Annotated in this window: 44 protein-coding genes; 17 read left to right on the top strand and 27 right to left on the bottom strand. The window is 61.4% G+C overall.

Annotation, left to right across the window (positions count from 1 at the left end):
• Positions 1–11 precede the first annotated feature (11 nt).
• The 9 genes from M5B43_RS19965 to M5B43_RS19925 all read right to left on the bottom strand — a co-directional run bounded on the left by M5B43_RS19965 (position 12) and on the right by M5B43_RS19925 (position 10,094).
• Positions 12–950 carry a carbohydrate kinase gene (locus M5B43_RS19965; protein WP_248751724.1) on the bottom strand — a complete coding sequence of 313 codons (939 nt, stop codon included), beginning with the start codon at positions 948–950 and terminating at the stop codon, positions 12–14.
• 12 nt (positions 951–962) lie between these two features.
• Positions 963–2,444 carry a xylulokinase gene (xylB, locus tag M5B43_RS19960; RefSeq protein ID WP_248751723.1) on the bottom strand — a complete coding sequence of 494 codons (1,482 nt, stop codon included), beginning with the start codon at positions 2,442–2,444 and terminating at the stop codon, positions 963–965.
• A 139-nt stretch (positions 2,445–2,583) separates the two neighbouring features.
• Entirely contained in the window at positions 2,584–4,065 is a 1,482-nt protein-coding gene (locus M5B43_RS19955; protein ID WP_248751722.1) for a mannitol dehydrogenase family protein, read from the bottom strand.
• Between the two features lie 18 nt (positions 4,066–4,083).
• Complete coding sequence (gene ugpC, locus M5B43_RS19950) at positions 4,084–5,187, bottom strand: sn-glycerol-3-phosphate ABC transporter ATP-binding protein UgpC (RefSeq protein ID WP_248751721.1); 1,104 nt, start codon at positions 5,185–5,187, stop codon at positions 4,084–4,086.
• 22 nt (positions 5,188–5,209) lie between these two features.
• Positions 5,210–6,040, bottom strand: a complete 831-nt coding sequence (locus tag M5B43_RS19945; protein ID WP_010567505.1) for a carbohydrate ABC transporter permease — start codon at positions 6,038–6,040, stop codon at positions 5,210–5,212.
• 10 nt (positions 6,041–6,050) lie between these two features.
• Positions 6,051–6,941, bottom strand: a complete 891-nt coding sequence (locus tag M5B43_RS19940) for a sugar ABC transporter permease (protein WP_248751720.1) — start codon at positions 6,939–6,941, stop codon at positions 6,051–6,053.
• Positions 6,942–7,092: 151 nt separating this feature from the next.
• On the bottom strand, positions 7,093–8,415 hold the full coding sequence (locus M5B43_RS19935) for a sugar ABC transporter substrate-binding protein (protein ID WP_248751719.1): 1,323 nt from the start codon (positions 8,413–8,415) through the stop codon (positions 7,093–7,095).
• 199 nt (positions 8,416–8,614) lie between these two features.
• Entirely contained in the window at positions 8,615–8,863 is a 249-nt protein-coding gene (locus M5B43_RS19930; RefSeq protein ID WP_248751718.1) for a DUF6124 family protein, read from the bottom strand.
• A 325-nt stretch (positions 8,864–9,188) separates the two neighbouring features.
• Complete coding sequence (locus M5B43_RS19925) at positions 9,189–10,094, bottom strand: AraC family transcriptional regulator (RefSeq protein WP_248751717.1); 906 nt, start codon at positions 10,092–10,094, stop codon at positions 9,189–9,191.
• Positions 10,095–10,272: 178 nt separating this feature from the next.
• Here M5B43_RS19925 and M5B43_RS19920 point away from each other — a divergent pair, with 178 nt between their 5' ends.
• Positions 10,273–10,785: a GNAT family N-acetyltransferase gene (locus tag M5B43_RS19920; RefSeq protein ID WP_248751744.1), complete on the top strand. Its 513-nt coding sequence runs from the start codon at positions 10,273–10,275 to the stop codon at positions 10,783–10,785.
• An 86-nt stretch (positions 10,786–10,871) separates the two neighbouring features.
• Here the strand turns inward: M5B43_RS19920 and M5B43_RS19915 are convergent, their stop codons facing one another.
• Positions 10,872–12,161: a glycosyltransferase gene (locus M5B43_RS19915; protein ID WP_248751716.1), complete on the bottom strand. Its 1,290-nt coding sequence runs from the start codon at positions 12,159–12,161 to the stop codon at positions 10,872–10,874.
• 159 nt (positions 12,162–12,320) lie between these two features.
• On the opposite strand from M5B43_RS19915, the gene tpx reads away from it, so the two are divergent.
• The 7 genes from tpx (at position 12,321) to M5B43_RS19880 (ending at position 25,139) form a co-directional block, all read left to right on the top strand.
• Entirely contained in the window at positions 12,321–12,821 is a 501-nt protein-coding gene (tpx, locus tag M5B43_RS19910) for a thiol peroxidase (protein WP_248751715.1), read from the top strand.
• 231 nt (positions 12,822–13,052) lie between these two features.
• Positions 13,053–14,360, top strand: a complete 1,308-nt coding sequence (locus M5B43_RS19905; RefSeq protein WP_248751714.1) for an MdtA/MuxA family multidrug efflux RND transporter periplasmic adaptor subunit — start codon at positions 13,053–13,055, stop codon at positions 14,358–14,360.
• Positions 14,357–17,458 (top strand): MdtB/MuxB family multidrug efflux RND transporter permease subunit, encoded by a 3,102-nt coding sequence (locus M5B43_RS19900; protein WP_248751713.1) that lies wholly within the window; start codon positions 14,357–14,359, stop codon positions 17,456–17,458. Before M5B43_RS19905 ends, M5B43_RS19900 begins: the two co-directional genes overlap by 4 nt.
• Positions 17,455–20,562: an efflux RND transporter permease subunit gene (locus tag M5B43_RS19895; RefSeq protein ID WP_248751712.1), complete on the top strand. Its 3,108-nt coding sequence runs from the start codon at positions 17,455–17,457 to the stop codon at positions 20,560–20,562. Before M5B43_RS19900 ends, M5B43_RS19895 begins: the two co-directional genes overlap by 4 nt.
• The gene (locus M5B43_RS19890; protein WP_248751711.1) at positions 20,559–22,034 is read left to right on the top strand and encodes an efflux transporter outer membrane subunit; all 1,476 of its coding nucleotides are present in this window, start codon (positions 20,559–20,561) and stop codon (positions 22,032–22,034) included. Before M5B43_RS19895 ends, M5B43_RS19890 begins: the two co-directional genes overlap by 4 nt.
• A gap of 207 nt (positions 22,035–22,241) precedes the next feature.
• Entirely contained in the window at positions 22,242–24,338 is a 2,097-nt protein-coding gene (locus M5B43_RS19885) for an EAL domain-containing protein (protein ID WP_248751710.1), read from the top strand.
• Positions 24,339–24,392: 54 nt separating this feature from the next.
• Entirely contained in the window at positions 24,393–25,139 is a 747-nt protein-coding gene (locus M5B43_RS19880) for an SDR family oxidoreductase (protein ID WP_248751709.1), read from the top strand.
• Between the two features lie 12 nt (positions 25,140–25,151).
• Here M5B43_RS19880 and M5B43_RS19875 read toward each other — a convergent pair whose 3' ends face one another.
• From M5B43_RS19875 to M5B43_RS19860, 4 genes are all read right to left on the bottom strand, one after another.
• Complete coding sequence (locus M5B43_RS19875) at positions 25,152–25,616, bottom strand: hypothetical protein (protein ID WP_248751708.1); 465 nt, start codon at positions 25,614–25,616, stop codon at positions 25,152–25,154.
• A gap of 91 nt (positions 25,617–25,707) precedes the next feature.
• On the bottom strand, positions 25,708–27,117 hold the full coding sequence (gene mapR / locus M5B43_RS19870) for a GntR family transcriptional regulator MpaR (protein WP_248751707.1): 1,410 nt from the start codon (positions 27,115–27,117) through the stop codon (positions 25,708–25,710).
• 25 nt (positions 27,118–27,142) lie between these two features.
• On the bottom strand, positions 27,143–28,552 hold the full coding sequence (gene ccoG, locus M5B43_RS19865; RefSeq protein WP_248751706.1) for a cytochrome c oxidase accessory protein CcoG: 1,410 nt from the start codon (positions 28,550–28,552) through the stop codon (positions 27,143–27,145).
• A gap of 267 nt (positions 28,553–28,819) precedes the next feature.
• Positions 28,820–28,984 (bottom strand): hypothetical protein, encoded by a 165-nt coding sequence (locus M5B43_RS19860; protein ID WP_248751705.1) that lies wholly within the window; start codon positions 28,982–28,984, stop codon positions 28,820–28,822.
• 205 nt (positions 28,985–29,189) lie between these two features.
• Between M5B43_RS19860 and M5B43_RS19855 the strand changes: the two genes are divergently transcribed.
• The 4 genes from M5B43_RS19855 (at position 29,190) to M5B43_RS19840 (ending at position 38,216) form a co-directional block, all read left to right on the top strand.
• Positions 29,190–31,178 (top strand): alpha-1,4-glucan--maltose-1-phosphate maltosyltransferase, encoded by a 1,989-nt coding sequence (locus M5B43_RS19855; RefSeq protein ID WP_248751704.1) that lies wholly within the window; start codon positions 29,190–29,192, stop codon positions 31,176–31,178.
• Positions 31,179–31,416: 238 nt separating this feature from the next.
• Positions 31,417–34,764, top strand: coding sequence for a maltose alpha-D-glucosyltransferase (gene treS / locus M5B43_RS19850; protein WP_248751703.1), 3,348 nt, complete (start codon positions 31,417–31,419; stop codon positions 34,762–34,764).
• Complete coding sequence (glgB, locus tag M5B43_RS19845) at positions 34,761–36,998, top strand: 1,4-alpha-glucan branching protein GlgB (RefSeq protein ID WP_248751702.1); 2,238 nt, start codon at positions 34,761–34,763, stop codon at positions 36,996–36,998. Before treS ends, glgB begins: the two co-directional genes overlap by 4 nt.
• A 90-nt stretch (positions 36,999–37,088) precedes the next feature.
• Positions 37,089–38,216 (top strand): GGDEF domain-containing protein, encoded by a 1,128-nt coding sequence (locus tag M5B43_RS19840; protein ID WP_248751701.1) that lies wholly within the window; start codon positions 37,089–37,091, stop codon positions 38,214–38,216.
• A gap of 8 nt (positions 38,217–38,224) precedes the next feature.
• Here M5B43_RS19840 and M5B43_RS19835 read toward each other — a convergent pair whose 3' ends face one another.
• The 5 genes from M5B43_RS19835 to M5B43_RS19815 all read right to left on the bottom strand — a co-directional run bounded on the left by M5B43_RS19835 (position 38,225) and on the right by M5B43_RS19815 (position 44,915).
• Positions 38,225–40,411, bottom strand: a complete 2,187-nt coding sequence (locus tag M5B43_RS19835; RefSeq protein WP_248751700.1) for a GAF domain-containing protein — start codon at positions 40,409–40,411, stop codon at positions 38,225–38,227.
• 171 nt (positions 40,412–40,582) lie between these two features.
• Positions 40,583–41,434 (bottom strand): CAP domain-containing protein, encoded by an 852-nt coding sequence (locus M5B43_RS19830; protein WP_248751699.1) that lies wholly within the window; start codon positions 41,432–41,434, stop codon positions 40,583–40,585.
• Between the two features lie 81 nt (positions 41,435–41,515).
• A complete protein-coding gene (locus M5B43_RS19825; RefSeq protein WP_248751698.1) occupies positions 41,516–42,841 on the bottom strand; it encodes an MFS transporter in 1,326 nt (441 codons plus the stop codon).
• 58 nt (positions 42,842–42,899) lie between these two features.
• Positions 42,900–44,093: an L-2-hydroxyglutarate oxidase gene (gene lhgO, locus M5B43_RS19820; protein ID WP_248751697.1), complete on the bottom strand. Its 1,194-nt coding sequence runs from the start codon at positions 44,091–44,093 to the stop codon at positions 42,900–42,902.
• Between the two features lie 111 nt (positions 44,094–44,204).
• Entirely contained in the window at positions 44,205–44,915 is a 711-nt protein-coding gene (locus M5B43_RS19815; protein ID WP_248751696.1) for a FadR/GntR family transcriptional regulator, read from the bottom strand.
• Between the two features lie 161 nt (positions 44,916–45,076).
• Here M5B43_RS19815 and M5B43_RS19810 point away from each other — a divergent pair, with 161 nt between their 5' ends.
• Entirely contained in the window at positions 45,077–45,757 is a 681-nt protein-coding gene (locus tag M5B43_RS19810) for a GNAT family N-acetyltransferase (RefSeq protein WP_248751695.1), read from the top strand.
• A gap of 14 nt (positions 45,758–45,771) precedes the next feature.
• Here M5B43_RS19810 and M5B43_RS19805 read toward each other — a convergent pair whose 3' ends face one another.
• A complete protein-coding gene (locus M5B43_RS19805) occupies positions 45,772–46,374 on the bottom strand; it encodes a TetR/AcrR family transcriptional regulator (protein WP_248751694.1) in 603 nt (200 codons plus the stop codon).
• Positions 46,375–46,443: 69 nt separating this feature from the next.
• On the opposite strand from M5B43_RS19805, the gene M5B43_RS19800 reads away from it, so the two are divergent.
• Positions 46,444–47,043 (top strand): NAD(P)H-dependent oxidoreductase, encoded by a 600-nt coding sequence (locus tag M5B43_RS19800; protein ID WP_248751693.1) that lies wholly within the window; start codon positions 46,444–46,446, stop codon positions 47,041–47,043.
• On the opposite strand, the gene M5B43_RS19795 is transcribed toward M5B43_RS19800, so the two are convergent.
• The 3 genes from M5B43_RS19795 to M5B43_RS19785 all read right to left on the bottom strand — a co-directional run bounded on the left by M5B43_RS19795 (position 47,044) and on the right by M5B43_RS19785 (position 49,567).
• Entirely contained in the window at positions 47,044–47,433 is a 390-nt protein-coding gene (locus tag M5B43_RS19795; RefSeq protein WP_248751692.1) for a hypothetical protein, read from the bottom strand.
• Positions 47,434–47,465: 32 nt separating this feature from the next.
• Complete coding sequence (locus M5B43_RS19790) at positions 47,466–48,722, bottom strand: 3-phosphoshikimate 1-carboxyvinyltransferase (RefSeq protein ID WP_248751691.1); 1,257 nt, start codon at positions 48,720–48,722, stop codon at positions 47,466–47,468.
• A gap of 290 nt (positions 48,723–49,012) precedes the next feature.
• A complete protein-coding gene (locus M5B43_RS19785) occupies positions 49,013–49,567 on the bottom strand; it encodes a UPF0149 family protein (protein WP_248751690.1) in 555 nt (184 codons plus the stop codon).
• 350 nt (positions 49,568–49,917) lie between these two features.
• Between M5B43_RS19785 and M5B43_RS19780 the strand changes: the two genes are divergently transcribed.
• Entirely contained in the window at positions 49,918–50,730 is an 813-nt protein-coding gene (locus M5B43_RS19780) for a crotonase/enoyl-CoA hydratase family protein (protein WP_248751689.1), read from the top strand.
• A gap of 5 nt (positions 50,731–50,735) precedes the next feature.
• Positions 50,736–51,569: an NAD(+) diphosphatase gene (gene nudC / locus M5B43_RS19775; RefSeq protein ID WP_248751688.1), complete on the top strand. Its 834-nt coding sequence runs from the start codon at positions 50,736–50,738 to the stop codon at positions 51,567–51,569.
• Here the strand turns inward: nudC and M5B43_RS19770 are convergent.
• The 3 genes from M5B43_RS19770 to M5B43_RS19760 form a co-directional block, all read right to left on the bottom strand.
• Entirely contained in the window at positions 51,537–52,316 is a 780-nt protein-coding gene (locus M5B43_RS19770; protein WP_248751687.1) for a TSUP family transporter, read from the bottom strand. The two genes, nudC and M5B43_RS19770, sit on opposite strands and share 33 nt — an antisense overlap.
• A gap of 92 nt (positions 52,317–52,408) precedes the next feature.
• Positions 52,409–53,128, bottom strand: a complete 720-nt coding sequence (gene pcsA, locus M5B43_RS19765) for a phosphatidylcholine synthase (RefSeq protein ID WP_248751686.1) — start codon at positions 53,126–53,128, stop codon at positions 52,409–52,411.
• Positions 53,129–53,277: 149 nt separating this feature from the next.
• Positions 53,278–54,204 carry a class I SAM-dependent methyltransferase gene (locus tag M5B43_RS19760; protein ID WP_248751743.1) on the bottom strand — a complete coding sequence of 309 codons (927 nt, stop codon included), beginning with the start codon at positions 54,202–54,204 and terminating at the stop codon, positions 53,278–53,280.
• Positions 54,205–54,394: 190 nt separating this feature from the next.
• On the opposite strand from M5B43_RS19760, the gene mdeB reads away from it, so the two are divergent.
• Entirely contained in the window at positions 54,395–57,073 is a 2,679-nt protein-coding gene (gene mdeB, locus M5B43_RS19755; protein WP_248751685.1) for an alpha-ketoglutarate dehydrogenase, read from the top strand.
• A 58-nt stretch (positions 57,074–57,131) separates the two neighbouring features.
• On the opposite strand, the gene M5B43_RS19750 is transcribed toward mdeB, so the two are convergent.
• The gene (locus tag M5B43_RS19750; RefSeq protein ID WP_248751684.1) at positions 57,132–57,620 is read right to left on the bottom strand and encodes a DUF1289 domain-containing protein; all 489 of its coding nucleotides are present in this window, start codon (positions 57,618–57,620) and stop codon (positions 57,132–57,134) included.
• Positions 57,621–57,671: the final 51 nt, after the last annotated feature.

The raw sequence follows: 57,671 nt of genomic DNA, 5'->3' as shown, positions 1-57,671 counted from the left end.
GCGTGGCGGGTTCAGTCCAGTTGATGACGGTACGGCAAGTCTGGGCCGGTCTTGCCACAGGTCAATGCTGCGGCGCGGATGGCGAAGCCAAGCATGCTGTCGATTTGCTCGCGGCTGAGCTGCTGCAGGCCGGCCACCGAGTCCAGTTGGTGTTCCGTCAGCCAGGCAATCAGTGCCGCCTGGAAGGTATCACCGGCCCCGACCGTATCGGCCATCACCACCTGGACCGCAGGTTGCGACCAGGTGCCATGCTGGCGACTGAATACCGACGCGCCTTTGCCGCCACGGGTGAGGAACACCAACTGGCAGCGGTGTTGCAGCCAGCCTTGCAGTACGCTTTCCGGTGACTGGTCGGGGTAGAGCAGGTGCAGGTCTTCATCGCTGACCTTGATCAGGTCGGCGTAGCGCACCAGTTGCGCCACGCGGTCGCGCCACTGCTCGATATCCGGCTGCGGGTTGAGGCGCACGTTGGGATCAAGGCTGATCAGGCGCCGGCCGCTTTCGCGTTGGACCAGGTTCAGGAGGGTGTCGCCAATCGGCTGCACCACCAGCGAGAACGAGCCGATGTGCAGCCCGCGGATCTCATCGCCCAGGGACGGCAAATGCGCCACTTGCAATTGGCGGTCGGCGCAGCCTTCGCCTCGGAAGCTGTACTGCGGTGATCCGTTGGCGCCCACGGCGACCATCGCCAGGGTGGTCGGGGCTTGGAACTCCACCAGGAACTGAGGGCTGACGCCCTCGTCCTTGAGCACTTGCAGCAAGCGGCGCCCCAGGTAATCGGTGGACACGCCGGCAAAGAACCCGGACTCAATACCCAGGCGGCGCAGGCCGACCGCGACATTGAACGGCGAGCCACCGGCAATCGCCTTGTAATTGAGCTTGGCGGCGTGCCCGCTGGCATCCTCCTCGCTGAAAAAATCAAACAGTGCTTCACCACACACCAGATACATAGTTGCTCGCTCTTAAAGGGTTGCCACGAGGTGCTGATAGCGCTCGTAGGCATGTTGATAGGCACTGACACGGTCGGCCACCGGCAAGGTGCGACTGTTCGGATCGACGCTCACACATTTGTCGCACAGGCTGGCCAGGCTTTCGCCGGACTGGCACCAGGCCGCCTGGATCGCCGCGCCCAGGGCGGCGGCTTCGCTTTGTTCGGTACAGACCACTTCGGTGTGCATGATATCGGCGACGATCTGCCGCCACACCTGGCTTTTCGAGCCGCCGCCGATCAGGCGGATACTCTGGCCCTGCAGCCCGGTCTGGCGCAGCAGGTCGAGGCCGTAACGCAGGCCGAAAGTGGTGCCTTCGACGGCCGCGCGGCACAGGTTGGCGCGGGTCAGGTTGGTCATGGTCAGGCCATGCAGGCTGCCGGTGGCGTGGGGCAGGGCGGGGACGCGCTCGCCATTGAGGAACGGCAGCATGCTCACGCCGTCGGCCCCTATCGGCGCCTGCTCGACCAGGGTGTTGAACCCGGGCAGGTCCAGTTCGAAGAGTTCGCGAATCACCCCGGTAACGTTGGTCAGGTTCATGGTGCAGATCAGCGGCAGCCAACCGCCACTCGACGAGCAAAAGGTCGCCACTGACGCCTGTGGGCTCACGTTGGGCTGCTCGGCAAACGCATAGACCGTCCCCGATGAACCCAGGCTCATGGTGATCACGCCGGGGGCGATGTTACCGGTGCCGATGGCGCCCATCATGTTGTCGCCACCGCCGCTGGACACGACGGCATGGGGGTTGATACCCAGGCGTTCGGCGATGGCCGGCAGGAGGGTGCCCACGGGCTGGTCGGCCTCGATCAGCTCGGGCACGGCCGCTTCCAGGCGGCCACTGGCGTCGATGTGCCTGAGCAGCGCCCTGTCCCATTGACGGTTGCGCACGTCGAAATAACCGCTGCCCGAAGCGTCGCCGTACTCGGCGCAGGCACGCCCGGTGAGCCAGTAGTTGAGGTAGTCGTGGGGCAGCAGGACGTGGGCGATACGCGCGAAGAGGTCCGGGTGTTGCTCGCGGGTCCAGAGCAATTTGGACACGGTGTAGCCCGGCGCAATCGCTACGCCCAGGCGTTCCAGGGAACCGCTTTCGCCGCCCAGCTCGTGCAGCAGGCGGTCATTCTCAGGGGTGGTCTCGGTGTCGCACCACAGCTTGGCCGGGCGCAGTACCTGGCCGTGTTCATCCAGCAGGACCAGGCCATGTTGTTGGCCGGACACGCCGACGCCAAGGATGTCCTGGCCATCCACCCCGGCCTGTTGCAGGGCGCGGTGGGTGGCTTCGCTGAAGGCGTCCAGCCATTGCTGGGGGTGTTGTTCGCGGCGGCCATTGGCGCCGCTGATCAGCGTGTGCGCAGCGGCACCCAGGCCCAGCACCTTGCCGCTGGACGCGTCGAGGACGATGGCCTTGGTGCCCTGGGTGCCGCAGTCGATACCGAGGTAGAGGTTTTGCTGGGTCATGAGAAGGTGCTCAGCAGTATTATTCTTGGAGTGTGAACCCGGTCCAATGTGGGAGGGGGCTTGCTCCCGATAGCAGTGTGTCAGCTTGCACATCTGTATCTGACCGACCGCTATCGGGAGCAGGCCCCCTCCCACCTGTTTAATCCGGTTTGTTCAGGAGGTTTTGCAGTGTGGCTGTGACGCCTTTGTCGCGCAGGCTTTCATAGCAACGCTCGAACGCTGCCACAAACTCAGGCGACTTGGGAATAGCCGTGCCAAAAATCTCCTCAACCCCCAGCAGCCGCTGGCTGATCAGCGCGTCATCGCTCACCAGGCCCTGGCAGAATGCCGCCCGTGGATCGGGGATCGTGTAGCTCACGCCATTTTCATCCACGCCCTTCAAATACAGGGCCCAGGCGGCCACCACCAGCGCTGCGCGCTCGGTCTCACGGCCATCGGCAATCAGGCGATTGATCGTCGGCACGGTGAACTTGGGAAACTTCGATGACCCATCGGAACACACGCGCTCCAACTGATCGGCAATCGCCTGGTTGGAAAAGCGCTCCACCAGGGTCTGCTTGTACACCGTCAGGTCGATACCCGGCACCGGCGCCAGGTTGGGCGTGACGTCCAGGTCCATATACGCGCGCATATAGGCCACGAACAGCGGATCGTTCAGGGTCTCGTGGACAAACCGATAGCCCTTGAGAAAGCCCAGGTAAGTCAGGGCCAGGTGGCTGCCGTTGAGCAAGCCGATTTTCATTTCTTCATAAGGCGTCACGTCATCGGTGAACTGCACGCCGACCTTTTCCCAGGCCGGGCGGCCATTGACGAAGGTATCTTCCAGCACCCATTGCACAAACGGCTCGCACACCACCGGCCAGGCATCGTCGATCCCATGATCGTCGTGCAATTGCAGGCGGTGGGCGGTGCTGGTCATCGGGGTTATGCGGTCGACCATGGCGTTCGGGAAGCTGACATTGGCCTTGATCCAGTCATGCAGTTCAGCGTTGTGCAGGGCGGCAAACGCCAGTAGCGCCTTGCGCGTGACCGCGCCATTGTGCGGCAGGTTATCGCAGGACATCACCGTGAAGGCCGGAATGCCGGCTGCACGGCGCAGGGTCAGCGCCGCGCAGATAAAACCGAACACGGTTTTGGGTGCTTTCGGGTGCGCCAGGTCGTGCTGGATCTGCGGCAGGTGGGCCATGAACTCGCCGTTGCTGTCGTCGATGCAGTAACCGCCTTCGGTGATGGTCAGCGAGACGATGCGAATCTGCGGGCTGGCCAGTTTGTCGATCAGCGCCTGGGCACCGTCTTCGGCCAGCAGCATGTCGCTGATCGAACCGATCACACGCACTTCGGTGTCGTCTGTATCGCCCAGTTCGTACAGGGTGAACAGGTAGTCCTGGCCGGCCAGGTCGTCGCGGGCCTTGCGGTCCTCGGCCCGCAGGCCGACACCGCAGATGCTCCAGTCCAGGCCCTCGCCGGTGTTCATCAAGGCGTCGGTGTAATACGCCTGGTGCGCACGGTGGAAACCGCCGACGCCAATGTGGGCGATGCCCTGGCGTGTATCGGCCATTGCGTAGGCCGGTATCTTCACTTCCGGTGCCAGTTGCTCGAGGTTGTGTTTATTCAGTTTCATCTAAAGATACTCGCGAAATCAGGCGGCTGCGCGCAGTGGGCGGGCCACGGCTCGGCCTTCGGTGTCGAACAGATGGCAGTGCGCCGGGTCCAGGTGAAGGTGCAACGTTTCGCCGTACTGGCTGGCCATGTCGCCGCGAATCCGCAGGGTCAACGGCTCGCCATTGGTGGTGACGACGTGGCAGAAGGTGTCGCTGCCCAGCCGCTCGCCGACGTCGGCGGTGACGGTCAAGGTGGTTTGCCCAGGCGCGGCGATTTCCAGGTGTTCCGGACGAATGCCCAGGGTCACTTCGCTGCCCACGCTCAAGGTGGCACCGCTCAGCGGCAGGCTGATCAGGGTGCCGGCGTCCAGTTGCACGTCACAGCCTTGGCCGTCGACGCGGGTGACGTTGCCCTTGAGGAAACCCATTTTCGGCGTGCCGAGAAAGCCTGCCACAAACAGGTTGGCCGGCTGATGGTACAGCTCCAGCGGCGAGCCGACCTGCTCGATGCGGCCACTGTTGAGCACCACCACCTTGTCGGCCAAGGTCATGGCCTCGACTTGATCGTGGGTCACGTAGATCATGGTTGCTTGCAGTTCTTTGTGCAGGCGCGCCAGTTCCAGGCGCATCTGCACGCGCAGGGCGGCGTCGAGGTTGGACAGCGGTTCGTCGAACAGGAAGATCTTCGGGTTGCGCACAATGGCACGCCCGATCGCCACACGTTGGCGCTGGCCGCCGGACAGTTGCTTGGGCTTGCGCTCCAGCAACGGGCCCAACTCGAGGATGCGCGCCGCTTCGCTGACTTTGCTTTCCACCCGCTTTTTGTCGACACCGGCCAGGTCCAGGGCAAACGACATGTTCTTGCGTACGCTCATGTGCGGGTACAGGGCGTAGGTCTGGAACACCATCGCCAGGTCACGCTTGGCCGGGGTCACTTCGGTGATGTCGCGGCCATCGAGTTCGATGGTGCCGTCGGTGACTTCTTCAAGGCCCGCGATCAGGCGCAGCAGGGTGGATTTACCGCACCCCGACGGGCCGACGAAGACCACGAATTCTTTGTCGTGCACTTCCAGGTCGATGCCCTTGATGATGGAGAAACCTTCGAAGCCTTTTTGCAGATTCTTGATTTTCAGGTTGGCCATGATGGGCCTCCTTTTCGAATTATTATTTGACGGCGCCAAAGGACAAACCACGCACCAGCTGTTTCTGGCTGATCCAGCCAAAAATCAGGATCGGCGCGCAGGCCAGGGTCGAGACGGCGGACAACTTGGCCCAGAACAAGCCTTCGGGGCTGGAGTACGAAGCGATCAGCGCGGTCAGCGGTGCGGCGTTGGAGGAGGTCAGGTTCAGCGACCAGAACGCCTCGTTCCAGCACAGGATCAGCGACAGCAACACGGTCGAGGCCAGGCCGCCCTTGGCGATCGGCAGCAGCACGCGGACCATTTCCTGCCACAGGGTGGCGCCATCCAGGCGCGCGGCTTCGAGGATGTCCTTGGGGATGTCCTTGAAGTAGGTGTAAACCATCCACACCACAATCGGCAGGTTGATCAGGGTGTAGATGATGATCAGCGCAATGCGCGTGTCCAACAGGCCGAAGCTCTTGGCCAGCAGGTAGATCGGCATCAGCACGCCCACCGGCGGCAGCATCTTGGTGGAGAGCATCCACAACAGCGTGCCCTTGGTGCGCTGGGTTTCGTAGAACGCCATGGAGTAGGCGGCCGGCACCGAGATCAGCAGGCACAAGGCGGTGGCGCTGAACGAGATCACCACCGAGTTCCAGGCATAGCTGAAGTAGTTGCTGCGCTCGTTGATGTGCAGGTAGTTCTCCAGCGTCGGCGTGAAGATGAATTGCGGCGGCGTGGCGAACGCGTCGATTTCGGTCTTGAAGCTGGTCAGCACCATCCAGAAGATCGGGAAGAAAATCAGGATCGCGATGGCCCAGGCCAAAGTACCGAGCAACAGGCTTTGCAGGCGACGGGATTGTTGAAGCGTCATGGCGCGGCCCTCAAGGTTTGTCAGTCAGGTTTTTGCCGATCATCCGCACCAGGATGATCGCCGCGATATTGGCGATGACCACGGCAATCAAGCCGCCGGCCGAGGCCATGCCCACGTCGAACTGCACCAGCGCCTGGTTGTAGATCAGGTAGGCGAGGTTGGTCGAGGCGTAGCCCGGGCCACCGTTGGTGGTGGTGAAAATTTCGGCGAACACCGAGAGCAGGAAGATCGTCTCGATCATCACCACCACCGCAATCGGACGGGCCAGGTGCGGCAGGGTCAGGTGCCAGAAGATCGCGATGGCGCCGGCACCGTCCAGGCGCGCGGCTTCCTTCTGCTCCTGGTCGAGGGACTGCATGGCGGTCATCAGCAACAGGATCGCGAAGGGCAGCCATTGCCACGACACAATGATGATGATCGACAGCAGCGGGTAATGGGCCAGCCAGTCCACCGGCTCAGCGCCGAAGAGCTTCCACACGGCGGCGAGAATCCCCGACACCGGGTGGAAAATCAGGTTCTTCCAGATCAGTGCACCGACGGTGGGCATGATGAAGAACGGCGAAATCAACATCACCCGCACCACACCGCGACCCAAGAATTCACTGGCCTCCAGCAGGGCACTGATCAGCACGCCGAACACCACGCTGATCAGCAGCACGCTGCCCACCAGCAGCAGGGTATTGGTGGCGCCAGGCAGGAAGCCCGAGTCGGTGATGAAGTAGGTGAAGTTCTCCAGCCCCACGAATTGGTTTTCGCCGGGGTAGAGCAGGTTGTAGCGGATCAGCGAAAAGTACAGGGTCATGCCCAGCGGCACGATCATCCACAGCAGCAGCAAAGCCACCGAGGGGCTGACGAGGAACCAGCCGGGGTTGGCCAGGCGGTTTTTGGCGGGTGTATTCATTAGGATCAAGACCAGTCAGATACGAATCGGAGCGCGATCAGTGTGGGAGGGGGCTGGCTCCCGATAGCGGTGTATCAGTCACACAATCATCAACTGGTAGATCGCTATCGGGAGCAAGCCCCCTCCCACATTTGACGGTGGTGAGGCTGGCTTATTTGGGGTAACCGGCCCGCTTCATTTCGCGCTCAGTGGTGGTCTGCGCGGCGGCCAAGGCTTGATCCACCGTTTGCTGACCGGTCAACGCCCCCGAGAAGAACTTGCCGACCTGGGTACCAATCGCCTGGAACTCAGGAATGGTCACCAGCTGGATACCGATATAGGGCACAGGCTTGAGGGTTGGCTTGGTCGGGTCGGCGACTTTCAGCGATTCGAGGGTCACCTTGGCGAACGGCGCGGCCTTCATGTACTCGTCGCTGTAGGTCGACTTGCGCGTACCGGGCGGTACGTTGGCGATGCCGTCGGTCTTGGCGACCAACTGGCTGTATTCCTTGGACGTCGCCCAACTGGTGAACACCTTGGCGGCGTCCTTGGCTTTTGAGCTGGTGGGGATCGCCAGGCTCCAGGAGTACAACCACGACGTGCCTTTGTCGGTTTTCTCGTGAGGTGCGAAGGTAAAGCCGACATGGTCGGAGACCTTGCTTTGGGTCTTGTCGGTAACGAACGAGCCGGCCACGCTGGCGTCCACCCAGATTGCGCACTTGCCGCTGTTGAACAGCGCCAGGTTTTCGTTGAAACCGTTGCTGGAAGCACCCGGCGGGCCGGATTTTTTCATGTTGTCGACGTAGAAGTTCAACGCGTCCTTCCACTCGGGGCCGTTGAATTCAGGTTGCCATTTTTCATCGAACCAGCGCGCACCGTAGCCGTTGGCCAGGGTGGTGATCAGCGCCATGTTCTCGCCCCAACCGGCTTTGCCACGCAGGCACAGGCCGTATTGCTCTTTGCTCTTGTCGGTGAGTTTTGCCGCAAATTCGCCGATCTGGGTCCAGGTCGGGTGCTCGGGCATGCTCAGCCCGGCGTCCTTGAACAGGTCGGTGCGGTAATAGGTGATCGAGCTTTCGGCGTAGAAGGGCAGGGCGTACAGCGAACCCTTGACGGACAAACCGTCACGTACAGAAGGGAAAACATCATCGAGGTCGTAGGAAGCCGGCAGGTCTTTCATCGGCTCCAGCCACCCTTTGGCGCCCCACAGTGCGGCTTCGTACATGCCGATGGTCAACACATCGAACTGTCCGCCTTGGGTGGCGATGTCGGTGGTCAGGCGCTGGCGCAGTACGTTTTCTTCCAGCACCACCCAGTTCAACTTGATCTCCGGGTGCTCGGCTTCGAAGGTTTTCGAGAGCTTTTGCATGCGGATCATGTCGCTGTTGTTGACGGTGGCAATGGTCAGGGTTTGCGCGCCAAGGCTGACGGCGCTGAGGGTCATGCATGCAGTCATGCAGGAACAGGCAAGCAGAGCTTTTGCTGTGAACTTCATCGCGCACTCCATTTCCGCGCCCAGGGGGCTACAGAAGGACGGTTATTGTTGTTGTGTCTTCCTGCAACGAGTCAGGAAGAGTGTGCGTCGATTACAGCCTTGAAATGGGGTTGTGACAAATCCTTGGGCGCACGCTCACTGATACTTTTTTGCACTCGATGATCGTCCCCGTGGTGCGTGGGGACGATCGATGCCGTATTTAACGCTCGATATCAGCCAGTACCCGCTCAGCCAACAAGCGAGACACCTCGATCAACTGGGCAATACCCAGGGCGCCTTCGCGCCGCGAGCCGTCGAGATCAAAGGCGAAATCGCAGGTGAGGGCGTGGGCAGAGGCGAGTGATTCGCTGAGGTTGACCAGCAGGTCTTGGGTGGAGATGCCGTCTTTTACGGTGAACAGCACGCTGGGTGCTGGATCGATTGGCGGATTTTGGGTGGGTTTGATCATGGTGAAACTCCTGACTTAAGTGGAGCTGCCACCCTTTCGCCGCGACGCCATTAGGTGGTAGCTGTACGCAGGTTCGCGGACCGGAATCAGGAAACCGGCATACCCGAAGGTATCCCGCGCACAGCCACCATGAAGCCGCACAGTAGACGATAAAAAAACGCCGACTAAAAGCGGAAATGGCACTTTGCATCTGATTAAACCGGGCCGCGACGCCCGACCGCTGCGTGTGCAGCGGTGTACGGAGACTAGAGATTGAGTGTCTTAGGGACAACCTCAAAACCTTGTAAGACGTTTCTGTTTCCCGACACCCGCCGAACGATCAACCTCAAGCCAAATTCTGCTCTGTCAACCGCTGCACCGCCAACCGCCGATAGTGAGACGGCGTCATACCCTTAAGCTGCTGAAAACGCCGATTGAAGTTGGAAATGTTATTGAACCCCGACTCAAAGCACACATCGGTCACGGCCTTGTCGCCATCGGCCAGCAGTTCGCAGGACTTGCTGATCCGCAGCCGATTGACGAATTCAATAAAAGTCCTCCCGGTAGCCTGCTTGAACACACGGGAGAAGTACGTCGGCTTCATCCCCAGGTATTCGGCTACTTCTTCCAGCGACAACTCGCGCGCGTAGTGGGCAAAGATGTAGTCCACCGCACGGTTGGTGCGGTCGATGCTGTGTTCGTCGGCTTGCTGCGGCGTGGTGACGCCGGAGAGCAGTTGGTAGTCCTCACAGGCGCTCAATACGTCCAGCAAGATAAAGAAGTGCCCCAGGCGCGCCATGCCCTGGGCGTCCTCGATGCGTTGCATCAGGGTCACGGCTTGGGCGATGGTTTTTTTGCAGCGGAATTCGATGCCGTACTGCGCACGCTCAAGCAACGGCGCCAGGCTCTTGAGTTCGGCGAAGATGTGGCTGCCATGTTCGAACAGTTCATCGGTGAAATTCACCAACATGTCACGCTTGGGCACCACCTCGTCTTCCTCCACCTGGCTGATCCAGTTGTGAGGCAGGTTGGGGCCGGTGAGGAACAGGCTTTCGGGATAGAAGTTGCCGATGTAGTCGCCGATAAACACCTTGCCGGAGCTGGCGACGATCAGGTGCAACTCGTATTCCTTGTGGAAATGCCAGCGTACCAGCGGGCAAGGGAAGCCGTGCTGGCGATAGATGATGGACAGGCCGTTGTGATCGTCCATCAACTCGTAGGAAGGGTCGGTGATGCGCGTTGCTCGGGTCATGCTGCCGTCGCTTTATTGTGGTTGCTGCGTAGGATAATGCCTCCTTGCGCGCGGCCCTGCCAGCGGCAAGCGTCGAAGGATGTATCGGTTGCGAAAGGGTATCGTCATATTCAGTCGTTAAGGTGACGCGTGCAGAGCACGTGGTATTTGAAAACGATCACCCATGCAGGTTTTGTTGATGATTCGTGATGCGCTACCCAAGGATGCCAAGAGCATCGCCAACGTTCATGTCCGCAGCTGGCAGCAAGCGTATCTCACGCTGATGCCGGCTGAGTTTCTTGCCTCGCTGACCGCGACATTACCCAAACGTGAAGCTTATTGGGCTCATGCGATTGAAAGCAAAGAGTCTGACGTTTTAGTCGCAGAGGTGGATGCAAAGGTGATTGGTTGGATTTCAGTTGGCCCTTGCCGTGATGAAGATAAGCCTGAAGCAGAATCAGGAGAGGTCATGGCTATCTACGTTTTGGCTGAATACTGGAGCAAGGGTATAGGCGCCCAATTGTGGGCGTCAGGTTTGAAGCGTTTGGTTGATCAAGGTTACAAGGCGATTACCTTGTGGGTTTTAGCTGAAAACGAAAGAGCTGTGCGCTTCTATCTGGGCCTCGGCGGGAGGGAAGAGCCTGGCAGCCGTCGCACGCTCGTCCGTGGCGGGGTGTCTCTGGATGAGGTGAGGTACGTTTGGCAGCATTGAGGTTCAGGGAGGCCCGATCTCAGCTTGCCGCGCAGCGACGGCAAGTCTGAATCACGATTTTCATGTTCTTTACGCTGCTCGATTCCCTAAAGGTTGCGGTTTTTCGCCTCGATCCACTGGGACATGTACTGCGTACTTTTATGGGCGTGGTGACGCAGCATGCTGCCGGTGAAGTTGTCCCGGCGATGGGCGGCGAGATGGCGGCGGCACTGTTGCAGGCATTCCACCAACGCGAGTCCGTGGTGGCGCTGGTCATAGCGCCGGGCCAGGAGCTGGCGGCCGTCTTCCTGGGCCTGGGTCCAACGCACGCGGTCCTGGTAGAGGCTCACGGCGGCGCGGGCCAGGGCCGCAGCATCCTGTTCGATTACACCCGGCCACGGCTGGTCGTCCCCCATGGCTTCGGCACCGATGGGCGTGGTGATATTCGGTGTGCCGCATAACATTGCATCCGCCAACTTACCCTTGATCCCTGCACCGAAGCGCAACGGTGCCAGGCAGATGCGCGCGGCCGTCATCACTTGCAGGGCATCTTCGGCCCAGTTCATCACATGAAAACCCTGCGCCGGGTTGTGCAGGGCAGTCGCTTTTGGCGGGGTGTAGGCGCCGTAGATATGCAACTGGGCCCCTGGTAATTGCTGGCGGATCAGCGGCCACAGGCTGTTCTTCATCCACAGCACCGCATCCCAATTGGGCGCATGACGGAAGTTGCCGATACTGAGGAAGTGCGCGCGGTCTTCAAAGGGCGCAAAGGCAGCGGTGGGCGGCTCTAGCATCAGCGGGCACCAGTGGAGCAGGGCGGCGGGGACCTTGAAGTGCTCGGTGAGCAGGCGGATTTCCACGTCGGAGATCATCAGGCTGATGTCACAGCGGTAAATCGCGGCAATTTCGCGTTTGGCCAGGTCGGTGTCGGCCATGCGCTGGAACTCGTCCTCCAGCGCTGGCGCGAACAGCGCGCTGAAGTCGTCGCTGTCGGGGCTGGCTTTCACCTGCTCCTTGAAACGCTGATGGCGCGCGTCCCGCAGGCTTTGCAGGTCGGAGGTCTCCAGTACGCGCAGGGCGTCGGGGCAGCATTTTTCGACACGCCAGCCGAATTGCTCTTCCATCATGAAACGGTCGAACAGCACGATATCCGGGGCCAGTTCGCGGATAAAGTCGTCGAAGCTGCTGTTATTCAGTTCAATGGCGCGTTCGGCGATGCCGAGTGCGGGCAAGTCGGCCTTGTGTTCGCCGATGGTCGCTGGGCTGCTGAAGGTAATGTCCCAACCTTGCGTAAGAAAACTCTCAAGGATCTGCATCATATGCCCGCCCGCGGCCGAGGAGCGGGGCTCTGGCCAGACGTAACCAATGACCAGAACTTTGGTGGCAGGCTGATTCATCGACGACGGTTTCCTTGAAGGGCAGGCGAAAAGCGCGCAATTAAACCACAACCTGGCGACATGACAATTTGTGTCTGGCGGTAGGTAGCATCGGCACTTTGTGGTTAACTTCGGCCTCTCGAATTCGTTTAACCAAAAACCAGCATAAGGATTCCGTTCATGGCTCAAGTCACCCTCAAAGGCAACCCGGTCCAGGTTGAAGGCGAACTGCCGAAAGTCGGCGCCAAAGCCGCAGATTTCACCCTGACCGCCGGCGACCTGTCCGACGCCACCCTGGCCACCTTTGCCGGCAAGCGCAAAGTGCTGAACATCTTCCCAAGCGTTGATACCCCAACCTGCGCCACTTCCGTGCGCAAGTTCAATGCCCAGGCCAACGATGTGGCCAACACCGTGGTGCTGTGCATCTCCACCGACCTGCCATTCGCCCAAGCGCGCTTCTGTGGTTCCGAAGGCCTGGAAAACGTTAAGAACCTGTCGGATTTCCGCAACGCCGACTTCGCCGTTGACTATGGTGTTTCCATCGCCGACGGCCCGCTCAAAGGCCTGACCGCTCGCGCTGTCGTGGTACTGGACGAAAACGACAATGTGCTGCACAGCGAGTTGGTCAAGGAAATCGCTGAAGAGCCAAACTACGATGCGGCCCTGGCTGTTTTGAAGTAACTGTTTCTGCGCATTACTGTCGTTTGGCAGTAACACGCGTGATGCATGATTGCGGCCTGGCCTAGTCCAGGCCGTTTTTATTTGAGCGTCAGCAGCTTAGCGAAATAGCGAACGGACTAAGGCCAGAAGTTAAAAGTTGTAAGTCCAAGGTAAATAGCCGGTAAAGGCGCTTTTCTTAAATCGCCCCAGTGCTTATCTTTCAGCCTCCCAAAGAAGAAGCGCTCGCGCCCAATGGTTGATCACTCCATGCAATCCACCCCCCGCAACTCCCGCCGCTGGCTGTTTGGCCTGTTTGTGCTGCTGGTTATCGCCGGCCTGTGCTGGAAATTCTGGCCCGGCAGCCACAAGGAAGCGACTGCGAAGAAACCCGCCGAGCGTACCGGTAAGTCGGGGATGATGCGCCCAGGCTTTGGGGGTTCCACCGGCCCCATCCCGGTGCGCGTGGCGCCGGCGGTGTTGGGTGAGTTCCCGGTGTACTACAAGGCGTTGGGCACGGTCACCGCGCTCAATACCATCAATGTACGCAGCCGGGTGGGCGGCGAACTGGTGAAGATCGCCTTTGAAGAGGGGCAGATGGTCAAGGCCGGTGACCTGCTGGCGGAAATCGACCCACGCAGCTACCAGAACGCCTTGCTCCAGGCCCAGGGCACGCTGCTGCAGAACCAGGCCCAGTTGAAAAACGCCCAGGTTGACGTGCAGCGTTATCGTGACCTGTATGCCCAGGACAGTATTGCCAAGCAAACCCTGGACACCGCCGAAGCGCTGGTCATGCAGTACCAGGGCACGGTCAAGACCAACCAGGGCGCCGTGGACGACGCCAAGCTCAACCTCGAATTCACCAAGATCCGTGCGCCGATCAGCGGCCGCGTCGGCTTGCGCCAGGTGGATGTGGGCAACCTGGTGGCGGCCAATGACACCACGTTCCTCGCGGTGATCACCCAGACCCAGCCGATCAGCGTGGTTTTCACCCTGCCGGAAAACACCCTCGACACCGTACTGACCCGTTATCACGCCGGCAACAAACTACCGGTCGAGGCCTGGGACCGTGGCGATGTGAAGCAGCAGGCGGTCGGCGTGCTGCAGAGCCTGGACAACCAGATCGACGTCACCACCGGCACCCTGAAGTTCAAGGGGCGTTTCGATAACAAGGACCAGGCGCTGTTCCCCAACCAGTTCGTCAATGTGCACTTGCTGGCCGACACCCTGCACAACGTGGTACTGGCGCCGTCTGCCGCCATCCAGTTCGGCAATAACGGCACCTTCGTCTACAAGCTCGACGGCGACAAGAAGGTCAAGATGCAGCCCTTGGTCATCGGCGACTCCGATGGCGACAACACCGTGATCAAGGAAGGGCTGGTTGCCGGCGATCGCGTGGTGATGGAGGGCACCGACCGCCTCAAGGACGGCAGCGAGATCGAAGTGGTCAACAGCAGCAGCGAAGTCCCGACCACCCCGACCGAGCACCTGCAAGGCCAACCCGCGGCCAAGACTCAGCAAGGCCCGGCTGAAGGCGGCAAGGCGCATAAGGACGGCGCATGAACCTGTCGCGCCTGTTTATCCTTCGCCCGGTTGCCACCACGCTGAGCATGCTGGCCATTGTCTTGGCCGGCATCATTGCCTACCGGCTGTTGCCGGTCTCGGCCTTGCCCCAGGTGGATTACCCGACCATTCGAGTAATGACCCTGTACCCCGGCGCCAGCCCGGACGTGATGACCAGTGCCGTCACCGCGCCGCTTGAACGTCAGTTCGGGCAAATGCCTGGTCTGACCCAGATGGCCTCCACCAGCTCGGGCGGCGCGTCGGTGCTGACCCTGCGTTTCAACCTCGACATCAATATGGATGTCGCCGAGCAGCAAGTGCAGGCGGCGATCAACGCGGCCACCAACCTGCTGCCCAAGGATTTGCCGGCGCCACCGGTGTACAACAAGGTCAACCCGGCAGATACCCCGGTGCTGACCCTGGCGATTACCTCCAAGACCATGCTGTTGCCCAAGCTCAATGACCTGGTCGATACGCGCATGGCACAGAAAATCGCCCAGATCAGCGGCGTCGGCATGGTCAGCATTGCCGGTGGCCAGCGCCAGGCCGTGCGTATCAAGGTCAACCCCGAGGCCCTGGCGGCCAACGGCTTGAACCTTTCGGACGTGCGCACCCTGATCGCCGCGTCCAACGTCAACCAGCCCAAGGGCAACTTCGACGGCCCGACCCGGGTGTCGATGCTCGATGCCAACGACCAGTTGGTCTCGCCCCAGCAATACGCCGAGCTGATCCTGGCCTACAAGAATGGCGCACCGCTGCGCCTCAAGGACGTGGCACAGATCGTCGACGGCGCCGAAAACGAACGCCTCGCCGCCTGGGCCAATGAAAACCAGGCCGTGCTGTTGAATATCCAGCGCCAGCCGGGCGCCAACGTGATTGAGGTGGTGGACCGCATCAAAGCCTTGCTGCCGAGCATCACCGACAACTTGCCGGCCGGTCTCGACGTGACGGTACTCACTGATCGCACCCAGACCATCCGCGCCTCGGTGCGGGATGTGCAGCATGAATTGCTGATCGCCATCGCCCTGGTGGTGATGGTGACCTTCCTGTTCCTGCGCCGTTTCAGCGCGACGATCATTCCGTCGATCGCCGTACCGCTGTCGTTGGTGGGCACCTTTGGCGTGATGTACCTGGCAGGCTTCTCCATCAACAACCTGACCCTGATGGCGCTGACGATCGCTACCGGGTTCGTGGTCGACGATGCCATCGTGATGCTGGAGAACATCTCCCGCTACATCGAGGAGGGCGAGACGCCGCTGGCCGCAGCGCTCAAGGGCGCCAAGCAGATTGGTTTTACCCTGGTGTCCCTGACCCTGTCGCTGATCGCGGTATTGATCCCGCTGCTGTTCATGGCCGATGTGGTCGGGCGGCTGTTCCGCGAATTCGCCATCACCTTGGCGGTGGCGATCCTGATTTCCCTGGTCGTGTCCCTGACCCTCACGCCGATGATGTGCGCGCGCCTGCTCAAGCGTGAACCCAAGGAAGAAGAGCAGGGCCGTTTCTACAAGGCCAGCGGCGCCTGGATCGATTGGCTGATCGAAGCCTACGGCCGCAAGTTGCAGTGGGTGCTCAGGCACCAGCCGCTGACCCTGCTGGTGGCGATCGCCACCTTGGGGCTGACCGTGGTGTTGTACCTGGTGGTGCCCAAGGGCTTTTTCCCGGTGCAGGACACCGGGGTGATCCAGGGGATTTCCGAGGCGCCGCAATCGATTTCCTTTGCCGCGATGAGCCAACGCCAGCAGGAACTGGCAAAGATCATCCTGGCGGATCCGGCAGTTGAAAGCCTGTCTTCGTATATTGGCGTGGACGGCGATAACGCCACGCTCAACAGTGGCCGCTTGCTGATCAACCTCAAGGCCCATGGCCAGCGTGACTTGAGCGCGGCCCAGGTGATTACCCGGTTGCAGCCCGAAATCGACAAGCTGGTGGGCATCCGCCTGTTCATGCAGCCGGTTCAGGACCTCACCATCGAAGACCGCGTGAGCCGCACCCAGTACCAGTTCAGCATGTCCTCGCCGGACGCCGACCTGCTGGCACTGTGGAGCGATAAGCTGGTGCATGCCCTCAGCCAGTTGCCGGAACTCACCGATGTTGCCAGCGACTTGCAGGACAAGGGCTTGCAGGTGTTCCTGGTCATCGACCGCGATGCGGCCTCGCGCCTGGGTGTGAGTGTGTCGACCATCACCGACGCACTGTATGACGCCTTCGGCCAGCGGCAGATTTCCACCATCTACACCCAGGCCAGCCAGTACCGCGTGGTATTGCAGGCGCAGTCGGGAGAAACCCTCGGCCCGGCGGCCCTCAACCAGATCCATGTGAAGACCACCGACGGCGGCCAAGTGCGGTTGTCGAGCCTGGCCCATGTGGAGCAGCGCCAGGCGCAATTGGCGATTGCCCACATCGGCCAGTTCCCGGCGGTGATGATGTCGTTCAACCTGGCCCCCGGCGTTGCGCTGGGTAAAGGTGTGGAGCTGATCAACCAGGCCCAGAAAGACATCGGCATGCCCGTGGGTGTGCAAACCCAGTTCCAGGGGGCGGCCCAGGCGTTCGAAGCGTCGCTTTCGAGTACGCTGCTGCTGATCCTGGCGGCGGTGGTGACCATGTATATCGTGCTCGGCGTGCTCTACGAGAGCTATATCCACCCGATCACCATCCTCTCGACCTTGCCTTCGGCGGCGGTGGGGGCCTTGCTCGCCTTGCTGATCAGTGGCAATGACCTGGGGATGATCGCGATCATTGGCATCATTCTGTTGATCGGTATCGTGAAAAAGAACGCGATCATGATGATCGACTTCGCCCTCGACGCCGAACGCAACCAGGGCCTGGACCCGCAGACCGCGATTTACCAGGCGGCACTGTTGCGCTTCCGGCCGATCCTGATGACCACCCTGGCGGCGCTGTTCGGTGCGGTGCCGTTGATGTTGGCCACCGGTTCCGGCGCCGAACTGCGTCAGCCCCTGGGCTTGGTGATGGTGGGGGGCTTGTTGGTGAGCCAGGTATTGACCCTGTTCACCACGCCTGTGATCTACCTGTACTTCGATCGCCTCGGCCGTCGCTGGCGCAAAGAGCCGCAAAGCCTGGAGCCGGTTGAGTCATGAACCTGTCCGGACCGTTTATCCGCCGGCCGGTAGCGACCATGTTGCTGAGCCTGGCGATCATGTTGCTCGGTGGTGTCAGCTTCAACCTGCTGCCCGTGTCGCCGCTGCCGCAGATCGATTTTCCGGTGATCGTCGTCTCGGCCAGCTTGCCCGGCGCGAGCCCCGAGGTGATGGCGTCTACCGTGGCGACGCCGCTGGAGCGCTCATTTGGTGCGATCTCCGGCATCACCACCATGAGCAGTTCGTCGAGCCAGGGGTCTACCCGGGTGATCCTGGCGTTCGATTCAGACCGCGACATCAACGGCGCGGCGCGGGAGGTGCAGGCGGCCATCAACGCTTCGCGCAACCTGTTGCCCAGCGGCATGCGCAGCATGCCCACCTACAAGAAAATCAACCCGTCCCAGGCGCCGATCATGGTGCTGTCGCTGACCTCCGAGGTCTTGCCGAAGGGGCAATTGTACGATCTGGCCTCGACCATCCTGTCCCAGAGCCTGTCCCAGGTGCCGGGTGTGGGGGAAGTGCAGATTGGCGGCAGTTCCCTGCCCGCGGTGCGCATCGAGTTGGAGCCCAAGGCGCTCGACCAGTACGGCGTGGCCCTGGACGATGTGCGCAACACCATCGCCAACGCCAACCAGCGCCGGCCCAAGGGCTCCCTGGAAGACAGCGAGCGCAACTGGCAGATCCAGGCCAACGATCAGTTGGAAAAAGCCAAGGACTATGAGCCGCTGTTGATCCGCTACCAGAACGGCGCGGCGTTGCGCCTGGGCGATGTGGCGAAGATCAGCGACGGCGTCGAAGACCGCTACAACAGTGGGTTCTTCAACAATGATTCGGCGGTACTGCTGGTGATCAACCGCCAGTCCGGCGCCAACATCATCGAGACGGTCAGGCAGATCAAGGCCCAGTTGCCCGCGTTGCAGGCGGTGTTGCCGTCCAGCGTCAAGCTCAGCCTGGCGATGGACCGTTCGCCGGTGATCACCGCGACCCTGCACGAAGCCGAGATGACCTTGCTGATTGCCGTGGCCCTGGTGGTCCTGGTGGTATACCTGTTCCTCGGCAATTTCCGCGCCTCGTTGATTCCGACATTGGCGGTGCCGGTGTCGCTGGTGGGCACTTTTGCGGTGATGTACCTGTTCGGCTTCTCGTTGAATAATTTTTCGTTGATGGCGCTGATTCTCGCCACCGGCCTGGTGGTGGACGACGCCATCGTGGTGCTGGAGAACATCTCGCGGCATATCGACGAAGGCGTGCCACCGATGAAGGCCGCGTACCTGGGGGCCCAGGAGGTCGGCTTCACGCTGCTGTCGATGAACGTGTCGCTGGTGGCGGTGTTCCTTTCCATCCTGTTTATGGGCGGCATCGTCACCAACCTGTTCCGGGAGTTTTCCATCACCTTGTCGGCGGCGATCATCGTCTCGCTGATCGTGTCGCTGACCTTGACCCCGATGCTCTGCGCCCGCTGGCTCAAGCCCCATGTCAAAGGGCGCATGACCGGTCTGCAGCGCTGGAGCCACAGGGTCAATGAGCGCATGGTCGCCGCCTACGCCACCAGCCTGGACTGGGTATTGCGCCACCGCCGCCTGACCTTGCTCAGCCTGTTTATCACCGTGGGCGTGAATGTCGCGCTGTATGTGGTGGTGCCCAAAACCTTCATGCCCCAGCAGGACACTGGCCAACTGATCGGTTTTGTACGCGGCGACGACGGTCTGTCATTCGGCGTGATGCAGCCGAAGATGGAGACCTTTCGCCAGGCGATACTCAAAGACCCGGCCGTGCTCAGCGTGGCCGGGTTCATTGGCGGCAACAACGGCACCAACAATGCGGTGATGCTGGTGCGCCTCAAGCCGATCGGCGAGCGCAAGATTTCCGCCCAGGCGGTGATCGAGCGTTTGCGCAATGACGTGCCGCTGGTGCCAGGGGGGCGGCTGTTCCTGATGGCTGACCAGGACCTGCAATTTGGTGGCAGTCGTGACCAGACCAGTGCGCAGTACTCCTACATCCTGCAAAGCGGTGACTTGGCGGCACTGCGCGAGTGGTACCCGAAAGTGGTCGCGGCGTTCCATTCGCTGCCGGAGTTGACCGCCATCGATGCGCGGGAAGGTCGCGGTGCGGCCCAGGTGACGTTGATCGTGGATCGCGACCAGGCCAAACGGCTGGGGATCGACATGGCCATGGTCACCACGGTGCTGAATAACGCCTACAGCCAACGACAGATTTCGACCATCTATGACAGCCTGAACCAGTACCAGGTGGTGATGGAGGTCAATCCCATCTACGCCAAGGACCCGATTACCCTCAATCAGGTCCAGGTGGTCACGTCCACCGGCGCACGGATTCCGCTGTCGACCATCGCCCACTACGAGAACAGCCTGGCCGACGACACGGTGCGGCATGAAGGCCAGTTCGCCTCGCAGAACATTGCCTTCGACATGGCGCCCGGGGTCACGGTGGAGCAGGGCACGGCCGCCATCGAACGTGCGATCGCCAAGCTCGGGTTGCCGGAGGACGTCATCGCCAAGATGGCCGGCACCGCCGATGCCTTTGCGGCGACCCAGAAGGGCCAGCCGTTCATGATCCTCGGCGCACTGGTGGCGGTGTACCTGGTGCTGGGCATTCTGTACGAGAGCTATATCCATCCGCTGACGATCCTTTCGACCTTGCCGTCGGCCGGGGTCGGGGCGTTGCTCTCGATCTACCTGCTGGGTGGCGAGTTCAGCCTGATTTCCCTGTTGGGCCTGTTCTTGTTGATCGGTGTCGTGAAGAAAAACGCGATCCTGATGATCGACCTGGCGCTGCAACTGGAACGCCATGATGGCATGAGCCCGCTGGAATCCATTCGCAGTGCCTGCCTGTTGCGCTTGCGGCCGATCCTGATGACCACGTTGGCGGCGATCCTGGGTGCCTTGCCCCTGTTGCTCGGCGCGGGCGATGGTGCGGAAATGCGCCAGCCCCTGGGCCTGACGATCATTGGCGGCCTGGTGTTCAGCCAGATCCTGACCCTCTACACCACCCCGGTGGTTTACCTTTATCTCGACCGCGCGCGCCACCGCTTCAATGCCTGGCGTGGTGTGCGTACCGATGCTGCCTTGGACACTGCGCTATGACCGATTCAACGTTTACCCAATTGGCCATGAGCATGCCCCGCGGTTCCCGCGTCGTCAGCCTGGTGCTGTGCGGTGCATTGCTCAGCGCTTGCGCCGTCGGTCCTGATTACAAGCGTCCGGAGGTCATTGAACCGGCGCAATTCAAGCAAGCCCAGGGTTGGCGCCAGGCCACGCCGAGCGATTCCCTGGCAAGAGGCGCCTGGTGGGAGCTGTACGGCGATCGCCAGCTCAATGAGCTGGTCGAGCGTCTGAACAACTCCAACCAGACCGTGGCCCAGGCCGAGGCGCGCTTTCGCCAGGCCCAGGCCCAGGTGCGCAGCGCCCGCGGGGCGTTTTTCCCGACGGTGGACTTAAGCGCCGGCAAAACCCGCGCCAGCCAAGGCACCGGCAGCAGCAGCGCCAGCCTGAGCAGCTCCAGCAGTGGTATCCGCGACACCCTCAATACCCAGTTGGGGGTGAGTTGGGAGGCTGATATCTGGGGCAAGTTGCGTCGTGGCCTGCAAGCCAATGAAGCCACGGCCGAGGCCAGCTCGGCGGACCTGGCGGCGATGCGCTTGAGCCAGCAATCGGAACTGGTGCAGGACTACCTGCAACTGCGGGTCATGGATGAGCAGACCCGTCTGCTGCAAGCGACCCTGGACACTTACCAGCGTTCGCTGCAAATGACCCAGAACCAATACCGGGCCGGCGTGGCCGGCAAGGCCGCCATCGCCCAGGCGCAAACCCAGCTCAAGACCACCCAGGCCAGCCTGATCGACCTGATCTGGCAGCGTGCCCAGCTGGAAAACGCCATTGCCGTGTTGATCGGTGAAGCCCCGGCCAACTTCAACCTGGCTGTGAGCAAGGACATCCCGGCGTTGCCGCAGATTCCGGTCAGCGTGCCGTCGCAACTGCTTGAGCGTCGCCCGGACATTGCGTCGGCGGAACGCTCGGTGATCGCTGCCAATGCCAATATTGGCGTGGCCAAGGCCGCCTACTACCCGGATCTGACCCTGAGCCTGGCGGGCGGTTACTCGAGCAGCACATACGCCGACTGGATCAGCCTGCCGAACCGCTTCTGGTCGGTAGGGCCGAAATTGGCCATGACCCTGTTCGACGGCGGCCAACGCTCGGCGGAAGTCGACCGTACCGTGGCTTCCTATGACGAGACCGTGGCCAAGTACCGCCAGACGGTGCTGGATGGTTTCCGTGAAGTGGAAAACTACATGGTGCAGCTCAAGGTGCTGGAGGACGAAGCGGTGGTCAGCAATGAAGCGCTGGAGGCCGCGCGCGAGTCATTGCGCTTGACCGAGAACCAGTACAAGGCCGGGTTGATTGCCTACCTGGATGTGGTCACCGTGCAGGCGACAGCCTTGAGCAACGAGCGCACCGTATTGACCCTGTTGCAGACACGATTGGTGGCCAGTGTGCAACTGATTGCGGCGCTGGGCGGTGGCTGGGATGGGCATACTTCTTATACCGGGAAGGACTGATCGAGTGCCTATCCGTTACCCGGATAGCGGATAGGCACACCGTAATCCCCCCCCAAACACCACCCGGTGAAAGCCATTGGATTGACGCCAAAAAACCACTGGTGGCCATCTGATAATTAATCACCTGTCCCAGAATTATTCTCGCTACAATCCGCGGCTTTGCCACCCGGCACGGGCTTTTACAGCCCCGTGCCTGCGAGAAGTCCCATGCTGATCGGTAGCTATTCCCCCTCCCTTGTCGTTATTTCCCTGTGCGTCGCAATCCTGGCGTCCTATACCGCGCTTGATCTGGCTGGGCGCATTTCGACCGCCAAGGGGCGCGCTGTTTATCTTTGGATGGCCGGCGGCGCACTGGCCATGGGGGTGGGCGTATGGTCCATGCACTTTATCGGCATGCTGGCCCTGCGCCTGCCGTTTGCCCTCGGATTTGACCTGGACATTACCGCGCTGTCGTTGCTGATCGCCGTGTTATCCAGTGGGTTTGCCTTGTGGCTGGTCAGCCAGCCGCGTTTGCCGGCTTGGCAACTGGCATTTGGCGCGTTGATCATGGGGGCCGGTATCGCCAGCATGCATTACACCGGCATGGCCGCGATGCGCATGACCCCGGGTATCGATTACGACCCGGCCTTGTTCGGCGCCTCCTTGTTGATCGCGGTGGTGGCGTCCGGTGCCGCACTGTGGATTGCCTTCAACTTGCGTCGCAACACCCCGTATGTGCGCCTGGCGCGTGGGGGAGCGGCCGTGGTGATGGGCGTGGCTATCGTCGGCATGCATTACACCGGGATGGCCGCGGCGCGTTTTGCCGACGACAGTTTTTGCGGTGCCACCCTGACAGGCTTGAGTGGCAAGGGCCTGGATAACCTGGTGCTGGTGACGTCGCTGGCCGTATTGGTGATTGCGCTGTTGACCTCGGTGCTCGATGCGCGCCTGGACGCTCGCACAGCCGTGCTCGCCGATTCCCTGACCCTGGCCAACCAGGAGCTGACCCACCTGGCGCTGCATGACATGCTCACGGGCCTGCCCAATCGCACATTGCTGGCCGACCGTATTCAGCAAGGCATACAGGCCGTGAAGGAGCAGGGCGGTTGCTTTGCCTTGATGTTTATCGACCTGGATGGCTTCAAGCCCGTCAACGATGCCTTTGGCCACCATCTGGGTGACCAGTTGCTGCGTGAGGTCGGCCTGCGCTTGCGCGAAGACCTGCGCAGCCACGACACCTTGGCGCGTATCGGCGGCGACGAGTTCGTGTTGCTGGTGCAATTGACGCAGCCGGACGACGCCATGGGCTTGGCCGAGCGCCAGGTCGGCCTGATCAACCGTGTTTTCAATGTGGCTGAGCATCAACTGAATATTTCCGCCAGCATTGGTATCGCCATGTTCCCGGGCAACGGTAACACCCCTCAGGAATTGTTGATGAACGCTGATGCGGCGATGTATCACGCCAAGGGCATGGGCAAGAACGGCTACAGCTTTTTTGATGTGTCGATGAACTCCAACGCGCGCAAACAGCTGCAGTTGTTGCAGGACCTGCGTAATGCCCTTGAGCACGAGCAGTTTCGCTTGTATTACCAGCCCAAGTTCGACGCGGTCAGCGGGATTGCGGTGGGGGCCGAGGCGTTGCTGCGTTGGGAGCATCCGCAACAGGGCCTGTTGTTGCCGGCTACCTTTATTGAACTGGCGGAAAAAACCGGCCTGATCATTCCCATCGGCGATTGGGTGCTCAATGAAGCTTGCCGCCAGATGAGCCTGTGGTACGCCCAGGGCTATGAAGGCTGGCGTATTGCCGTCAACCTGTCGGCGTTGCAGTTTTGCCACGCCGGGTTGGTCAAGAGCGTGGCGGCCGCGCTGGAGCGGCACCAGTTACCGGCCAACAGCCTGACCCTGGAAATCACCGAAACCACTGCCATGAGCGATGCCGATGCGAGCATGACGGTGTTGCAGGAGCTCTCGGACATGGGCGTCGACCTGTCCATCGATGACTTCGGCACCGGCTATTCCAGCCTCATGTACCTCAAGCGCCTACCGGCCAACGAATTGAAGATCGACCGCGGGTTTGTGCGCGACCTGGAACACGACAGCGATGACGCCGCCATCGTCTCGGCCATCGTCGCCCTGGGCCAGGCGTTGGGGCTGCGGATCGTCGCCGAAGGGGTTGAGACCGACGTGCAACAGAGTTTCCTGACCCGCCTGGGTTGCAACTCCTTGCAAGGCTACTTGCTGGGGCACCCATTGCCGGCTGACGGCTTCATGGCCGACATACAGCGCGCCGCCGACGCGGTAGCGCCTGACAAAGACGGTTTGTGACGGGTATTCTTGGATCCAACTCTACACTTCAGGTTGAATCAGGAGACCGCACGCATGGACAGAGTTGTCGTCATCACTGGAGGCAGCCGTGGGATCGGCGCCGAGACAGCATTGCTGGCTGCGCGCCAGGGCTATCGCATTTGCATCAACTACCAGTCCGATGAAAAGGCCGCCCATCGCGTGCTGGAGCAGGTTCGCGCCTTGGGCGCCCAAGCGATTACCGTGCGGGCAGATGTCAGCATCGAGGATGAAGTGATCGCCTTGTTCCATCGCGTTGATACCGAGCTGGGGCGAGTCACGGCGCTGGTCAATAACGCCGGCACTGTCGGGCATAAGTCTCGGGTGGATGAGATGTCTGAATTCCGGATCCTCAACGTCATGAAGACCAACGTGCTGGGGCCGATCCTGTGTGCCAAGCACGCGGTGCTGCGCATGTCGCCCCGGCATGGTGGGCAGGGCGGCAGTATCGTCAACGTGTCGTCGGTGGCGGCGCGCCTGGGGTCGCCGGGTGAGTACGTCGACTATGCCGCCTCCAAGGGTGCATTGGACACCTTCACCATTGGCCTGTCGAAAGAAGTGGCGGGTGAGGGCATTCGCGTCAACGCGGTGCGGCCTGGCTATATCTTTACCGACTTCCACGCCCTGAGCGGTGATCCGGATCGAGTCAGCAAACTCGAGTCCGGTATCCCCATGGCCCGTGGCGGGCGCCCGGATGAAGTGGCGGAAGCGATTATCTGGTTGTTGTCGGACAAGGCTTCCTACACCACTGGCACATTCCTGGATTTGGGCGGTGGTCGTTGACGTTGCGTACCGTCAGGTCGGCAGGTAACGCAGCGCCTCGTACCCGTTACGGGAAAACGCCTTGAGGAGGCTGGCTTCCGAGTTGTGCACGGTGCCATAGCCGTACTCGGCGAAGCCGTCGATGTGACCGTTGCGGCTATGGCTGCCGTTGAGGGTGCGATCGTCCACGTTGTCGATAAACCGTAGCACTTTGTCCAGGTCGTAGGCTGCATTGGCCCTGGCCTCCGGGTCGGGGTTGGCGCTGGTCCAGTCACCGACCTGGCGCTTGAGGTCATCACCTACCTCGTAATGATCGCGGCCTTCCAGGAAGCGACTCATAATGGGGCTCTGTTCGATGATCCTTTCTGCCGAACGATGGTCACCCGCTGGGCGGCCTTCGGGATGCGTCATCTTGCGTACGTGATTCTGTTCGGCTGCGCGCATGTAGTGGGGAGGAACGGGCAGCTTGATGAGGTGAGCGGGGATAGCATTGTTCATGGGGAAACCTACACGTTGAACCAAGAAAAATCATTTCGCGCGGTGGGAAATGTACGGCTTTGTGTGGTTCTTTTTTCTGATTGGTTCCCACCTAAAACGACCGCACAATCCGCCCCAACGTCTCCATGGCCTTTTCCGATGCTTCGGTCCATGGGCTGCCATAGTTCAAGCGAATGCAATTTCTGAAACGCTGGGTTGCCGAGAAAATCGGCCCCGGCGCAATGCTGATGCCCTGGGCCAGCGCCATCTGGAACAACTTCAATGAGTCTGTCTGTTCCGGCAGTTCCAGCCAGAGGAAATAGCCTCCGGCCGGCTGGCTGACCCGGGTGTGTGCCGGGAAGTAACGGGCGATTGCCGCCAGCATGGCGCTTTGCTGTTCTTCCAGGGCGTAGCGCAGTTTGCGCAAGTGCCGGTCATAACCGCCGTGCTGCAGGTAGTCGGCAATCGCCGCCTGGGCCGGCATCGACGGGCACAACGAGGTCATCAGTTTCAGGCGTTCGACTTTCTGCGCATAGCGCCCGGCCGCGACCCAACCGACGCGGTAACCCGGCGCCAGGCTCTTGGCAAAGGAGCCGCAGTGCATGACCAGGCCCTCGGTATCGAACGCCTTGGCCGGTTTGGGGGCTTGTTGCCCGTAGTACAACTCGGCGTACACGTCATCTTCAATCAACGGCACTTGATGGCTACGCAGCAGTTCCACCAGTGCCTGCTTTTTGGCCTCCGGCAGGGTGGCACCCATGGGGTTCTGGAAGCTGGTCATGGTCCAGCAGGCTTTGATCGGGTAACGCTCCAGGCTTTGTGCCAGGGCGTTCAGGTCAATGCCGTCGCGTGGGTGCACCGGAATTTCCACCGCCTTGAGTTTCAGGCGCTCCAACACTTGCAGGCAGGCATAAAACGCCGGTGCCTCGATGGCGACCAGGTCGCCCGGTTCGGTCACGGCCTGCAGGCACAGGTTCAGCGCCTCCAGGGCGCCGTTGGTGATCAGCAGTTCTTCCATGGGCAGCATCAAGCCACCCACCATGTAGCGCAGGGCAATCTGGCGGCGCAGTTGCGGGTTGCCCGGCGACATGTCGGTGACCACCAGGCGCGGGTCCATCTCGCGACTGGCGCTGGCCAGGGAACGAGCCAGGCGTGGCAACGGAAACAGCATCGGGCTGGGGAACGCCGAGCCGAAGGGCACGGTGGTGGGGTCTTTGATGGAGTCGAGCACCGAGAACACCAACTCACTCACATCGACTTGCGTGGACTCATGCACCTGCTCACTCACCACCGGTTCCGAGAACGGGCTCGGCGCGTGGGTGTTGACGAAGTAGCCGGAGCGCGGCCGGGCGCGAATCAGCCCACGGCGTTCCAGCAGGTAATAGGCCTGGAATACCGTAGAGGGGCTGACACCGTAGGTCTGGCTGGCATAGCGTACCGACGGCACTCGCTGGCCGGGCCCGAGGACGCCGGAGCGGATCAGTTCTGCGATGTCATCGGCGAATTTTTCGTAACGTTTCATGGTTGCCTTAAACAATTGTTCAGTCTTAGCGATTCATCGGCGCCACAAAACGGCTGTCTGCCGCGCTGTAGATCCAGGGCTCATCCACGTCGGTGACCTTGAAGCGCAGTGTCTGTGAACTGCTCGCCGGCTTGTCGGCCAGCAGTGCCACCGACACGGGCACATCACTGATTTCCCCGGGGGCCAGGCTGATCTGGGTCGTGCCTTGTAACTGGAAACCCTCGGCATCGACCAGCTCCAGGCGGTAGTCCTGGCGTTGCTGGGTCTTGTTGATGACCTTGAGGCTGTAGATGTTTTCGATCAAACCCTGGCTGTTTTCACGGAACATGCCACGGTCCTTGGTGACGTCCAGCGACACCATCGGCCGCTCAATCAAGGCCACCACCAAGGCCGCGATCATCACCAGCAACACGGCACTGTAGCCGATCAGGCGTGGCCTGAGCAGTTGGGGCTTGCCGCCTTGCAGTTGGTGTTCGCTGGTATAGCTCACCAGGCCACGGGCATAGCCCATTTTGTCCATGATCGAATCGCAGGCGTCGATGCACGCCGCGCAACCGATGCATTCCATTTGCAGGCCGTCACGAATATCGATGCCGGTGGGGCACACCTGCACGCACAGCTGGCAATCGATGCAGTCGCCCAGACCGACGTCCGCTGGCTGCACTTCTCGCTTACGCGGGCCACGGCGTTCGCCACGGGCAGCGTCGTAGGAAATAGTCAGGGTGTCTTTATCAAACATCACACTCTGGAAACGGGCATACGGGCACATATGCATACACACCGCTTCACGCAACCAGCCGGCATTAAGGTAGGTGGCACCGGTAAAAAACAGCACCCAGAACAGGCTCACACCGCCCATTTGCCACGTCAGCAGCTCGACGGCCAGGGGGCGGATGGGCGTGAAGTAGCCGACAAAGGTCAGCCCCGTCAGCACACTGATGCCCAGCCACAACGTATGTTTGGCCGAGCGCCGCGCCAGTTTGTCCAGGCTCCAGGGCGCCGCTTGCAGCTTGATGCGTTGGTTGCGCTCGCCCTCAGTGATTTTTTCGCACCACATGAAGAGCCAGGTAAACGAGCTCTGCGGGCAGGTGTAGCCACACCACACGCGGCCGGCGAATACCGTGATTGCAAACAGGCCAAAGGCGCAGATGATCAGCAGCGCCGACAGCAGGATGAAATCCTGGGGCCAGAAGGTGGCGCCAAAAATGTGGAATTTGCTTTCAGCCAGGTCCCACAACACGGCTTGGCGCCCATCCCAGTTCAGCCATACGGTGCCAAAAAAGGCCAGGAACAGCACAGCGGCACCGCTGACACGCAAGGTGCGGAACAGGCCGGTGAAACTGCGGGTATGGATCAGGTTGTCACTGGATTTGGCCTTCACCTTCTTTGGGTGTATGGGCTCAAAGGTTTCCACGGTTGGGATTCTTTCGCTCATGGTCGTTCGCTCATCAGCCTCCATCAGGCCAATGAACTATGCCGGGCGCTCTGTTTGCATAACAGACTCAGGTAGGCCGATAAAAAGCGGATCAGATGAGGCTTCGATGCACCCCTGCGACAATGTGCTGCACCCCGTGGCCTGTGGGGTGCAGTGGGATAGCGTATGGGCTGATACAGATCAACTAAATCGCCGAACCAGGCTTGGTGATGTAGATCCGGTCACTGCCCAAGTCCACGCAGGACATGGCCTTGGCAATGTCCATAGTCATTGGGTGACGATCACAGGGGGGATGGTCGTCGGCGGTTCTTCCACGGCAGGTGGGTCGTTTTCCGGCGGTTCCTGCTCAGGCACCGGGGCCGGCTCGCTGGGCGGCAGCGTGGGTTTGTCGATATTCGGGTCAGGGGTTTGCGCCGGGATCGGGATATTCATCGCTGTGGCCTCCTTTGTGCTTTGCTCTATCGGTGGACAGTGGCCTGGGGGAATTGATTCCCCGCCCAGTGGCGGCATATCCACCTGAACTTTTGATCAAGCCCCGGGCTCGGACCTAATACGGCCCTGCTCAGGGAACGCTCGGCCCACTGAACAAATCGGATCAAGCAAAGAGCGTCCACGGGGCGTAAGGGGAAGATGCTCGATGACTGCTGAAACACTGAGGCCAGAAGACGCCGTATTGCCACTGTCGCAGGCACTGCTGTTGCCCAGGATCGCCATCGAAAGCACCACACCGGTGATCGACGGCGGGGCGTTTGCGGTCAAGGCGGTGGTAGGCCAGCGGATCAATGTCACCAGCACGGTGTTCGCCGATGGTCACGACACGCTGGCGGTGCTGATTCGTTGGCGCAGGCTTGGGGATGAAAGCTGGCATAGCGCGGTCATGGCCGACGTCGGCAACAACGGCTGGGAGGGCGGGTTTACCGTCACCGCCCAAGGCCCGCACGAGTTCTGTATCGAGGCGTGGATCGATACCTTCGCCAGCTTCTGTTACGAACTGCGCAAGAAACATGAAGCCGGGGTGCCGGTCAGTCTGGAGTTGCAGGAAGGGCGCAGCCTGGTATTGCAGGCCGCCGAGCGCAGCGACAATGAGCTGCGTGACAGGCTGATGCTGCTGCATCACGAGCTCTCCGGCCTGCTGGAAACCGAGCAGGTTGCCCAGTTCCTGCACGCAGACAGTGCACAGTTGATGACCCAGGCCGACCACCGTGCCTATTTGAGCGTCAGCAGCGTTTACCCGATTGATGTGGAACGTGAGCGCGCGCAATTTGCCAGTTGGTATGAGCTGTTTCCGCGCTCGATCACCGATGATCCGGCGCGCCACGGTACCTTTGACGACGTGCATTCGCGCCTGTCGATGATCCATGACATGGGCTTCGACGTGCTGTACTTCCCCCCGATCCACCCCATCGGCCGCAGCCACCGCAAGGGGCGCAACAACGCCCTGAACGCAGGCCCCGATGATCCGGGGAGCCCGTATGCCATCGGCAGCGAGGAGGGCGGTCATGAGGCGATTCATCCGCAATTGGGCAGCCGCGACGATTTCCGCCGGCTGGTAAAAGCCGCCGCCGACCACGGCCTGGAAATCGCCCTGGACTTCGCCATCCAGTGCTCCCAGGACCATCCGTGGCTCAAGCAACACCCGGGCTGGTTCAACTGGCGCCCGGACGGCACGATCAAATACGCGGAAAACCCGCCGAAAAAGTACCAGGACATCGTCAACGTCGACTTCTACGCGGCGGACTCCATTCCAAGCTTGTGGACCGAGTTGCGCGACATCGTGGTGGGCTGGGTGGAAGAGGGCGTCAAGACCTTTCGTGTCGATAACCCCCACACCAAGCCGCTGCCGTTCTGGCAATGGCTGATCAGCGATGTGCGTGCCAAGTACCCTGAGGTGATTTTCCTCGCCGAAGCCTTCACCACGCCGGCGATGATGGCGCGCCTGGGCAAGGTCGGCTATTCCCAGAGCTATACCTACTTCACCTGGCGTAATACCAAGGCGGAACTGAGCGAATATTTCAGCCAGTTGAACCAGTCGCCCTGGCGCGACTGTTTCCGGCCGAACTTTTTCGTCAATACGCCGGATATCAACCCCGGCTTCCTGCATGAGTCCGGTCGCCCGGGCTTCTTGATCCGCGCCGCGCTGGCCACCATGGGCTCGGGCCTGTGGGGCATGTATTCCGGCTTTGAGCTGTGCGAAGCCGCGCCGGTGCCGGGTAAAGAGGAGTATCTGGACTCGGAGAAATACGAGATCCGCCCGCGGGATTTCACCGCCGCCGGCAACATCATTGCCGAGATCGCCCAGCTCAACCGTATTCGCCGGCAGAACCCGGCGTTGCACACGCACTTGGGGTTGAAGCTCTACAACGCCTGGAACGACAACATCCTGTATTTCGGCAAGCGCAGTGAGGATGGCAGCAACTTCATCCTGGTGGCTGTCAACCTCGACCCTTACAACGCCCAGGAAGCCCACTTTGAATTACCGCTGTGGGAAATGGGCTTGCCGGACGACGCCCAGACCCAGGGTGAAGACTTGATGAACGGCCACCGCTGGACCTGGTACGGCAAGACCCAATGGATGCGCATAGAGCCGCAGATGCCGTTTGGGATCTGGCGCATTACCACCTCTTAATTCAGGCACGAATCGAATGTGGGAGGGGGCACGCCTCAAAGAAGGCCGCATGCGGTGTACCCGATACTCCGCAGAGACAGCTTTTGGGGCTGCTGCGCAGCCCAACGCGGGACGAGCCCGCTCGCCACAGGTTACCGGTTGCTCGTTATAGCGCTTGACTGACAGGAATTGGGGCTTGATCCCTCCCACATCGACCGGGTTGGGCCTGCACGTTTTTTTGAGTATTCAGGAGTTTCCAATGGCGAAGAAACCCAAGGCGGCCACCTTCATCAAAGACCCGCTCTGGTACAAAGACGCGGTGATCTACCAGGTTCACGTCAAATCCTATTTCGACTCCAACAACGACGGCATCGGTGATTTTCCTGGCCTGATCGCCAAACTTGACTACATTGCCGACCTCGGCGTGAACACCCTCTGGCTGTTGCCGTTCTACCCTTCGCCACGCCGTGATGATGGCTACGATATTGCCGAATACCGTGGCGTGCACAGCGACTACGGAACCCTGGCCGACGCCCGGCGCTTTATCGCCGAAGCTCACAAGCGCGGGCTGCGGGTCATCACTGAACTGGTGATCAACCACACGTCCGACCAGCATCCCTGGTTCCAGCGTGCACGCAAGGCCAAGCCCGGGTCGGCGGCGCGGGACTTCTATGTGTGGTCCGATGATGACCAGAAGTACGACGGTACCCGCATCATCTTCCTCGATACCGAGAAGTCCAACTGGACCTGGGACCCGGTCGCCGGCCAGTACTTCTGGCACCGCTTCTATTCTCACCAGCCCGACCTCAACTTCGATAACCCGCAAGTCATGAAAGCCGTGCTGTCGGTGATGCGCTACTGGCTGGACATGGGCATCGACGGCCTGCGCCTGGACGCCATCCCTTACCTGATCGAGCGCGACGGCACCCACAACGAAAACCTCCCCGAAACCCACGCTGTACTCAAACAGATCCGCGCCGAAATCGACGCCCATTACCCCGACCGCATGCTGCTGGCCGAAGCGAACCAATGGCCGGAAGACACTCAGTTGTACTTCGGTGACAAAAAAGGCGACGACGGTGATGAGTGCCATATGGCGTTTCACTTCCCGTTGATGCCGCGTATGTACATGGCCTTGGCCCAGGAAGATCGCTTCCCTATCACCGATATTTTGCGCCAGACCCCGGAGATTCCCGCCAACTGCCAATGGGCGATTTTCCTGCGCAACCACGATGAATTGACCTTGGAAATGGTCACCGACAAAGAGCGCGACTACCTGTGGAACTACTACGCGGCTGACCGTCGCGCCCGCATCAACCTGGGCATTCGTCGGCGCCTGGCGCCGCTGATGGAGCGTGATCGCCGGCGGGTCGAGTTACTCAATAGCCTGCTGCTGTCGATGCCGGGTACGCCGACCTTGTATTACGGCGATGAAATTGGCATGGGCGACAATATCTACCTGGGTGACCGCGACGGTGTGCGCACGCCAATGCAATGGTCCATCGACCGCAATGGCGGCTTCTCCCGCGCCGACCCGGCTAGCCTGGTGCTGCCGCCGATCATGGACCCGCAATATGGTTATCAGTCGGTCAACGTCGAGACCCAGGCCCAAGACCCACACTCGCTGCTGAACTGGACTCGGCGCATGCTGGCAGTGCGCAAGCAGTCCAAGGCGTTTGGGCGCGGCAGCCTGAAAATGCTCTCGCCGACCAACCGCCGTATCCTGGCCTATACCCGTGAACACACTGGGGAGGACGGGCGTACCGAAATCATCCTGTGCGTGGCCAACGTATCGCGCAGCGCCCAGGCGGCCGAGCTGGATCTGTCGGCCTTTGCCGGCATGGTGCCGGTAGAGATGCTCGGCGCAAATGCCTTCCCGCCCATTGGCCAGTTGAATTTCTTGCTGACCCTGGCACCGTACGGCTTCTATTGGTTTGTGCTGGCGGCGGAAAACCAGATGCCCAGCTGGCATGTGCAGCCGGTGCAGAGCATGCCGGACTTCACCACCCTGGTGCTGAAAAAACGCATGGAAGAGTTGCTGGAGGAGCCTTGCCGCACCAGCCTGGAGCGTACGTCGCTGCCGGCCTGGCTACCCAAGCGCCGTTGGTTTGCCGGTAAAGACGCGGCGATCGACAGCGTGCACATCGCGTATGGCGTGCGCTTTGGCGACCCGCTGCATCCGGTGCTGCTCAGTGAAATGGATGTCAGCAGCGGTGGCCAAACCAGCCGTTATCAACTGCCGTTGGGCTTTCTCGGCGAGGACCAATTCACCAGCGCCTTGCCGCAGCAATTGGCCCTGGCCCGGGTACGGCGTACACGCCAAGTGGGGTTGGTGACGGATGCGTTCAGCCTGGAGCCTTTTATCCGCGCGGTGATCCAGGCCCTGCAGGCCCACACGGTGCTCAGTTGCAGCGAAGGTGAGTTGCGTTTTGCGGCAACGGCGCACTTGGCTCAGTTGGCGCTGACGGATGAATCCCCGGTGCGCTACTTGTCGGCCGAGCAGTCCAACAGCTCCGTGGTGGTGGGTGAGAGCCTGGTGCTCAAGCTGATTCGCAAGGTCAGTGCCGGGGTGCACCCGGAGCTGGAAATGAGCGCCTACCTGACCGCCGCCGGCTATCCGAATATCTCGCCGCTGCTGGGCTCGATGGTCCGCCACGATAGGCAAGGCCAGGACAACCTGCTGATGATTGCCCAGGGCTACCTGAGTAACCAGGGCGATGCCTGGAGTTGGACCCAGAACAACCTGGAACGCGCCATCCGTGATGAGCTGGCCGAGGCCACCTCCGAACAGGAGCAGCACTACAACGCCCTCGGTGAGTTGGCGGATTTCGCCGGGTTGCTGGGCCGGCGCCTGGGAGAAATGCACGCGCTGCTGGCGGCCCCCACCACAGATACCGACTTCACGCCCGAGGCCACCACGCTCAAGGACACCCGAGCCTGGGCCAAGGATGTGGGCGCACAAATCGAGCGCGCCTTGCAATTACTGAAACTTCATCAAGCCCAATTGAACGCGGCGGATCAGGCGCGGGTCAGTGAATTACTGGCGCAGAAAAAAGCCATCGGCAGCCAGGTCCAGGCGTTGGCCAAAGCCACGCTGGGTGGGCTACGGATTCGCGTCCACGGTGACTTGCACCTGGGCCAGGTGCTGGTGGTCAAAGGCGATGCGTACCTGATCGACTTTGAAGGGGAACCGGCGCGGCCGTTGCATGAACGGCGCGGCAAGCACAGCCCCTACAAAGATGTGAGTGGTGTGCTGCGCTCCTTTGATTATGCGGCGGCGATGGCCCTGAATGTGCAAGGCGTGGATCACTCGCCAGAAGCGGACATGGCGCGCAAGCGCGTGACGGATCGCTACCTGAAAGAAGCCCGCCAGGCATTTACCCAGGCTTATCAGGCCGCGACGTCTACACTGGCGCATGAGTGGCAGGATGGCCATGGCCAGGGGGCCGCGCTGACGTTGTTCAGCCTGGAGAAGGCCGCGTACGAAGTGGCCTACGAAGCAGAAAATCGCCCGACGTGGTTACCCGTGCCGTTGCAAGGCTTGCACGGCCTGCTCTGCGGGCTTACACCTTTATCCAAACCTGTACGCGGGGGGGAGATGTCATGAGCTTTACGCATAAAGAACCGCTGCAGCCCAAGTTGGCCGCCATGCCGGCCTCCAAGGATGTCGAAGCGCTGGTGCGCGCCGAACACCATGACCCGTTCTCGATCCTTGGGCCCCATGACGATGGGCACGGCGGGCAGTTTATCCGCGCGTTTCTACCGCAAGCACTGAGTGTCCACGTGCTGGCGCGCGATAGCGGTGAGCCGCTCGGTCATCTGCAGGCGAGCCAAGTGCCGGGTCTGTTCGTCGGTCACTTCGATACTCGCCAGGGTTACCTGCTGAAAATCCAGTGGACCGGCGGTGAGCAGATTACCGAGGACCCTTACAGTTTCAGCCAATTATTGTTGGGGGAAATGGACCTGTACCTGTTTGCCGAAGGCAATCACCGTGACCTCAGCAGTTGCCTGGGCGCCCAGGTCACCAGCGTCGATGGCGTCGAGGGTGTGCGTTTTGCGGTGTGGGCGCCCAACGCGCGACGGGTGTCGGTGGTGGGCGACTTCAATATTTGGGACGGGCGCCGTCATCCGATGCGCCTGCGGCATCCGTCCGGCGTTTGGGAGATCTTTATCCCGCGCCTGCAAGCGGGAGCGGCCTACAAGTATGAAATCTTGGGCGCCCATGGGATCTTGCCGCTCAAGGCTGACCCGATGGCCCTGGCCACCCAATTGCCGCCCGACACGGCTTCGAAAGTCGCCGTACCGTTGCAGGTGGACTGGCAGGACCATCAATGGATGCAGGCACGCGTAGAGCGCCAGAAGACCAGCGCGCCGCTGTCGATCTACGAACTGCACGTGGGCTCCTGGCAGTGTGAACTGGACGAAGCCGGTGAAGTGTCGCGCCAATACGGTTGGCGTGAACTGGCCGAACGGTTGATTCCCTATGTACAGCAATTGGGCTTCACCCATATCGAGCTGATGCCGGTCATGGAGCATCCCTTTGGCGGCTCCTGGGGCTATCAAGCGTTGTCGCAGTTTGCGCCGAGTGCGCGTTTTGGTTCGCCGCAGGATTTCGCCTGGTTCGTCAACGCCTGCCATCAGGCCGATATCGGTGTGATTCTCGACTGGGTGCCGGCGCACTTTCCGACCGATACCCACGGCCTGGCGCAATTCGACGGCACTGCGCTGTACGAATACGCCAACCCACTGGAAGGTTTTCACCAGGATTGGGACACGCTGATCTACAACCTGGGCCGCACCGAAGTGCATGGATTCATGCTGGCCTCGGCTCTGCACTGGCTCAGGCATTTCCATGTAGACGGCCTGCGGGTGGATGCGGTGGCCTCCATGCTGTACCGCGATTACTCGCGCAAGGCGGGCGAATGGGTGCCCAACCGCCATGGCGGGCGGGAGAACCTGGAGGCCATCGACTTCCTGCGTCACTTGAACGACGTGGTCGCCCTTGAAGCGCCGGGTGCGCTGGTGATTGCCGAAGAGTCCACCGCCTGGCCCGGCGTGAGCCAGCCGACCCAACAGGGCGGCCTGGGCTTCAACTACAAGTGGAACATGGGCTGGATGCACGACTCCCTGCACTACATCCAGCAGGATCCGGTGTACCGCGCCCATCATCACAACGAACTGAGTTTCGGCCTGGTGTATGCCTGGTCCGAACGCTTCATTTTGCCGATCTCCCACGATGAAGTGGTGCACGGCAAGCATTCGCTCATCGACAAGATGCCCGGCGACCGCTGGCAGAAGTTCGCCAACCTGCGTGCCTACCTGTGTTTCATGTGGATGCACCCGGGCAAGAAGCTGTTGTTCATGGGCTGCGAGTTCGGCCAGTGGCGCGAGTGGAACCACGACCAGCAGCTGGATTGGTACTTGTTGCAGTACCCCGAGCATCGGGGCGTACAGAAGCTGGTGGGCGACTTGAATCGCTTGTACCGCGAGGAGCCGGCGCTGCACGAACAGGATGACGCGCCCCAAGGCTTCCAGTGGTTGATTGGCGATGATGCCATCAACAGCGTCTACGCTTGGTTGCGCTGGAGTAAAGAGGGCCGGCCGGTGCTGGTGGTGGCTAACTTCACGCCGGTGCCACGTGAAGGCTACAAAGTCGGCGTGCCGTTCGCCGGGCGTTGGACGGAGGTGATCAACAGTGACGCGGATACCTATGCCGGTTCCAATTATGGCAATGGGGGAGAGGTGTTTACCCAGGAGGACGCCCACCATGGGCAACCGGTGTCGCTGTCATTGAATTTGCCGCCGTTGGGGGTGTTGATCCTGCGGCCGCAAGTGCGTTAAAGGCTTACCGTGCTGGACGCAGTTGTTCTGACTGCTGGCACGGTGCCACAATGGCTGCCCTTGTCGTCCCAGTCGAAACAGGCGAATTGCATGAACAGCTTCAGCCGTGCGCAGGACCAGGATGACGTCATAGAAGAGCAGGTGCGAACGGACCGTCTGCACCAGCTGTTTCGACAATCGTTCTCCGCCATTTTCGGCAGTTACCTGGCCGCCGTGATGCTGTGCTGGCTGTGCTGGGATCGTTTTGACCACCCGGTCATGCAGGTGTGGCTGATGGTGCTGGCGGGTTCTTCCCTGTTACGGCTCAAGATGTTCATGGACTGGTTTCGCAGCCCAGACAGCGAGCGCACGCCGCAGCGCTGGGAGCGTCGTTACTGGGTCACGCTAATGTTGTCGGCCGGGATCTGGGGGATCGGCGCATTCGCGCTCATGCCCCACGATGACCGGGTGTCCCAGGTGCTGGTCATCCTGTTTGCGGTGGGCATGTCGGTCAGTGCGGTGTCCTGTTATTCGGCCTATCGCTACATGACGCTGGGGGCCATGGCCCTGGTGCTGCTGCCGTGTACGCTGTGGTTGCTGTTCCAGCCTTCGTCCATGCAGGTCGGCGTGGCGATTGCGGTGCTGGTGTTTTCGAGCTTCGTGGTGAGTGCCACGCGCAAACTCTCCGATGCGCTGGAAAAAGCCTTTCGCCTTACCCGGCAAATGGAACGGGCTCACACGATTTCCACCCTTGCCGCACAGACTGATGAACTCACCGGGCTGATGAACCGGCACGCTTTTTTCGAACAGGCGCGGCTGCTGTATGCGCAGTGCCGTCAGAGCCAGCAACCGTTGTGCGCGCTCATACTGGACATGGACCACTTCAAGGATGTCAACGACACCTATGGCCACCAGGCCGGTGACGACGTATTGCGCCAGGTTGGTGGGGTGATCAGCGCCTCGTTTCGCCAGGCCGATGTCTACGGTCGACTGGGCGGCGAAGAGTTTGGCGTGCTGCTGGCCAACACTTCACTGGAGAACGCGCGCGATACCGCAGAGCAGTTGATCGCGGCGATTGCCGGCCTGAAGCTGGAGCCGGTGCGGGGCCTGACCGCCAGCCTCGGCGTGGCGTCGACCCAGGGCCGTGACCTGGACCTGCACGGCCTGATGAACAGCGCCGACAAGGCGTTGTACCGTGCCAAGGCCCAAGGGCGTAACCAGGTGGTGGTGGCTCGGTAGGCGGTCGTTCAGTCTCGGGGGATGGCCTTGGCCAGGATCCGGGCGACCTGGTCGGCGGAGTAGGGTTTGGCCAGGAACTCGAAGCCGTCGTAGCCACTGTCGGCCAGTTCTTCGCTGTAGCCGGAAGTGAGCACCACCGGCAGCGTCGGACGGCGCTGGCGCAATACCTTGGCCATCGCCACGCCTGTCATCCCCGGCATCACCACGTCCGAGAAAATCGCGTCGAACGCCGTGGCGTCCTCACCAGCAAGGGCCAGTGCCTGCTGGGCATCGGTGGCCCAGGTGGTCTGGTAGCCCAGGTCCTGCAGGATCTGGCTGGCGAAACGTCCCACCTCCAGGTTGTCTTCCACAATCAGCACATGCTGTCGGACGTTTCCCGGCAGGGGGATGAGCGGTTCAGCGACGGGTAAGGGCGGTGCCTCTTGGCTGTCGACTTGTGGCAGGTACAGGGTAAACACCGTGCCCTGGCCGACAGTACTGGCCACATCGATATTGCCGCCCGATTGCTTGGCGAAGCCAAACACCTGGGACAAGCCCAGCCCAGTGCCTTTGCCAACCGCCTTGGTGGTAAAGAACGGTTCGAAAATGCGTTCGAAGGTGTCGCTGGGAATCCCCGTGCCCGTGTCCGCCAGGGAAACCGTAAGATAGGGCAGGCGTGACTCGGCATCCCCGCGAATGCGCGGCAGGGTCTGGTGCCCAGCCACTTTCAAGGTCAGGGTGCCCTGGCCATTCATCGCGTCGCGGGCGTTGAGGGCAATGTTGATCAGCGCGGTTTCAAATTGGCTCGGGTCGATGCGCGCGTGGCAAGGCTGTTCAGGCAACTGGACCTGTACGTGAATGCGCGCACCCGTGACGCTCTCGAGCATCTCGCCGATGTTCTGCACACGTTGACCGACATCGAAGACTTGCGGGTTCAGCGGTTGGCGGCGGGCAAAGGCGAGCAGTTGGTTGGTCAGTTTGCTGGCTCGCTCCACGGTGTCGGAGACGGCGCTCATGTAGCGTTGGCGACGTTCCTGCGACAAGCCCGGCTGGCGCAGGAAGTCCACGGAGGAACGAATGATCGTCAGCAGGTTGTTGAAATCATGGGCCACACCGCCGGTGAGTTGGCCGATGGCCTCAAGCTTTTGCGACTGGCGCAGTGCGGCTTCTGCCTGGGCGAGCGCCAGGGTACGTTCTTCGACCCGTTGTTCCAGGGTGGCGTTGAGTTCGGTGTAGGCCGCCAAACCCTCGCGCACCGCCGCATCGGCGCGCACACGTTCAATGTGTGCCCAGGAGCGTTCGGTGACTTCACCCAACAGCGCCAGGTCATAGGGCGACCAGTGGCGCGGTTGTGTGTCGTGCACCGCCATCAACGCAGTGAGGCGACCGTCCTTGATCAACGGCACACAGATGGTTGAGGTCACGCCCAACGCTTGGAAGTTCGCCGATTCATGGGCCGGTAGTTCGGTCAAATTGTTACGGATCACCAATGGCTGGCCAGCCCGCAGGCAGGTGACGGCCCGTTCGCCGAACGCTGCCAGGCGATAATGGCCGATGATGCTCGGGGTGCCGGGTACCGCCCAGTCGCCACGGATGGTGAAGCCGTCTTCATCGGCGTCCATATCCGCGTAAGCGCAAATGGAGGCGTGCAGGTGTTCCGCCAGCAGGTGGGTGGTCGAGGTCATGATCGCTTCGGCGTCGGTCGCATTGGCGACGCTGTTACCGATAGCGTCCAGCACCGCCAGGCGGCGGGCAAGGAAGACGGTGGCGGTGGTCTCGGTCACCGTGTCGAGCATCCCGACGACCACGCCGTGGGGGTCACGGATGGGGCTGTAGCAGAACGTGAAGTACGCTTGCTCCGGTGCTTCGTCACGCTCGATCAGCAACGGGAAGTTTTCGATATAGGTGGCACGCCCGTCGAACGCGGCGCCGGCAATCGGGCTGACATCGTCCCATACCTCACGCCACACCTCATTGAACGGGCGGCCCAATGCATCGGGCTTGTTGCCCAGGATGGGAATGAACGCATCGTTGTAGAGCGTAATCAACTGATCCCCCCAAACGATCGCCTGGGGGAAGCGGGACGCGAAGCACAGCGCAACCGTGGTCTTCAGCACATCAGGCCACTGGTCAAGCGGCCCCAGGGGCGTACTGGCCCAATCATGCTGGCGAACCCGCTCAGCCATGTCGCTGCCGCTTTGCAGCCAGTTCATCATTGGATCAACACCTTATTTGCCACGGTAGCGCTGTTGCCTGAAGCGTCAGGTTGCCCAGCAACAGACCTGATTCACCGTCACCCGTTCAGTACGACTGTGCGGGCGATAGCAATTTGATGCTCCGTCCATGTCGCTAGAGAATTGCTCCATTTTTTGGCTGTGGCCCAAGCCTTATTGGCTGGCGAACACGGCTGTCCAGTAGATCCCCGCATCACTCTTGGGGTCCATTGCGTAGGCGGCACCCAGTTCGCGAAACAGCGGGTTCATCAAGTTGGCGCAATGGCCCGGGCTGGCGAGCCAACCGTCTACGACCTTACGTGGGGTATCGAGGCCGGCAGCGATGTTTTCGCCGATGTTCTTTGCGATATAACCGGCCAGCTCGGCGCGATCGCCTGGGGTACGGCCGTCGTGGTCCAGGTGGTCGAAGAAGTTACCGTTGGCCATGTTGCGCGTGTGGCTGTTGGCGGCGCCGGCCAGGTCGTCGTTCCAGGACAACGCAGTGGTCGCAGTGAACGCTTGGGGGCCGCATTGGCGAGGCTGGGCACGGGCGGCGTTGACCAGGTTCAGCAGTTGCTTGCCTTCGGTCTGCCAATCGCCCAGGCCGCTGGACAGCAACGGGCGGGCCAGCACGATGCGCCAATCCTGGCCACTGTTGCTGACGCCGATGTCGACAAATTGCGGGTCGAGCACTACCCGGCAGAAACTTTCGCGCACCGCTTTCATGGCGGCCTGGGCGTCCTTGGGCCCGGACAGGCTGATGGCCTGCACGTTGACCATCGGGTACGCGGCCCGCGCCAGCGCCTGCTGCAGGTCGCCGACATTGGTGGCCGGCAGCACCAGCCGCGTGTCGCTGGCCAGGGGAGGCAGCTCCTGGGAGCCTTGGTCGCCGCAGCGCTGTACTTGGCTGCGGTACTGGTTGATCTGTTGCACCAGCTGAGTTTCTTCATTCGCCATCGCGCTGGCGCAGAACACCGTACTGGCGGCCAGCGTCGTAAGACCCATCATCAATGACAGAACGCGCATGGACGTTACCCTTGAGCTTGAAAGTGCCCATGATGCGCGATCCGGGTGCATCCATGCACCCATTGATCCGAACTTTTTCCCTCAGTTCTTGAAGGCCGAGTGTTTACGGCCCTGATCGCACCACGCGAACACCACCACCAGCAGGGCCGAGATGGCGAGGATAACCACCACGCCATCGGTGGAGTGGGTGGCCGACGCCGCCACCATCGACAGGGCGCCCAACGGAGCCAGGCCACCCGCGATGGCCGTGCCGATTTCGCGCCCGGTACCAAAGCCCGAAGAGCGTGTTTGAGTGGGGAACTGGCGGCTCAGGAACGAGCCCTGCGGGGCAAACATCATCGGCGCGAGGATGCCGGTGCCCACGCCGATGGCGAGGTAGATCATCATGCTTTCACCACTGTTGAGCAGGGCCAGGAATGGGTAGGCGAACAGCAACGAGAACAGCCCGCCGAGCATCAACACGGTTTTGCTGCTCCACTTGTCGCACAGCCAGCCGAAGCAGGGCACGGCGACGATGGCGATCAGGCTGGCGATGGTCACCGACAGTGACGTGACGTGTACATCGACGCCTTTGAACTGGGTCAGGTACGCCAGGGAAAAGGTCTTGAAGATGTAGCTCAGGGCGTTGTAGCCAATGGCGACAAAGAACACCACCGCCAGGCCCTTCAGGTCGTGCTTGAACAAGGCTTTGAGGGGCGAGGCCTGGGCCTTGGCGGCTTCTTTGCTGAGTTCCTTGAACTGTGGGGTTTCCGGAATGCTATTGCGCACCCACAGGCCAATCGCCACCAGCACGATGCTGCAGACGAAGGGAATGCGCCAGCCGCCGGCCAGCAGGAACTCATTGCCGTTGAGGGTGAGCAGGTACACGGTGAGCGACGACAACAACAGGCCCAGGTTCAGGCCCAACGCCGGCCATGCGCCCTGACTGCCGCGTTTGCCCTGGGAGGCATGCTCATAGGATGTCACTGCCGCGCCCGACAGTTCGGCACCGGCGCCCAGGCCCTGGATGATGCGGATAAACACCAGCACGATCGGCGCCCAGATACCGATGGCGGCGTAGCTGGGAATCAGGCCGATCAGCGTGGTGCACACGCCCATCAGGCAAAAGGTCAGCACCAGCACTTGCTTGCGGCCGAACTTGTCGCCCAGGTAACCGAACAGGATGCCGCCGAACGGACGGGCGATAAAACCGATGGCGAACGTGGAGAACGCCATCAGCGTGGCGGTCTTGGGGTCGCTGTTATCGAAGAAAATTTTCGAGAACACAATGGCCGCCATGGTGGCGTACAGGTAAAAGTCATACCACTCCAGCATCGAACCAAAGATGGTGGCGGCGGCGACTTTGCGCAGGCGCTTGCGGGTTTGTTCAGGGGTTTCGGTGCCGGGGAGGGAGGCGGGGGCCGTCATGCTGGACTTCCTTCTGGGTCTTTATAGTTATTGTCAAATGGAGGCGTATTGCCGGGTGCTACGTTGGGGTGAACAGGCGGTCGGCGATCATCGCGCCGATGGGCATGGCTGACGTGGCGGCCGGTGAGGGCGCGTTGCAGACGTGGAGCATTCGCGACGTCTGGGCGAACAGGAAATCGTGCACCAGGCTGCCATCACGCATGACGGCCTGGGCGCGGATGCCCGCTTCATAAGGCAACAAGTCGTCGAGGGTCAGGGACGGGCAGTATTTGCGGCATTGCTCCAGGTAACCGGACTTGAACAGCGAGTTCTTCATCTCGGCGGTGCCCGAGCCGAGGTTTTGCCAGACGGTTTTCCAGAAACCGGGAAAGCGGGCGTACTGCGCTACGTCGCGCCAGTTCACCGAGAACTTGCGGTAGTTCTCGCGGCCCAGGCCCAGCACGGCATTCGGGCCGACGGTGACGCTGCCGTCGATCATGCGCGTCAGGTGCACACCGAGGAACGGCAGCTCCGGGTCGGGAATCGGGTAGATCAGGTGGTTGACGATGTTGTTTTTCGCCGCCGGCAGGCGGAAGTATTCGCCACGGAACGGAATGATCTGGTGATCGATCTTCACCCCCGCCAGCGTCGCCAGGCGGTCCGATTGCAACCCGGCGCACACCACCAGGTGCCGGGCCTGCCAGGTTTCGCCGTGGGTGTTGAGAGTGACTTTGTCGGTGTCTTCGTGGATCGCCGTCACGGTGCGTTCCAGGCAGATCTGGCCACCGTTGCGGCGGATGACCTGTGCCATGGTCTCGCACACCTGGCGGTAATCGACGATGCCGGTGGCGTCGAGAAACAGCCCGCCCAGGCCGACGATATTCGGCTCACGTTGGCGCAACTGCTCAGCGTCCAGGCGCTCGACCTTCATGCCATTGAGCTGGGCGCGTGCGTACAGCGCTTCCATCCGCTGCATTTCCAGGGGGCTTGAGGCCACCAGCAGCTTGCCGCACACCTCGAACTTGATGCCGTGCTCGCGGCAGAACTGCTTGGTGGCTTCGGCGCCGCGCTTGCACAGGTCGGCCTTGAGGCTGCCGGGTGCGTAGTAGATGCCGGCGTGAATGACGCCGCTGTTGTGGCCGGTCTGGTGTTTGGCCAACACCGGCTCTTTTTCCAGGATGACCAGCGAGGCGCCGGGCTGGCGCTTGAGCAGCTCCATCGCGGTAGCCAGGCCGACGATGCCACCGCCGATAATACAAAAGTCGTGAATCATGGCGTGAAGTCCTTCGCGTTGTACATTTCGGTCTGCTTATCAGGTTGTCAGACTAATGTGCTGGTTAAAAAAACGGCGTGTCCAGGACACGCAACAAAAGGGGGCAGTCGGTCAGTCGGTGGCGGGCAATTCCAATCGCAAGCGCCGGGCGGCGGCGCGCAGGTGCGCCTCGGCACTGGCGGCGGCGCGCTGAGCATCACCGTCGGCGATGGCTTGGTAGAGCACCTGGTGTTCCTGTGTGGCCTCGGCCGAGCCAGTGGCAAAGCGCGACGCCGAGTTTTCCCAAGCGGTCTTGCGAGCGCTGGCCAACTGGCTCCTGAGGAAGTCATGGAAGGCCACGAAATAGTCGTTCTTGCTGGCGTCGGCGATCGCCCGGTGGAACTCCACATCGGCCAGGGCGGCGGCTTCGAAGTCGTCGCGGTTATCCTGCATGTCCTGCAATGCGTTTTTCATGCGTTGCAGGTCGGCGGCATCACGGCGCTGGGCAGCAATCGAGGCGGCCTGGGTTTCGATCCACAGGCGTACTTCAAACATCTGCGCCAAGTCGGGGAGGCGCCCGTTTTGTTGCGGGAAACGGAACACCGTGCCGGCAGGCGTCTGCGAAATAAACGAACCCAGGCCGCGGCGCGCGGTGAGTACGCCGTCGGCCTTGAGTTGGGCAATGGCTTCGCGCACCACAGAGCGGCTGACGTTGAGTTGTTCGGCCAGTTGCTGTTCGGTGGGCAGGCGCGACTCGGGGGCCAATTGGCCGGAATCGATCTCTGCGCGAATGGCGCTGACAACCCGCACGACAAGCGAGTCGGGGCGCTGGAGCTCAAGCATGGGGACAACCTTGGTAATCAGGTTGTCAGACAATGGTCGTTAGGATTTTATCTTGTCAACGTTTGTGTCGTGCAACCCAGCCACCACGTGGGAGAGGCGGGTGCCGAGGGTGGCCGGCAACAGGTACAATCCCCGCCGCCTTGAGACCTCCAGGAATTTGCATGTTCAGCCTTACCCGCTACACCACGCCGTGCCCCGAATCGGTCAACAGCCAGATCCTGCAAATGGTGGTGGACAACCTCACCGACATCAGCAGCGTGGCGCTGGCACCGAGCAACCTGCTCTATAACATCTACCAGTACGCCACCGGTTTTGAGGTGCACCTCTACCTTGAGGCGTTGGCCGGAACGAAAGGGATTGCCGTTGAGTTGCTCGTCGCCACAGCAACTCAGGATCCTGACCAGGTCATCGGCTTTTTGCTGTGCCTGCCGGTAAAGGATGACCCCGAGGCGTGCGGCATTGCCTTCATGGCCGTGCAGGCCGGTTCGCGGCGTCAGGGCGTGGGGCGGGCGATGATGCAGGACGTGTTGGCGCGTTATCCCCATGCAGAGTTGGCATGTGCCGTGGAGAAGGTGGCGGCCTTCACGGCGATGGGGTTTCAGGTGCGCGGCGCGCGTGGCACTCAGGTGCTGATGAATACGCGCGATTACGGCACCGATGGCCTGATGGGCGTGTTGGATGTGGCCGCGATCTACAGCTCACTGGAAGTCCGCCAGATTCATACTTACCTGCTGCAAAAGCACGGCAAGCGCGCGATGGTGGATGCCGAGAAACAGCGTGACCGGCACCTGGACCAGTTGACGCGCAAGGTTCGCTTATTTGTGAACGACCACCTGGCCTGAGGCGAGGGGCATTTTCAAACGCGCCCCCGGTTGACCATTGCCACGATGGTCGCCAACAGTTCCTGTTGCGCCTCTTCGCGGCTGATCTCGCCGTTGGCGGCCGCATGGGACAACGCTTCCGCCGCGCCAAGCATGGCGCGCAAACCAGCCTGGGAAATGCTGCCGGTGGGGGCAAAGGGCGCCAGTGCGTCGCGGCACTTATCGAGGAAAATCGCTTCGTATTGGCGCTTGAGGGTTTCCAGCTCCGGCGAGCCGCTGAGCGCTGCAATCACCCCCGGAATTTCCCGACCTTGCAATAGCACGCAATCGACGTACGACGAGGCGATCACCCAGGCCCGAGCATCCAGCGTGGCATTACTGGCCACCAGTGCTTCGTCGAGCACCTGGTTTTGCCGTTCGTCGAAGTCTGCATACAGTGCGACCAATAACCCAGCGCGCGTGACGAAGTGGTCGTAAACCACGGGCTTGGTGACGCCCGCCAGTTCTGCCAGGCGCCCCAGGGCCAAGGCATCGGTGCCTTCTTCGCGCACCAGTTGCCAGGCGACATCCAGCAATTGGCGTAAACGATCTTCACGGGATAAGCGACGACGTGGGGCAGGGGATTCATGGCTTGACATGCTTATATACCAAAAGTAACTTACCAAAGGTAACTTAAGCCCAGCGTAACCTCAAATGGAGTCAAAGTCATGCATGCTCTGATCGTTGTTGCTCACCACGACCCGCAATCCCTCACCCACAGCCTGGCCGCGCAAGTCGCTGCCGGGCTGACGGCGGCCGGCCATACCTTCGAAATTGCTGACCTCGCCGCCGAAGGCTTCGACCCACGCTACACCGCTGCCGACCAGCGTGTGCACCGCACCCGCGCCACGCCGCCCGCCGATGTGCTCGCCGAGCAGGCCCGAATCGACCGCGCCGATGCCTTGGTGCTGGCGTTCCCGATCTATTGGTGGTCATTGCCGGGGTTGCTCAAGGGCTGGGTCGACCGCGTGTTCGTCAATGGCTGGGCGATTGACTACGGCCCGGACACGCCGGTGGTGAAAAAACTGCGGCACTTGCGGGTGCACCTGCTGGCAGTCGGCGCTGCGGATGAAAGCGCGTTTGACCGACACGGTTATGCCAAGGCCATGCGCACGCAAATCGACTACGGGATTTTTGATTACTGTGGGGCGCAGGTACTGACGTCCGAGCTGCTGCTGGAGTCGGAAAGCGGTAGCGCACAGGCGCATTTGCACAAGGCCAGGGCCGTGGGGCAGGAATTGTTCCAGGGGGAAACGGTGGCGGGGTAATCAGCCTTCGCGAAACAGGTCGTGGGCATCCAGCAGGCGGTAGGCAATCTCCGGTCGCTTTTCCATGCCCCGGCGAATGGCTGCCGGGATTGATTGTCGGGTCTTGCGGCACAGGCCCGGCAGCTCATCAATGACGATCTGGATCCCGCGCATGCTCTTGACCTCGGTGTGCCCCGGCGCGATGTGCACGCGGATGCCCAGTTGCTCGAACATCCGCTGCTGCATGTGCTCCAGGTCTTGCAAGCTCTTGAGGTCTTCCAGACGCTCGAGCAGGACCTTTTCTTGCTGTCGCGTCAGTTGGAGGATACGCAAATCGGCGCCAGGCGCTTGCAGCAGTCGTTCACGCTCGCAGACACAGGCACCGGGTGGGCAGGGTTGGCGGATGGTCATGTGCATTGCCTCCCCATTCCGGTGCCTCTAACTCAGTTGCTCAGCACGACGCCCAGGCTACCCAAGGCTTTCCAGTACCCAGGGTAGGTCTTGGCCACGCAGTCTGGGTCCTGGATTTTAATCCCCGCCACTTTCAACCCGGCCAAGGCAAAGCACATGGCGATGCGGTGGTCGGCGTGGGTGTCGATCAACGCCGAGCATGACGTCCCGGCCAGGGCAGGGTCGCTTGCCACCAGCAGGTCGTCGCCCTCGATGGTCGCCAGGCCCGGGCGGATTTCGTTAAGGCCGTCGTGCAGTGCCTGCACGCGGTCACACTCCTTGACCCGCAGGTTCGCCAGTTCAGTGAAGCGCACCGGGGTGTTGTTGAACGCGGCGAGGACCGCCAGGGTCGGGATGGCGTCCTGCATCTGCGAGCCCACCACCGTGGCCTGCATGTTCGGAAACTGGGCGATCACGGCCTGGGCCTTGGCGTCGGGTTGGGTGAAATCCTGCGCGGCGACGCCGATGTCGATACGGCCACCGGTCAGCACTTCTGCGGCCCACAAATAGGTGGCCGCCGAGGCATCAGGTTCGATCAGGTAATCATGGGCGGTGTAGCCGGTTGGTGCCACGCGCCAGGTGCTGTCGTTAACCGCTTCAACCTGTGCGCCGAACGCACGCATGCAGTCCAGGGTCAGGTCCACGTAGCCGCGGGCACCGATGTCCTTGCCGGTCAGCGCCACCTCAATCGGCGCCTCGCCACAGGCCGCGAGCATCAGCAAGGCCGATACGTATTGGCTGGACAAACCGCCATCGATTTCAAAGCGCTTGGCCTGGACCTTGCCCACGCCATGCACGGTCACCGGTGGGCAACCGGTCGGGCTGTCAACGCGAATACCGTTCTGGCCGAGGGTGGCCAGCAGCGGGCCGATCGGGCGTTTTTGCATGTAGTCGTCGCCATCAAGCACCACGGTGCCTTGCACGGTGGCCACGGCCGCAGTGAGGAAGCGCATGGCGGTGCCGGCGTTGCCGAGGAACAGCGGCTGTGCCGGCAATTGCAGCTTGCCTTGGCCGGTGACGACGAAGGTGGTGTCGTCCGGCTCATCGATGGTCACGCCCATCTGGCGCAGGGCCACCGACATGTGGCGGGTGTCGTCACTCTTCAGGGCACCGCTCAAGCGGCTGGTGCCCTTGGCCAGGGCCGCCAGCAACAGGGCGCGGTTGGTAATGGATTTGGAACCGGGGGGCGCGACCTTGCCATTGAGTGGGAAATTGGGCGGTGTAACGGTCACGGTTTTCTGCGAACTCAAGGTGCAAGGCTCCTGATCAAGGCGAGGTGGCGTGGAGTGGCCGACGGGCGGACCCGAATAATCAGCCAAACACGCCACCCTTGTCGAGCGAGCATAGTGATCGGCACAACTTTTTGGCGCGGCGCTGTATCGGTGGCGGCCTGATAGCCGGCTGGTATCTCACTGATGTGGGAGCAGGCTGGCACGAGAAACACTTGAGGGCGCCGCGCTATGGGTGTTGCTGCGGGTCGTGGTCAACACCGGCAATGCGTTCTATCAGGCGCTTGACCTGGGCTTCAAACAAGCCCCGATCAACGCTGGCTCAACCAGTAATCATGCAGTGCCCGTGCCGCCGGTTCGATTGCACTGACCCGCTGTTGATGCGCGTCTACATCCAGGTCTGCCGGCAATTCGAAATTGTCCTGCTCGGCGCACCAGGAGATTTTTTCCAGTTGCCCGGCCTGTTCGGCGGGCAATGCCGGCCAGTGACCGATGGTCACGCCACGGATATAACCAAAGCACCATTCCTCGGCGAGGGTCACGACTTGGCCCTGATGCTCGGTGTCGTCGAAGCGGGCCTTGAATGCCTGCGGGTCGGTGGCCAATTGTGCGGCCAAGGTATTCATATGCCGCACGCACAGCGCCAGGAAACGCTGCGCTTCTTCCACGCCTTCCCACTCCGGGTTCTGCCCACCCCAGATCGCCGGGAACCACTCGCCGACGTCCACTTGCGCCGGGCTGGAAACCAGCGCGGTGAAGTAGCCGTCGAGCTCGGCCAGGTTCAGTACCGAATGGTCGTCACCGTACTTCAACAGGATGTCTTCAATAAACTCGAAATCGGCAGGGGCGAGGGGTTGGGCGTGCATGGGCATATCCTTTATACGTCGAGCGCCGCTGACGGGGCGGCTTAAAGCGCGAAGGATGGCGCCTGAGCAGGTTTTTATCCATCACTTTTACAGCGTTTTTACCCGCGTTGCCGGCATCGCTTGGGCCAGGATCAACCAGGAACGAAACGTGGACGGCATAGACAGCGCCTGGGAATGACCCAGGTTGTATAGCTGATAAACCCCAGGGCCTGGATGAAATGCAGCGGTCTGCCCTGAACCGCGTGGCCACCCCTTTCATGACCTTTGCCAGTCCCGTTTTTGGCCGATGCGCCCTTGTGCACCCTTGTTATAGTCTGGCCTTTATCAATCGCCAGTCAGGGATCACTGCCATGTCCGAATACCAAGCTTTCGTCGTCGAACTCACCGGCAACGTTGCCCATGTGCAGATCAACCGCCCGGAAAAGATCAACGCGATGAACGCGGCGTTCTGGAGCGAAATCATCGACATCTTCCAATGGGTCGAAGACACCGATGCCGTTCGCGCCGTGGTGCTCAGCGGCGCCGGCAAGCATTTCTCGTCCGGTATCGACCTGATGCTGCTGGCTTCGGTGGCCAATGAACTGGGCAAGGACGTCGGCCGCAACGCACGCCTGTTGCGCCGCAAGATCCTGGCGCTGCAAGCCTCGTTCAACGCCGTCGATAACTGCCGCAAGCCGGTGCTGGCGGCGATCCAGGGCTACTGCATCGGCGGTGCCATCGACCTGATCAGTGCCTGCGACATGCGTTATGCGGCGGCCGACGCGCACTTCTCGATCAAGGAAATCGACATCGGCATGGCCGCCGACGTCGGCACCTTGCAGCGCCTGCCGCGCATCATCGGCGATGGCATGCTGCGTGAGCTGGCCTACACCGGCCGCCCGTTCGGCGCCGAAGAAGCGCGCAGCATCGGCCTGGTCAATCGCGTGTATGCCGATCAGGACAGCCTGCTTGCCGGGGTGCTGCAAATGGCCCATGAAATCGCCGCCAAGTCGCCGATTGCCGTTACCGGCACTAAAGCCATGATCCGCTACATGCGTGACCATACGGTCAATGATGGTTTGGAATACGTTGCCACCTGGAACTCGGCTATGTTGCAATCCAACGACTTGCGTGTGGCCATTGCGGCGCATATGAGCAAGCAGAACCCCGAATTCGTGGATTGACTGACATGACTCCAGGCTGGATTACCACAACGCTGCTGGACAATGACACCCCTGGCGGCTGGGCCGTCGCCCGCAGCCGCGAGGGCTTTTTGCATGACGCCAACGGGCCGCTGTTCCCCCGGGACTGGCTCAAGCGCCAGGACCTCTCGATGTTCGCCGAACACGGCATCGGCCACCTTGACGGCGAGCCGGTGTACTTGCTGGAACTCAATGCCGCCAGCGACGTGCCGGGTTGCAGTTGGCAGGGCCTGCGCGGCTTCATGCTGCAAGGCGATCACACCTTGTACAAGGTGCTGGGCTATGCCGCGCAGATTGGGACCTGGGCGCGGGAGCATCGTTTTTGCGGCAGTTGTGGCCAGGCCATGGTCCAGGTTCCACGGGAACGGGCGATGTACTGCCAGACATGCGACCTGCGCAGCTACCCACGGATTTCGCCGAGCATGATCGTGCTGGTGACCCGCGGTGATGAGATCTTGCTGGCGCGCTCGCCGCGTTTTGTCACCGGGGTCTACAGCACGTTGGCGGGCTTTGCCGAGCCGGGCGAATCAGCCGAAGACTGCCTGATCCGCGAGGTGCGTGAGGAAGTGCAGGTGGAGGTCAGCAACATCCAGTACATGGGCAGCCAATGCTGGCCGTTCCCCCATTCGATGATGCTGGGTTTTCATGCCGAGTACGCCGGGGGGGACATTGTGCCCCAGGCCGACGAGATCGAAGACGCGCAGTGGTTCAACATCCACGACTTGCCGCCGTTGCCGGCGTCACGTTCGATTGCGCGTTACCTCATCGACCTCTACGTGGCCCGCCGCTTAGGCCACGCTGAACCAGTGCTGCCAGGCTAGGCGCACCGTCAGGCCGAGGACCACGGTGATAAACACCGGGCGAATGAATTTGGCGCCGCCGCTGATTGCGCTGCGTGCGCCAAAGAAGGCGCCACACATCACCGAAAGGCCCATCGCCAGGCCGACGATCCAGTCCACCGAACCATTGATGATGAACACCGTCAGCGCCGCCGCGTTGCTGACGAAGTTCATGCTGCGCGCCACGCCGCTGGCCTTCACCAGGTCAATGGGGTGCAGCAACATCGTGCTCACGGTCCAGAACGCGCCCGTACCCGGCCCGGCGACACCATCGTAGAAACCCAGGCCAAAGCCCTGGGTGGCTTGCCATTTCTTCTTGATCGGTGCATCGGCCTCCAGCGGCGCCTTGGGCGTGCCACCGAACAGCAGGTACACACCGCACGCGAAGACGATTACCGGCAGCATCTTGTTCAGGGTTTCGGCAGGCAGGTAGTGGGCAACCACGGCACCGGTCAAGGCACCGATCAACGTGCCGATGATGGCGTGTACCCACTGGCGCGGATGGAACAACTTACGGCGATAGAAGGTGAAGCTGGCGGTGGCCGAGCCGAAGGTGGAACTGAGTTTGTTGGTGCCCAGCACCAGGTGCGGTGGCATGCCGGCGGTGAGCAGGGCGGGTGTGGTCAGCAGCCCACCACCGCCGGCGATGGCGTCGATGAAACCGGCGATAAAGGCAACAACGGCCAGGATGGCCAGGGTGGTGAGGTCAACACTGAGTTCGAAGGGCATGGGCAGGGCTTATTGTTGGATGGGCGCAGAGGGCGTGCATCTTACTGTGATGTGAGCCGAATGTGGGAGGGGGCTTGCTCCCTCCCACAGGTTTAACCGTGACGCTTGTCGATCCACTCCAGCGCCGTGCGCCACACGCAAATCCCCAGGAAGTAAGCCGACATCAGCGACCACAACCCAAATGTCCACGGGTTGGTGTTCGGATAATCCACCACCATCAAGAAGCTGCACAGCAACCAGATCGTGGTCACGGCGATGTTGATCGGCATGAAACGCTTGACCCGGAACGGGTGCAGGAACTTCATCGGTGTCACGGTCAGCAGGGCCAGCCCAATCACCGTCAGCAACGTCACCCAGGCTTGCGGCTGGATGATGTAGACGCACAGGGCAACCACGTTCCAGGCGGCGGGAAAGCCGACAAAGTAGTTGTCTTTGCTCTTCATGTTCACATTGCAGAAGCAGAACAGCGACGACACCAGGATGACCGACACCGTAAACAAGTGGGTGAAGTCCGGCAGGTCGATGTAGCGATAGATAAACAGCGCCGGGATGAACACGTAGGTGAGGTAGTCAATCACCAGGTCCAAGACTGACCCGTCAAAACTGGGCAATACCGTGCTGACATTGACGCGTCGTGCCAGGGAACCATCGACGCCGTCCACCACCAACGCCAGGCCCAGCCAGAGCAGGCAAGCCTTGGGTGAGTTCTCCAGCAGCGCCAGGGTGGCCAGGAACGCCAGTACCACACCGGTGGCCGTAAAGCCGTGGGCACCCCAAGCTTTGAGTCTGGCTACATGCAGGGTCGATATCACGGGCGTTTCTCCAAAAGGTCGAGCGGGGCAGCCGACCACACGAGGCGGTCGAGTCTGGCCAGGGGATGCAGGTATCGACCGGGAAGGGGGGGATAAGGTTCACCACCCCGGTGTATCACTTAGCGTAGCAAGCGTAGGACGTTTCGGCATCAACCCTGACGGAACACCAGCGCCTTTAACCCACTCTGTGGATCGATGTCGGGAAATTCCGGTGGGTTTTCCAGGCGCTCTACAAAGCGCAGGCCCGGTGCGTCACGGGTGACGCCGTCGATCAGGAAGTCTTCGCCCAAGGCCGGGTCGTTCATGCAGGCCAGCACGGTGCCCTGCGGGGTGAGCAGGTCCGGCAGGCGGCGCAGCACGCGCTGGTAGTCCTTGGTCAGCAGGAAACTGCCCTTTTGGAAGGACGGCGGGTCGATGATCACCAGGTCGTAAGGGCCACTGTGGGTGACCTTGGCCCAGGACTTGAACAGGTCATGGCCCAGAAAGGTCACGCGGCTCAGGTCATGATCATTCAGGCGATGGTTGTCGCGGCCACGGCTGAGGGCGCCACGGGCCATGTCCAGGTTCACCACATGGTCGGCGCCGCCTTCGATGGCCGCCACCGAGAAACCGCAGGTATAGGCAAACAGGTTGAGCACCCGCTGGCCCTTGGCCTGCTCGCGTACCCAGTTGCGCCCGTAACGCATGTCCAGGAACAACCCGCTGTTCTGTTTTCGTCCCAGGTCGATCAAGTAACGCAGGCCGCCTTCGGTGATGATCAGCTCATCGATGGCGTCGCCCAGCAGCCATTCGGTGGTGCTTTGCGGCAGGTAGCGGTGTTGCAGGGCAACCGTATGCGCGCCGTGTCGGGCCCATTCGAACTGGACCAGCAGTTGTTTCAAGGCGTCCAACTGCGCCGGCTCCGGCGCCTTGAACAACGCCACCAGTACAACGCCCTGCAACCAGTCCACCGTCAGTTGCTCCAGGCCCGGCCAGCAACGGCCACGGCCATGCAACAGGCGCCGGGTCTCGGCAGGCGGGCTGGCCAGGGCGGTGAGCAGGTGGTCGTGCAGGGTAGCGAGTGCGTCTGGGTTCATCATTGAGCGTCGGTCATTGAGCGGGCGGCATTTTAAACACAGTTGCGGGGTTTCGGGTGGCTGAGCACAACGTGCTGATAAAAAGCCGATTGGCAGTGATTCATGCTCAAAACGCTGAAACCTGCGCCTGATAACAGGCAAAAAATCCTCAGGTGTCGACATAAACTTAAAAAAAAGCCCGGAGGTGCCCATGAACGGTTTCGCGAGTGCAGTGAATCACACAGCCCAGGATCAGCAAGAGCTGGACGAGTGGCGCGACGCGCTGGCCTCGCTGGTGGCAAACGCCGGGCCGGCAAGGGCACGCGAGATCCTCGACCTGCTGGCGCGCGAAGGCAGTGCCGCGCACATCGAGTGGAAGCCCCGCCATGGCACGCCCTACATCAACAGCATCAGCGCCGTGCAGCAGCCGGCCTTTCCCGGCGACCTGGCCACCGAAGAACGCCTGGCCTCGCTGGTGCGCTGGAATGCCCTGGCCATGGTGGTGCGGGCCAACCAGGCGTATGGCGAACTCGGCGGTCATATCGCCAGCTACGCCAGTGCGGCGGATTTGTTCGAGGTGGGCTTCAATCACTTTTTCCGGGCCCGCAACGACCGTTTTGGTGGCGACCTGGTGTTCTATCAACCCCATTCTGCGCCAGGTATCTATGCCCGTGCCTACCTCGAAGGGCGCCTGACTGAACAGGACCTGGCTCACTATCGCCAGGAAATCGGCGGGCCCAAGCAAGGTGCGCGCGGCTTGTCGAGCTATCCGCACCCGTGGTTGATGCCGGACTTCTGGCAGTTCCCCACCGGTTCCATGGGGATTGGCCCCATCAGCTCGATTTTCCAGGCGCGCTTTATGCGTTACCTGCAACATCGCGGCTTGCAGGACACCGCCGAGCGCCACGTGTGGGGCGTATTCGGCGACGGCGAGATGGACGAACCGGAAAGCATGTCGGCCCTGACCCTGGCCGCCCGAGAGGGCCTGGACAATCTCACGTGGGTGGTCAACTGCAACCTGCAACGCCTCGACGGCCCGGTGCGCGGGAATGGGCGGATCATCGACGAACTGGAGGCGTTGTTCAGCGGTGCCGGCTGGAACGTGATCAAGCTGGTGTGGGGCTCGGATTGGGACGCGTTGTTTGCCAAGGACACCGACGGCTCGCTGGTCGAGACGCTGTCGCACACGGTGGACGGGCAATTCCAGACCTTTGCCGCCAAGGACGGCGCCTACAACCGTGAACACTTTTTCGGCCAGAGTGCGTCACTGGCCAAACTCGTCGATGGCATGAGCGATGAACAGATCGACCGCCTCAAGCGCGGCGGCCACGACATGGTCAAGATCCACGCTGCCTACCACGCCGCGCGCCGGGTCAAGGGTCAGCCCACGGTGATCCTTGCCCAGACCAAAAAAGGTTTCGGCATGGGCGAGGCAGGGCAGGGCAAGATGACCACTCACCAACAGAAGAAACTGGATCGCGAGGCGCTGCTCGCCTTCCGCAATCGCTTCCAACTGCCGCTGTCGGATGAGCAGACCGAATCACTGAGTTTCTTCAAGCCGGCGGATGACAGCCTGGAGTTACGCTACCTGCATCAGCGCCGCCATGCACTGGGCGGTTATGTGCCGAGTCGAGGCCAGGTCGCAGCGCAGGTGAGTGTACCGCCGGTGACGAGTTACGCCGGTTTCGCCACGGCGGCCGACGGCAAGGAAATGTCCACCACCATGGCCTTCGTGCGCATGCTGACCAACCTGCTCAAGGACAAGGCCCTTGGCCCGCGCATCGTACCCATCGTCGCCGATGAGGCGCGCACCTTTGGCATGGCCAACCTGTTCAAACAGATCGGTATCTATTCCAGTGTCGGCCAGCGTTATGAGCCGGAAGACATCGGCTCGATCCTCAGCTACCGCGAAGCCACTGACGGGCAGATCCTGGAAGAAGGCATCAGCGAAGCCAGCGCCATCAGTTCCTGGGTGGCCGCGGCCACCAGTTATTCGGTGCATGGCCTGCGCATGTTGCCGTTTTACATCTACTACTCGATGTTTGGCTTTCAGCGCGTGGGTGACCTGATTTGGGCCGCCGCCGACCAACGCGCCCGTGGCTTCCTGCTGGGGGCCACCGCCGGGCGCACCACGTTGGGCGGCGAAGGCTTGCAACACCAGGACGGCAGCAGCCACCTGACAGCCGCCACCGTGCCCAATTGCCGTGCCTACGACCCGGCGTTTGCCGGCGAGTTCGCGGTGATCCTCGACCACGGCATGCGCCAGATGCTCGAGCACGATGTGGACGAGTTCTACTACGTGACCCTGATGAACGAAAACTATCCGCAGCCGAGCCTGCCGCTGGGCATGGAGGCGGCAATCATCAAGGGCATGTACCGCCTGGAAGGTGCGACCGACGCCAAGGTGCGCCTGCTCGGTTCCGGCACACTGGTGCGCGAGGCCCAGGCCGCAGCGCAATTGCTGGCAGAGGACTGGCATGTGGCAAGCGAAGTGTTCAGCGTCACCAGTTTCAGCGAGCTGGCGAGGGATGCGCGGGAGGTGGAGCGGTGGAACCGCTTGCATCCGCAGCACACCCCGCGCGTCAGTCATGTGAATGCCTGCCTGCCCACAGGTGTTCCTATTATTGCAGTGTCCGACTACGTGCGGGCGGTGCCGCAGATGATTGGTTCGTACCTGGGCTCAAGCTACACCGTGCTCGGCACCGATGGGTTTGGGCGCAGTGATACACGGGCGGCGTTGCGTGATTTTTTCGAGGTGGACCGCCATCACCTCGTATTGGCGGCGCTGACGGCGTTGGTAGAGCAGGGGCGTTTGGCGCGGGAGGTGTGTCAGCAGGCCATTGCGCTGTACGGGTTGCACCCGGAGCGTGATGCGTCCTGGACCTGCTGACGGATGCACAACCCAATGTGGGAGGGAGCCCCCTCCCACACGGGTTTTGTGGTGCAGGTTAGAAAGTGGCTATCAGGGCTGGCCCAAATGCGTCCTTCAGAAAACCCGGCGCGATATAGCGCTCGTAATGCGCCTCGGACAGCAGGAAAAACTCCCGGTCAATCGCATCACGCAGCTCTATGAGGTCGCGTTCACGAAACTCCGGCAGCAGCGCCAACCCGTAGGCATCCAACCTGGAGATCACCCGTGCACCCCGGGCAATCAACTGATACGCCCAGCAATACGGCGATTGGTGCGGCATAAAGCGAATCTTGCGGTCTTCCAGTTGTTGGCGCAGGCGCTGCGGGTCCAGCACTTGCAGCTTGCTGGCCATCACCTGCACCAGCAGTTGCTCCAGGCGCATCCACACGGCCTGTTTCTCTTGGGCGTTGTAGCCATTCCACTGGATCACTTCATGGTGATAACGCTTGCAGCCCCGGCAGACCAAGTCACCGTAAACGGTGGAGCACAGGCCGACGCAGGGTGTCTTGATGGTTTGATTGGGCATAAAAAAACATCGACAGGTAAAACAACACGGCCCCCGAGGGGGCCGTTATAG

The organism is Pseudomonas sp. MWU15-20650 (assembly GCF_023242475.1).
Classification (GTDB): domain Bacteria; phylum Pseudomonadota; class Gammaproteobacteria; order Pseudomonadales; family Pseudomonadaceae; genus Aquipseudomonas.
This window is presented reverse-complemented; position numbering and strand designations above follow the sequence as displayed.

Bases quoted from the DNA above. Each gene is read 5' to 3' on its own strand.
- M5B43_RS19855 (WP_248751704.1), top strand. From the start codon at position 29,190: ATGACTGCTGAAACACTGAGGCCAGAAGACGCCGTATTGCCACTGTCG.
- M5B43_RS19815 (WP_248751696.1), bottom strand. From the start codon at position 44,915: ATGCTTGAGCTCCAGCGCCCCGACTCGCTTGTCGTGCGGGTTGTCAGC.
- M5B43_RS19930 (WP_248751718.1), bottom strand. From the start codon at position 8,863: ATGATCAAACCCACCCAAAATCCGCCAATCGATCCAGCACCCAGCGTG.
- M5B43_RS19915 (WP_248751716.1), bottom strand. From the start codon at position 12,161: ATGAATCAGCCTGCCACCAAAGTTCTGGTCATTGGTTACGTCTGGCCA.
- M5B43_RS19940 (WP_248751720.1), bottom strand. From the start codon at position 6,941: ATGAATACACCCGCCAAAAACCGCCTGGCCAACCCCGGCTGGTTCCTC.
- lhgO (WP_248751697.1), bottom strand. From the start codon at position 44,093: ATGATTCACGACTTTTGTATTATCGGCGGTGGCATCGTCGGCCTGGCT.
- M5B43_RS19805 (WP_248751694.1), bottom strand. From the start codon at position 46,374: ATGTCAAGCCATGAATCCCCTGCCCCACGTCGTCGCTTATCCCGTGAA.
- M5B43_RS19885 (WP_248751710.1), top strand. From the start codon at position 22,242: ATGCTGATCGGTAGCTATTCCCCCTCCCTTGTCGTTATTTCCCTGTGC.
- xylB (WP_248751723.1), bottom strand. From the start codon at position 2,444: ATGACCCAGCAAAACCTCTACCTCGGTATCGACTGCGGCACCCAGGGC.
- M5B43_RS19905 (WP_248751714.1), top strand. From the start codon at position 13,053: ATGGTTGATCACTCCATGCAATCCACCCCCCGCAACTCCCGCCGCTGG.
- M5B43_RS19810 (WP_248751695.1), top strand. From the start codon at position 45,077: ATGTTCAGCCTTACCCGCTACACCACGCCGTGCCCCGAATCGGTCAAC.
- M5B43_RS19890 (WP_248751711.1), top strand. From the start codon at position 20,559: ATGACCGATTCAACGTTTACCCAATTGGCCATGAGCATGCCCCGCGGT.
- M5B43_RS19875 (WP_248751708.1), bottom strand. From the start codon at position 25,616: ATGAACAATGCTATCCCCGCTCACCTCATCAAGCTGCCCGTTCCTCCC.
- M5B43_RS19860 (WP_248751705.1), bottom strand. From the start codon at position 28,984: ATGAATATCCCGATCCCGGCGCAAACCCCTGACCCGAATATCGACAAA.
- nudC (WP_248751688.1), top strand. From the start codon at position 50,736: ATGACTCCAGGCTGGATTACCACAACGCTGCTGGACAATGACACCCCT.
- M5B43_RS19965 (WP_248751724.1), bottom strand. From the start codon at position 950: ATGTATCTGGTGTGTGGTGAAGCACTGTTTGATTTTTTCAGCGAGGAG.
- M5B43_RS19895 (WP_248751712.1), top strand. From the start codon at position 17,455: ATGAACCTGTCCGGACCGTTTATCCGCCGGCCGGTAGCGACCATGTTG.
- glgB (WP_248751702.1), top strand. From the start codon at position 34,761: ATGAGCTTTACGCATAAAGAACCGCTGCAGCCCAAGTTGGCCGCCATG.
- M5B43_RS19785 (WP_248751690.1), bottom strand. From the start codon at position 49,567: ATGCACGCCCAACCCCTCGCCCCTGCCGATTTCGAGTTTATTGAAGAC.
- M5B43_RS19835 (WP_248751700.1), bottom strand. From the start codon at position 40,411: ATGATGAACTGGCTGCAAAGCGGCAGCGACATGGCTGAGCGGGTTCGC.
- M5B43_RS19770 (WP_248751687.1), bottom strand. From the start codon at position 52,316: ATGCCCTTCGAACTCAGTGTTGACCTCACCACCCTGGCCATCCTGGCC.
- M5B43_RS19955 (WP_248751722.1), bottom strand. From the start codon at position 4,065: ATGAAACTGAATAAACACAACCTCGAGCAACTGGCACCGGAAGTGAAG.
- ccoG (WP_248751706.1), bottom strand. From the start codon at position 28,552: ATGAGCGAAAGAATCCCAACCGTGGAAACCTTTGAGCCCATACACCCA.
- M5B43_RS19840 (WP_248751701.1), top strand. From the start codon at position 37,089: ATGAACAGCTTCAGCCGTGCGCAGGACCAGGATGACGTCATAGAAGAG.
- M5B43_RS19750 (WP_248751684.1), bottom strand. From the start codon at position 57,620: ATGCCCAATCAAACCATCAAGACACCCTGCGTCGGCCTGTGCTCCACC.
- M5B43_RS19920 (WP_248751744.1), top strand. From the start codon at position 10,273: ATGATTCGTGATGCGCTACCCAAGGATGCCAAGAGCATCGCCAACGTT.
- M5B43_RS19945 (WP_010567505.1), bottom strand. From the start codon at position 6,040: ATGACGCTTCAACAATCCCGTCGCCTGCAAAGCCTGTTGCTCGGTACT.
- M5B43_RS19830 (WP_248751699.1), bottom strand. From the start codon at position 41,434: ATGCGCGTTCTGTCATTGATGATGGGTCTTACGACGCTGGCCGCCAGT.
- M5B43_RS19760 (WP_248751743.1), bottom strand. From the start codon at position 54,204: ATGAACCCAGACGCACTCGCTACCCTGCACGACCACCTGCTCACCGCC.
- treS (WP_248751703.1), top strand. From the start codon at position 31,417: ATGGCGAAGAAACCCAAGGCGGCCACCTTCATCAAAGACCCGCTCTGG.
- mdeB (WP_248751685.1), top strand. From the start codon at position 54,395: ATGAACGGTTTCGCGAGTGCAGTGAATCACACAGCCCAGGATCAGCAA.
- M5B43_RS19780 (WP_248751689.1), top strand. From the start codon at position 49,918: ATGTCCGAATACCAAGCTTTCGTCGTCGAACTCACCGGCAACGTTGCC.
- M5B43_RS19935 (WP_248751719.1), bottom strand. From the start codon at position 8,415: ATGAAGTTCACAGCAAAAGCTCTGCTTGCCTGTTCCTGCATGACTGCA.
- mapR (WP_248751707.1), bottom strand. From the start codon at position 27,117: ATGAAACGTTACGAAAAATTCGCCGATGACATCGCAGAACTGATCCGC.
- ugpC (WP_248751721.1), bottom strand. From the start codon at position 5,187: ATGGCCAACCTGAAAATCAAGAATCTGCAAAAAGGCTTCGAAGGTTTC.
- M5B43_RS19795 (WP_248751692.1), bottom strand. From the start codon at position 47,433: ATGACCATCCGCCAACCCTGCCCACCCGGTGCCTGTGTCTGCGAGCGT.
- tpx (WP_248751715.1), top strand. From the start codon at position 12,321: ATGGCTCAAGTCACCCTCAAAGGCAACCCGGTCCAGGTTGAAGGCGAA.
- M5B43_RS19800 (WP_248751693.1), top strand. From the start codon at position 46,444: ATGCATGCTCTGATCGTTGTTGCTCACCACGACCCGCAATCCCTCACC.
- M5B43_RS19925 (WP_248751717.1), bottom strand. From the start codon at position 10,094: ATGACCCGAGCAACGCGCATCACCGACCCTTCCTACGAGTTGATGGAC.
- M5B43_RS19900 (WP_248751713.1), top strand. From the start codon at position 14,357: ATGAACCTGTCGCGCCTGTTTATCCTTCGCCCGGTTGCCACCACGCTG.
- M5B43_RS19880 (WP_248751709.1), top strand. From the start codon at position 24,393: ATGGACAGAGTTGTCGTCATCACTGGAGGCAGCCGTGGGATCGGCGCC.
- M5B43_RS19825 (WP_248751698.1), bottom strand. From the start codon at position 42,841: ATGACGGCCCCCGCCTCCCTCCCCGGCACCGAAACCCCTGAACAAACC.